Origin of the sequence: Pseudomonas gingeri (genome assembly GCF_013385635.1) — a bacterium.
In the GTDB taxonomy this organism is placed as follows: Bacteria; Pseudomonadota; Gammaproteobacteria; order Pseudomonadales; family Pseudomonadaceae; genus Aquipseudomonas; species Aquipseudomonas gingeri_A.
The window spans coordinates 34,482-76,426 of record NZ_JACAPR010000014.1; the positions used below are offsets into that span (position 1 = coordinate 34,482).

Genomic DNA, 41,945 nt, shown 5'->3' on the forward strand with positions numbered 1-41,945 from the left:
GGCTCGGGTGTTGTGCGGGCCTCTTCGCGGGCAAGCCCGCTCCCACGGGGTTCGGGGTGGTTTGGGAAGTTCGGGCTCGCTCCGGAGCCGGTGTGAGCGGGCTTTTCGGGGTGCCGCACCGCCGCGAAGGCGGCGGTGAAGTTGTATCAATATTCAGGTTGTAAGGATGAGGTTGAAGATGTCCCAGGCTGAAAAAATCGTTATCGCCGATGCGCCGTTGCGCTGGCAGGATGTGGTCGCGGTGGCCCGTCACGGCGCGCGGCTCGAGCTGGCGCCACAGACCTGGGCGCGGATCGACAACGCCCAGGCCATCGTCCAGCGGATCGTCGTCAGCGGCGAGCGGGCGTATGGCGTGAACACCGGCCTCGGCGGCCTGTCCAACGTGTCGCTGTCCGGCGAACAACTCAGCCAGTTGTCACGCAACACCCTGCTCAGCCATGCCTGTGGCGTCGGCGCGCCGTTGGTCGACGAGCAGACCCGGGCGATCATCTGCGCCGCCATCATCAACTACAGCCACGGCAAGTCCGGCCTGCACCGCCAGGTGGTCGAAGCCCTGCTGGCGCTGCTCAACCACGGCATCACCCCGCAAGTACCCTCCCAGGGCTCGGTCGGTTACCTGACCCATATGGCCCATATCGGCGTGGCCCTGCTCGGTGTCGGCCAGGTCAGCTACCGCGGGCAGATCGTTGCCGCGCAGCAGGCGCTGGCCGAGGAAGGCCTGCAACCGGTGCAACTGGGGGCCAAGGACGGACTGTGCCTGGTCAACGGCACGCCGTGCATGAGTGGCCTGAGCTGCCTGGCCCTGGCCGACGCGCACCGGCTGGTGCGGTGGTCCGACGTGACCGCGGCGATGAGCTTCGAGGCCCAGCGCGGACAGATCGCCGCGTTCGACGCAGAAATCATCGCGCTCAAGCCGCATCCCGGCATGCAGCAGGTCGGCAACAACCTGCGCGGCCTGCTCGCTGGCAGTGAAGTAATCGCCGCGAGCAAGGGCATTCGTACCCAGGACGCCCTGAGCATCCGTTCGATCCCGCAGGTCCACGGCGCGGCCCGCGATCAACTGGCCCACGCCACCCGGCAGATCGAAACCGAACTCAACGGTTGCACCGACAACCCGCTGCTGCTGGGGACGCCGGACAACTTCCGGGTGATGTCCCAGGCCAACCCCCACGGTCAGTCGGTCGCCCTCGCGGCGGATCTGCTGGCAATTGCCATGGCGGAAATCGGCTCGATCGCCGAGCGTCGCCTCGATCGCCTGATCAACCCTCATGTCAGCGGCTTGCCGGCGTTCCTGGTCAGCCAGCCGGGCGTCAACTCGGGGATGATGATCGTGCAGTACGTCGCTGCGTCCCTCTGTGCGCAGAATCGCCAGTTGGCGCAACCGGCGGTGCTCGACAACTACGTCACCTCCGCCCTGCAGGAAGATCATCTGAGCATGGGCACCAACGCCGCGCTCAAGCTGCATCAGGTCCTGGAAAACTGCACCCAGGTCCTCGCCATCGAGTATCTGCTGGCGGCCCAGGCCTTTGAGTTCCTCAAGGAGCAGCGCTTCGGCGCCGGCACCGACGCCGCCTGGAAACTGCTGCGCGAGCGTGTGCCGGCCTATGAGCAGGACCGCTGGCTGGCGCCGGATATCGCCAGCGCGGCGGCGATTCTCAAGGACGCCACCCTCTTGCACGACCGCTTGCCGAACCTGCACTGATTCCACGATAACCAGCGTGCCAAGGCGCCATCCGCTCAAAAAGCGGACAGCGACGGATAACGGAAGCTTCCGGAGCGACTGGTAGTTAATAAAACTCTCAAAAGGAGCATGAATGTGACTGCGTTAAACCTGATTCCCGGCCAACTGACCCTGGCACAACTGCGTGCCGTGTATCAGCAGCCGGTCAAACTGACTCTCGACAACAGTGCTTCGGCGCAGATCGAGGCCAGCGTCGCCTGCGTCGAGCAGATCCTCGCGGAAAACCGCACCGCCTACGGCATCAACACCGGTTTCGGCCTGTTGGCGTCGACCCGCATCGCCAGCGAAGACCTGGAAAACCTCCAGCGCTCCCTGGTGTTGTCCCATGCCGCGGGTGTCGGTGCGCCGATCAGCGACGCGCTGGTGCGCCTGATCATGGTGCTCAAGGTCAACAGCCTGAGCCGGGGCTTCTCCGGGATTCGTCGGCAGGTGATCGACGCGCTGATCGCGCTGATCAATGCCGAGGTTTATCCGCACATTCCGCTGAAGGGCTCGGTCGGCGCCTCCGGCGACCTGGCGCCATTGGCCCATATGTCGCTGGTGCTGCTGGGTGAAGGCAAGGCCCGCTACAAGGGTGAGTGGCTGGACGCCACGACCGCGCTGAAACAGGCCGGCCTGCAACCGCTGACCCTGGCCGCGAAAGAAGGCCTGGCGCTGCTCAACGGTACCCAGGTGTCCACCGCCTTTGCCCTGCGTGGCCTGTTCGAAGGCGAAGACCTGTTTGCCGGTGCCCTGGTCGCCGGTGGCCTGACCGTCGAGGCGGTGCTGGGTTCGCGTTCGCCGTTCGACGCCCGTATCCATGATGCGCGCGGCCAGCGCGGCCAGATCGACGCGGCAGCGAGCTATCGCCACCTGCTGGGCGAGCGCAGTGAAGTGTCCGACTCCCACGAGAACTGCGAGAAGGTCCAGGATCCGTACTCCCTGCGCTGCCAGCCGCAGGTCATGGGCGCCTGTCTGACCCAGTTCCGCCAGGCGGCCGAAGTGCTGGTGGTCGAAGCCAACGCCGTATCGGACAACCCGCTGGTGTTCGCGGCGGAAGGCGACGTGATTTCCGGCGGCAACTTCCACGCCGAACCGGTGGCCATGGCCGCCGACAACATGGCCCTGGCGATTGCCGAGATCGGTTCCCTGAGCGAGCGCCGTATCTCGTTGATGATGGACAAGCACATGTCGCAACTGCCGCCGTTCCTGGTGGCCAATGGCGGCGTCAACTCCGGCTTCATGATCGCCCAGGTGACCGCGGCGGCCCTGGCCAGCGAGAACAAGGCCCTGTCGCACCCGCACAGCGTCGACAGCCTGCCGACTTCCGCCAACCAGGAAGACCATGTGTCGATGGCGCCGGCCGCCGGCAAGCGCCTGTGGGAAATGGCCGAGAACACCCGTGGGATTCTCGCGGTCGAATGGCTGGCAGCCTGCCAGGGCCTGGACCTGCGCAACGGCCTGAAAACCTCGCCGACCCTGGAAACCGCACGAGCGACCCTGCGTGAAAAAGTCGCCTACTACGACAAGGACCGTTTCTTCGCCCCGGATATCGAAGCGGCCAGCGAGCTGCTGGCGTCCCGCTGCCTGACCCCGCTGGTCCCGGCGAAGTTGCTGCCAAGCCTGTAAGCATTGCCAGGAACAGATTTGGGCGACTTCTGTGGGAGTGGGCTTGCCCACGAAGAACGATGACGCGGTGTAACTGTGCGACCGTGCTGTCTTTATTCGCGGGCAAGCCCGCTCCCACAGGTTGAAGTGCAGGCCCGCCACCCGGCAGATGCTTTTTGCCTGGGCCGGTCGGGTTGGGTACTCTGCGACCCCTTTTTGCGGCCGGGTGGCCGCAAGACCTTCGCCACAAGTCTGATTCTCATCGATCTGTACCGATAAGAATAATTAAGGACGAGTCATGCAACAGCCAGTCACAGGTTTGAAACGCGGGCTTTCTGCTCGACATATTCGCTTCATGGCCCTGGGGTCCGCCATCGGCACAGGGTTGTTCTACGGTTCCGCCTCGGCCATCCAAATGGCCGGTCCGGCCGTGTTGCTGGCCTACCTGATCGGTGGCGCCGCGGTGTTCATGGTGATGCGCGCCCTCGGTGAAATGGCGGTGCACAACCCGGTGTCCGGTTCCTTCGGCCAATACGCCAGCACCTACGTCGGGCCGATGTCCGGCTTTATCCTCGGCTGGACCTACGCCTTCGAGATGGTCATTGTCGGCCTGGCCGACGTCACCGCCTTCGGCATCTATATGGGCTTCTGGTTTCCCGAGGTCGACCGCTGGGTCTGGGTCCTCGGTATCGTGTTCTTTATCGGCGCGCTGAACCTGTGCGCGGTGAAGGTCTTCGGTGAAATGGAGTTCTGGCTGTCACTGCTCAAGGTCGGCGCCATTGTCGCGATGATCCTCGGCGGTTTCGGCATCATGTTCTTCGGCATCAGCACGGCTACGCCAACTGCTGAGGTCGGCATCAGCAATCTCTGGGCCCATGGCGGCTTCATGCCCAATGGCGCGGCCGGGATGATCGCCTCGTTCGCGGTGGTGATGTTCGCCTTCGGCGGTATCGAGATCATCGGTGTCACCGCCGGCGAGGCCAAGGACCCGCAGCGGGTGATCCCCAAGGCGATCAATGCGGTGCCGGTGCGCATCCTGCTGTTCTATGTGCTGACCCTGTTCGTGCTGATGTCCATCTACCCATGGCCGCAGATCGGCAGCCAGGGTAGCCCGTTCGTGCAGATCTTCCAGAACCTGGGCATCGGCTCGGCGGCGACTATCCTCAATATCGTGGTGATCTCGGCGGCCGTTTCGGCAATCAACAGCGACATCTTCGGCGCCGGGCGCATGATGTACGGCCTGGCCCAGCAAGGGCAGGCGCCCAAGGCCTTTGCCCGATTGTCCCGCGCCGGCGTGCCGTGGATGACCGTGGTAGTGATGGGCGCGGCCCTGCTGGGTGGCGTGGTGCTGAACTACCTGATCCCGGAAAACGTGTTCCTGCTGATCGCCTCGATCGCGACCTTCGCCACCGTCTGGGTGTGGATCATGATCCTGATCACCCAGGTCGCCATGCGTCGCTCGATGAGCCGCGAAGACGCGGCCCAGCTGAAGTTCCCCGTGCCGTTCTGGCCCTATGCACCGATGGCGGCCATCGCCTTCATGGCCTTTATCTTCGGCGTGCTGGGCTGGTTCCCGGACAGCCGTCCGGCGCTGATCGTCGGCGCGGTGTGGATCGGCCTGCTGGTGCTGGCCTACCTGATCTGGGTCAAGCCGGCGGCGGCCCAGGCGGCGCGGGTCGTGCAAGATCCTTCCTTGTCTCATCGATAGCCCACGGAGGCCCCGGATGAAAACCCTTTGGCAGAACTGTCACGTTGCAAGCATGGCGCAAGGCACCTACTCGATCATCGAGGATGCCGCCATCGTGACCGTGGCGTCGAAGATCGAGTGGATCGGCCCGCGCGCCGAACTGCCGGTTGCGGATTATCCACAGGTCAATGATCTTGAAGGGGCCTGGGTGACACCGGGGTTGATCGATTGCCATACCCACACGGTGTTCGGCGGCAACCGCAGCGGTGAGTTCGAGCAGCGCCTGCAAGGCGTGAGCTACGCCGAGATCGCCGCCGCCGGGGGCGGTATCGCCAGTACCGTGCGGGCAACCCGTGCCGCCAGCGAGGACGAACTGTTCGCCAGCGCCCGGCAGCGTCTGACCTGTCTGCTGCGTGATGGTGTGACCAGTGTCGAGATCAAGTCGGGCTATGGCCTGGACCTGGACAGCGAGCGCAAGATCCTCAAGGTGATCCGCCGTCTGGGCGCCGAACTGCCGGTGACCGTACGCAGCACCTGCCTGGCGGCCCACGCGTTGCCGCCGGAGTACAAGGATCGCGCCGATGACTACATCGAGCATATCTGCACCGAAATGCTCCCGGCTCTGGCGGCCGATGGCCTGGTGGATGCGGTCGACGCGTTCTGCGAATACCTGGCGTTTTCCCCGGCCCAGGTCGAGCGTGTCTTCAAGGTCGCCCGGCAACTCGGCCTGCCGGTGAAACTGCACGCCGAGCAATTGTCTTCGCTGCACGGTTCGAGCCTGGCGGCGCGTTATCAGGCGTTGTCGGCGGATCACCTGGAGTTCATGACCGAAGAGGACGCCATCGCCATGGCGGCCGCCGGTACCGTGGCGGTGTTGCTGCCCGGCGCCTTCTATTTCCTGCGCGAAACCCAACTGCCGCCGATGGATGCCCTGCGCAAGCATGGGGTGAAGATCGCCGTCGCCAGCGACCTCAACCCGGGGACTTCGCCGGCGCTGTCGCTGCGCCTGATGTTGAACATGGCCTGCACACTGTTCCGCATGACCCCGGAAGAAGCCCTGGCCGGTGTCACCCTGCACGCCGCTACGGCGCTGGGCATGGGCGACAGCCACGGTTCCCTGGAGATCGGCAAGGTGGCGGACTTCGTCGCCTGGCAGATCGAGCGTCCGGCTGACCTGGCTTACTGGCTGGGCGGTGACCTGAGCAAACGCGTGGTGCGCCACGGCATTGAAGTACTGATCTAGGAGAATGGTTGTGGATAACGTCCTGAGCTTCAAACAAGGCCGCGTGCCGTTGCTGATCAGCATGCCCCACGCCGGGTTGAAACTGACCCCGGCGGTCCGGGACGGGTTGATTCCCGAGGCCCGCGGCCTGCCGGATACGGACTGGCATATTCCAAGGCTGTACGACTTCGCCGAGGCGCTCGGTGCCAGTACCCTGGCCGCTGAATATTCGCGGTTTGTCATCGACCTCAACCGTCCGTCCGACGACAAACCGTTGTATGTCGGGGCCACCACCGGTCTCTACCCGGCGACGCTGTTCGACGGCGTGCCGTTGTTCCAGGAAGGCCAGGTGCCGTCCGCCGAGGAGCGGGCGACCTACCTGGAACAGGTGTGGACGCCGTATCACCGCACCCTGCGGGATGAACTGGCGCGGCTCAAGGCCGAGTTCGGCTATGCGCTGCTGTTCGATGCCCACTCGATCCGCTCGGTGATTCCGCACCTGTTCGAGGGCAAGCTGCCGGACTTCAACCTCGGCACGTTCAATGGTGCGGCCTGCGATCCACAACTGGCGTCGCGCCTGGAAGCTATCTGTGCCGGCCATCCGGCCTACAGCCATGTGCTCAACGGGCGTTTCAAGGGCGGTCATATCACCCGTCACTACGGCCATCCCGCCGAGCACATCCATGCCGTGCAGCTGGAACTGGGCCAGTGCACCTATATGGAAGAGTTCGAACCGTTCAACTACCGCAGCGACCTGGCCGAGCCGACGCGGGTCGTGCTCAGGGAACTGCTGCAAGGCCTGCTGGCCTGGGGCGAAGAGCGCTACGGCCGCTGATGGCTTCGGTTTATTGTAGGAGCCGGCTTGCCGGCGATGGCGGCCAATCAGGCGGTGCAAGACCCACTGGCCTCATCGCCAGCAAGCCGGCTCCTACAGGGGGAGCACCTCGACCCCGGGGCTGAGAAAGTCGATGTGATAGCCGCTGGCCCCATCCCCGATGGCCACGTGGACACCCCTGATGCCTTCGTTCATCGGCGAGTTGTGGCTGTAGTTGATGTTCGGTCCGATGGCGTCATTGACCCCGATGGCAAATTCGCTGAGCAGCAGCCCGCGCTTGCCGGCGGCCCGGCGCAACAGGTCGACGTACTCCCGGCCCGCGACCTTGAGCGAGAGCACCCGATTGCGCTCGACCTGCAGCCAGGCATCGTGGCGGGCGACGTTGGCGGCCAGCGCCTGCATGTCGACCACCAGCTCGTGCGGCAGCGACTGGGCCCGGCTGCCCCGGGACATCAGCAGGCCGCTGACATGCAGCACGCCGCTGACCTGGAACAGGTCGGGGCCGTCCGGGTTCATATGGGCATAGTGCACCTCGAACAGCTCGGTGACCGACAGCACGAAGTTGCTGCCGATCTCGTCGCGGGTCATGGCATAGGGCGTTGAATGGTGGTCGAGCCAGACCTCGGCCCGGCTGCTGGCACTGCTCAGGCGCAACCGTTGCTGGCCACTCAACAGCCTCAGGGTGTCCTGTTGGCGTTGCAGGCAATCGGCAAAGTTGCTGCGCAACAACAGCATCAGGCTGTAAAGGGCGTTTTCCAGGCTGGGCTCGAAGACATGCAGCGGGCATAGCAGCGTCTGCTTGTGGCCGGTTCGCGCCGCGCGCTGGTAGAACTGCCGGGCGCCCTGGCTGGAAAAGGAAAACCCCAGGCTCTGTGCCGGCAGCTTTTCCAGCGATCCCAGCAGGCTGGCCTCAAGCCCCAGTTCGCAGAGGCCACGGATAAACATTTCGTTATCGGCGACGATAATGGCTTTTTCCGGGTAGGAAAGCAGGTCGGGCAAGCGGTACTGGCACATTCGAAACTCCCTTTCATGTCTGGCTCTGATAGCCCGGTGGAGCAGCTCCTGCCGCTCGGTTTTACCCTGGGTATTGAAACGTTTATTGAACCGATTTGAACACTGACCGAACGGCTAGGCGCCTGGGGAGGGGTTGCGCGGCGGCGCTTTTGACAAGGGCATGCCGTTTCGGCAATTCGGGTTTATGATGCCGGACGGCAGAATAATAGAAGTCCCCACAGGGATGACCTCGACCCTTACGGAGCGCGTGATGCAGACTTTGTACCCGCAGATCAAACCCTACGCCCGGCACGATCTGGCCGTGGATGAGCCGCATGTGCTGTATGTCGACGAAAGCGGCTCGCCCGAGGGCTTGCCGGTGGTATTCATTCACGGCGGCCCGGGTGCCGGCTGTGACGCCCAGAGTCGGCGTTATTTCGACCCCAACCTGTACCGTATCGTCACGTTCGACCAGCGTGGTTGCGGTCGTTCGACGCCCCACGCCAGCCTGGAAAACAACACCACTTGGGACCTGGTGGCGGACCTGGAGCGGATTCGCGAGCACCTGGGGATCGACAAATGGGTGCTATTCGGCGGTTCCTGGGGCTCGACCCTGGCCCTGGCGTACGCCCAGACCCACCCGGAGCGGGTCCATGGCCTGATCCTGCGGGGCATCTTTCTCTGCCGTCCGCAGGAAATCGAGTGGTTCTACCAGGCCGGCGCCAGTCGCCTGTTCCCGGACTACTGGCAGGATTACCTGGCACCGATCCCGCTGGACGAGCGCGGCGACCTGCTGACCGCTTTTCACAAGCGCCTGACCGGCAACGACCAGATCGCCCAGATGCATGCCGCCAAGGCCTGGTCGACCTGGGAAGGCCGTACCGCGACCCTGCGTCCCAACCCGCTGGTGGTCGATCGCTTCTCCGAGCCGCAGCGGGCCCTGTCGATAGCCCGGATCGAGTGCCATTACTTCACCAACAATGCGTTCCTGGAACCCAACCAACTGATTCGCGACATGGACAAGATCGCCCATCTGCCTGGCGTGATCGTACACGGTCGCTACGATGTGATCTGCCCGCTGGACAACGCTTGGGAGTTGCATCAGGCCTGGCCCAACAGCGAGCTGCAGGTGATCCGCGATGCCGGTCACGCCGCGTCGGAGCCGGGTATCACCGATGCGCTGGTGCGCGCGGCCAGCCAGATGGCGCGGCGCCTGCTCGATCTGCCTCCCGAAGAAGCATGAAGGGCCTGCTGCAGCGCGTCAGTGGCGCACGGGTCGAGGTCGCGGGTGAGGTGGTCGGAGCCATCGACCAGGGTTTGCTGGTGCTGCTGGCCGTCGAACCCGATGACACCCGCGCCAGTGCCGACAAACTTCTGAAGAAGCTGCTTAACTATCGGGTGTTCAGCGATCCCCAGGGCAAGATGAACCTTTCCCTGGCGGATATCGGTGGCGGGTTGCTGCTGGTCTCGCAGTTCACCCTGGCCGCCGATACCCAGAGCGGATTGCGCCCGAGCTTCTCCACGGCGGCGCCTCCGGCGACCGCCGAGGCACTTTTCGACTATGTAGTGGCACAGGCGCAACGATTGCATGGCCAAGTGGCGACGGGGCGTTTCGGGGCGGATATGAAGGTGCATCTGGTCAATGATGGCCCGGTAACCTTCCTGTTACAGACCTGAAAGCACCAAAAACGACGTATCGGGCTGAAAACAGGGGGATTTGTCGATAAATACTTTGTTTCGCCTGATGCGTTGTAACGCGGCCTACTAGATAATCGCGCGCTATGGGGATCAGCGTTCGTTGGTCCATTTTGACTTAGGTAGAGACTTGTCCGACGCCGTTTGGGGAATCATTTAGCCCCAGAGGAGTCGGAACAATGCTCGCCAACCTGGCATATAGATAGCTAGCCGTTGGTTTTTTGATCTGTTTTCGGCGAGGGTTGCTCGTGATTGTTAGTCCCTGTAATGCACCAAAATTGACTGCCAAAGGGTTACGAAAAGCACTGGTGACGGGTTCCGCACTGCTTTGCCTGCTCAGCGCCGGCCAACTCTTTGCATTCAATCTGGACGATGTGGCGGCCAAGGCGAAGACCCTGGCCGGGCAGAAATACGAAGCTCCGCGCAGCAATCTGCCGAACGAATTTCGTGAGATGAAGTTTGCGGACTATCAGAAAATCCGCTTCCTGACCGACAAGGCCGAATGGGCCGATCAGAAGACCCCGTTCAAGCTGTCGTTCTATCACCAGGGCATGCATTTCGACACCCCGGTGAAAATCAACGAAATCACCGCCAACGATGTCTCGGAGATCAAGTACGACCCGAGCCGTTTCGATTTCGGCGACATGAAGTTCGATCCTAAAACCACCGAGCAACTGGGTTATGCCGGTTTCCGCGTGCTTTACCCGATCAACAAGGCCGACAAGCAAGACGAAATCATGACCATGCTCGGCGCGAGCTACTTCCGCGTCGTCGGCAAGGGCCAGGCCTATGGCCTGTCCGCCCGTGGCATGGCGATCGATACCGCGCTGCCGTCCGGTGAAGAGTTCCCGCGCTTCACCGAGTTCTGGATCCAGCAGCCCAAGCCGACCGACAAGCACCTGGTGATCTTCGCCCTGCTCGATTCGCCACGGGCCACCGGCGCCTACCGGCTGATCCTGCGTCCGGGCACCGACACCATCGTCGACGTGAAGGCGCAGATGTTCCTGCGTGACAAGGTCGGCAAGCTGGGCGTGGCCCCGCTGACCAGCATGTTCCTGTTCGGCGCCAACCAGCCGTCGAAAGTCCTCAACTACCGTCGCGAGCTGCACGATTCCAGTGGCCTGTCGATCCACGCCGGGAACGGCGAATGGCTGTGGCGTCCGCTGAACAATCCGAAACACCTGGCGGTGAGCAACTTCTCCGTGGAGAACCCGCGTGGTTTCGGACTGCTGCAACGGGGTCGTGATTTCAGCCACTACGAAGATCTCGATGATCGCTACGACAAGCGCCCGAGTGCCTGGATCGAGCCGAAGGGCGATTGGGGCAAGGGCACCGTCGACCTGGTAGAGATCCCGACCGCCGACGAAACCAACGACAACATCGTGGCTTTCTGGAATCCGGAAAAACTCGCCCAGCCGGGCGAAGCGATGAACTTCGCCTACCGCATGCACTGGACCCAGGACGAAGCCGCCCTGCATTCGCCGGACAGCGCCTGGGTCAAGCAGACCCTGAAGTCCACCGGTGACGTCAAGCAATCGAACCTGATCCGCCAGCCGGACGGCAGCGTCGCCTATCTGGTGGACTTCGAGGGGCCGTCCCTCAAGGCCTTGCCGGAAGATGCGCCGGTACGCAGCCAGGTCAGCGTCGGCGACAACGCCGAAGTGGTGGAAAACACCCTGCGCTACAACTCGGAAACCCAGGGCTGGCGCCTGACCCTGCGCCTGAAGATCAAGGATCCGGGCAAGTCCACCGAAATGCGCGCGGCGCTGGTCAAGGACATCGTCACGCCTGAGCCGGCCAAGGCCTCGTCCCAGGTCGTCAAGGCCGACAAGGTAGCGGCCAAGACCCAGGAAAAAGAAGCCAAGGCCCAGGAGAAAGAAGCCAAGGCCCAGGAGAAAGAAGCCAAGGCCCAGGAGAAAGACGCGGCCAAGGGCGCGGATAACAAGGCCAAGGACAAGAAAGAGCATGACGCCCCGGCGCCGGCTCCCGAGGCTGCCCCTACCACCCCGGAACCGGTGAAGACTGAACAAGTCCTGACCGAGACCTGGAGCTACCAGTTGCCTGCCGATGAGTAATTCAATCGCCCAGCCAGAGACTCTTTCCGAGTACCTGGCGCACCTGCCGCTGAGCGCCGAGCAGCGCGCCGAGCTGGCGAGCTGCGGCTCGTTCGCCGAGCTGCATGAGCGCCTCAGCGCCCATCCGTCCGTCGACTCCGCCGAGGCTGCGCAAGCCTCGGTGGGGCGTCGCCTGAGCCTCAACTCGGCCTCTGAGCTGGAGGACGCCGAGATGCTCGCGGTCGACGCCAGTGGCCGGGTCTGTCTCAAGGCCACGCCGCCGATCCGCCGGACCCGGGTCGTGCCCGAGCCCTGGCGCACCAATATCCTGGTGCGTGGCTGGCGCCGCCTGACCGGCCGCAGCAATCCGCCGGCACCCAAGGATGACAAGCGCGACCTGCCCCATGCGCGCTGGCGCACCGTGGGTTCGATCCGCCGCTACATTCTGCTGGTGCTGATGCTGGGCCAGACCATCGTCGCCGGCTGGTATATGAAAGGCATCATGCCTTACCAGGGCTGGTCGTTCGTCGATCTCAACGAAGTGATGCGCCAACCGCTGCTGCAGACGGCCCAGCAAGTGCTGCCGTATGCCTTGCAGACGAGCATCCTGGTGCTGTTCGGGATCCTGTTCTGCTGGGTCTCGGCGGGTTTCTGGACCGCCTTGATGGGCTTCCTCGAACTCCTGACCGGGCACGACAAGTACCGTATTTCCGGTGCCAGTGCCGGTAGCGAGCCGATTGCCAAGGATGCGCGTACCGCCATCGTCATGCCGATCTGCAACGAAGACGTGCCGCGGGTCTTCGCCGGCCTGCGAGCGACCTTCGAGTCGGTCGCGGCCACCGGTGACCTGGATCGCTTCGACTTCTTTGTCCTCAGCGACAGCAACGACACCGATATCTGCGTCGCCGAGCAACAGGCCTGGCTGGATGTCTGTCGCGAAGCTTCGGGTTTCGGCCGGATCTTCTACCGCCGTCGCCGTCGTCGCGTGAAGCGCAAGAGCGGCAACCTCGACGACTTCTGCCGTCGTTGGGGCGGCGACTACAAGTACATGGTGGTGCTCGACGCCGACAGCGTCATGAGCGGCGAATGCCTGACCAGCCTGGTGCGCCTGATGGAAGCCACGCCGGACGCCGGGATCATCCAGACCGCGCCACGGGCGTCGGGCATGGACACCCTGTATGCCCGCATGCAGCAGTTCGCGACCCGCGTCTACGGTCCGCTGTTCACTGCCGGCCTGCACTTCTGGCAGTTGGGCGAGTCCCACTACTGGGGCCACAACGCGATCATCCGCATGAAGCCGTTCATCGAGCACTGCGCCCTGGCGCCGTTGCCCGGCAAAGGCGCGTTCGCCGGTGCGATCCTCTCCCACGACTTCGTCGAAGCCGCGCTGATGCGCCGCGCCGGCTGGGGCGTGTGGATTGCCTACGACCTGCCGGGCAGCTACGAAGAGTTGCCGCCGAACCTGCTGGACGAGCTCAAGCGCGACCGTCGCTGGTGCCACGGCAACCTGATGAACTTCCGCCTGTTCCTGGTCAAGGGCATGCACCCGGTGCACCGCGCGGTGTTCCTCACCGGCGTGATGTCCTACCTGTCGGCCCCGCTATGGTTCTTCTTCCTGGTGCTGTCGACGGCCCTGCTGGCGGTCAACACGCTGATGGAGCCGCAGTACTTCATGGAGCCGCGCCAGCTTTACCCGCTGTGGCCGCAATGGCATCCGGACAAGGCGGTGGCGCTGTTCTCCACCACCATCGTGCTGCTGTTCCTGCCCAAGCTGTTGAGCATCATCCTGATCTGGGCCAAGGGCGCGAAAGAGTTCGGCGGCAAGTTCAAGGTGACCCTGTCGATGCTGCTGGAGATGCTGTTCTCCATGCTGCTGGCGCCGGTGCGGATGATTTTCCACACCCGCTTCGTGCTGGCCGCGTTTCTCGGCTGGGCGGCGACCTGGAACTCACCGCAGCGTGACGACGACTCCACGCCGTGGAGCGAAGCGGTGCGCCGCCACGGTCCGCAAACCGTGCTGGGTGCGCTCTGGGCCTTGCTGGTGATCTGGCTCAACCCGAGCTTCCTCTGGTGGCTGGTGCCGATCGTCGGTTCGCTGATGCTGTCGATCCCGGTGTCGGTGATCTCCAGCCGGGTCAAGCTGGGCCTGCGTTCGAAGGACGAAAGCCTGTTCCTCATCCCCGAGGAATACAACCCGCCCCAGGCGCTGCTGGCAACGGACGAGTACACCCATGAAAACCGTTGGCACGCGCTGAACGACGGTTTTGTCCGGGCCGTGGTCGATCCGCAACAGAACGCCCTGGCGTGTGCCCTGGCCACTGCCCGCCACGGTCAGGCCGAGCCGATCGAATGGCTGCGTATCGAGCGCGTACGGCATGCGTTGAAGGTCGGTCCGGCGGCGCTGGACAACCACTCCCGCCTGCAATTGCTGAGCGATCCGGTGGCCCTGGCCCGCCTGCATGCGCAGGTCTGGAGCGAAGGCCATGCGGAGTGGCTGACGGCCTGGCGTGATTCGGTCAAGGCCGATCCCCATGCGCCGCTGCTGCCACTGCAACCGGCTGCGGTGGCTGGTCAGCCGGCCTGAATACATCTTCCCCTGGGCCGTCGGTCCAGGGGAGGGTGCAGGCTTCATCGTTACAGTGTATTTCCCCTCCAGCACCTCCCCCGCATCTATTGTCATTTGGTAACAAAAGACCCGTCCGACGCCGTATGGCAGCGTGATCGAGTGCGTTAGGATCGCGCCCCGAAATCGTGCCGACCAGGCTTGCCGGCGACTGTGGCTTCGCACAGTGCGCCAGGAACTGCCGGCATCATCGGGAAATGGACCAAGGAATCTTCATGACGAAAAGGTATCTGTCGATACTGTTGCTGGGCGCCGCCACGCTCTTCCACGCCTGCTGGCTCCAGGCGGGCGCCATCGACGAAGCGGTCAGGCGGGGAAGCCTCAAGGTCGGTACCAATCCGACCTATATGCCGTTTCAGATGACTGACAAGCTGGGGCGGGTCGTGGGCTTTGAAATCGACCTGCTGCACGAGATGAGCAAGTCCCTCGGCGTGAAGCTGGAGTTGTTGCCCAGCAGTTACCCGGAACTGATCCCCAATCTGCTGGCGGGCAAGACCGACCTGGTCGCCAGCGGCATGACCCTGACCCAGGAGCGCAACCTGCGCCTGAACTTCAGCGATCCCTTTATCGTGGTCGGGCAGACACTGTTGATTCCGCTGGAACTGGCGAGCAAGGTGCAGAGTTTCGAGGATCTGAACGAACCCGGCTACCGCATCCGGGTCAAGGCCGGCACCACCGGTGAAATAGTGGCCAGGAGAATGATCGGCAAGGCCCAACTGGTCAGCTACGCCACCGAGGAGGAGGGCGTGCGGGACGTGATCGACGGCAAGGCGGATGCCTTTATCCATGACGCGCCCTACAACCTGGTGGCGGTGAACAAGCTGGGCCAGGGCAAGCTGCTGTGCCTGGAGCAGCCCTTTACCTATGAGCCCCTGGCTTTTGGCCTGAAGAAGGGCGACCACGACAGCCTGAACTGGATCAACCATTTCCTCCACCAGATCGCCGAAGATGGCACCTATGATCGGATCCATGACAAGTGGTTCAAGGAAACCGCCTGGCTGGCCGAGATCGACTGAAACCAGTATTGATGGTCGTTCCCACGCTGATCGTTCCCACGCTCCGCGTGGGAATGCTTCCTTGGACGCTCCGCGTCCGCTGTTGTGACGCAGAGCGTCACGTGCTGCATTCCCACGCTGGAGCGTGGGAACGATCATCAATGATCGGCGCAGAGATGCTTCAGACCTTGAAGCGCTCCACCAGGCGCTGCAACTGACCTGATCAGGCTGTAAGGGAATTCCCTTGTGCTTGAAGGAGTTGGGAGGCCTTGGCGGCCCCCCGGATGACGGGGCGGCTACAGCCGGAAATGGCTGACCAGGACCTGCAAGTGGTTGCCCAGGCGTGCCAGTTCGATGCTGGAGGCGGCGGTTTCCTCACTGGCCGACGAGGTCTGCTCGGAAACGTCCCGGACATTCAGCACGCTGCGGTTGATCTCTTCCGCGGTGGCACTCTGCTGTTCGGCGGCGGCGGCGATCTGCTGGTTCATCGCCTGGATCGCCGACACGGTGCGGGTGATGTTTTCCAGCGAGCCGCCGACGCGACGGGTCAACTCGACGCTGCTGTCGGTCAGGCTGCGGCTGTTGTCCATGATGTTCGCCACCTGCTGGGTGCCGCTCTGCAGGCCGACGATCAGTTCCTCGATTTCCTCGGTGGACTTCTGGGTGCGTTGGGCCAGGCTGCGCACTTCATCGGCGACCACCGCGAAACCGCGTCCGGCTTCACCGGCGCGGGCCGCTTCGATGGCGGCGTTGAGGGCCAGCAGGTTGGTTTGCTGGGCCACCGACTTGATCACGTCGAGCACGCTGCCGATCTTGTCGCTTTCGGCCTTGAGATGGCTCATGGCCGCGGTGGAGTTGCCGACTTCGGTCGCCAGGCGCTCGATCTGGGCGATGGCTTCACCGACCACCTTGTCGCCCTCGCGGGCCTGCTGGTCGGCCGCGACGGCGGCTTCCGAGGCCTCTTCGGCGTTACGCGCGACTTCCTGCACGGTGGCGGTCATCTCGTGCATGGCCGTGGCGACCTGGTCGGTCTCGACCTTCTGGCTGTTGACCCCGGCGCTGGTCTGCTCGGTGACGGCGGACAGTTGTTCGGCGGCGCTGGCGATCTGGGTGACGCTTTCACTGATGCCGCCGATCAGCTTGCGCAGACTGACGGTCATGCTGTGCATGGCCCGTTGCAATTGGCCGAGTTCGTCGTGACGGCTGGTTTCCAGGTCGTGGCTCAGGTCGCCGGAAGCCACGCGTTCGACGACCTTGAGGGTCTGTTGCAGCGGAATCACGATCTGCCGGGTGATGGCCCAGGCGGCGATGACGCCGAACAGCAAGGCCAGGGCGGTGGCGATGCCGAGCATGTTTTTCGCGTTGGCCGCGTCGCTGTCACGTCGGCCGGTTTGCAGTTCGGTGAGTTGATCGCTGAGCCCCAGCAGTTTGTTGCCTTGTTCTTCCATGCGCTTGAGCGCCTGGGCGCTGGCGACCTGGGAGTCGCGGAACGCGCCGACGGCTGCGCGATAAGCCTTGAAGGATGTGCCGGCCTGCTGGAGGTTGGCCTGGTGCTGTTCCGGCAACTTGGCCGGCAAGCTGGCGAGGCTGCCCAGGGCGCTGTCGATGGCCTCCAGGGCTGGTTGTTCAGCATCGCTTCTGCCGCTGTAGGTGTAGCCGCGGACCTGGTAGCGGGCCTGCTGGAGCAGCTTGCTGAGGTCGACCACGCTGTTGAACTGGGCGACGCTGTCGCCCTGCAACATGGCTTTCTCCACCTCGGTGACCTTGGCGACGGCATTGTCGGCGTTGGCCCCGAGCGCGCTGCGAGCGCTCTCGCGATTCTGCATGGCCTGGTTCATATCGGCGAAGGCCCGCTTGTATTCGGCGAGGGCCGCCAGTTGCTGGTCGATCAGGGTGATGCTTTCAGGGGTTTCCACCTGCTTGCGGGCGCTCTGCAGGCCGTTTTCCAGTTTGCCCAGCAGGTCGTTGACCACGCCGGGGCCTTGTTCGCCCTTGCGCATTTCATAGTCCAGACGGGCGATGCGCAGGTCCTTGGTCAGCAAGTTGAGGCTGGAGATATAGCCCAGCTTGTCGCCGCGATTGATCACCGAGCTCAGGCCGGTCCAACCGGTAAAGGTGATGACGACTGTCAGTAGCAGCACCAGGCTGAAGCCGATGCCGAGTTTCAGATTGACGCTCACATTGCCCAGGTTCTGGGCTAGCCAACGGTACATGGGACGGACTCCTGACAGGTGCTCGTAAGCCTGGCGGCGGATTTATTTTAGTAGTGCCGCTGTATCGGCCCGCGAGGGGATTTCTGTAGATGGATATCCCCCTTGATCCGGTGGGGAGGCGTGAGGCCGCCAATCGCCGGCAAGCCGGCTCCTACAGGAGGCGGGCAGTCAGAAAAGACGGGCGAGCAGGGCGGTGACGGCGGTTTCGACCCGCAGGATGCGCTCGCCGAGCTGCACTGGTTGCAGGCCGGATTTGCCCAGCAGGTCGATTTCGTAGGGGATCCAGCCGCCTTCCGGGCCGATGGCCAACGTCACCGGCTCATCCAGCCCGCGTGGGCAGGGCGGGTAGTTGCCGGGATGGCCGACCAGCCCCAGGGTGCCCGCGCTGATGGCCGGCAGGCGGTCCTCGACGAAGGGCTTGAAGCGTTTCTCGATGACGACCTTTGGTAGCACGGTATCGCGGGTCTGTTCCAGGCCGAGGACCAGTTGTTCGCGAATCGCCTCGGGTTCGAGGAAGGGGGTCTGCCAGAAGCTCTTTTCCACACGGTAGCTGTTGACCAGCACAACCTTGGGCACGCCCATGGTGGCGATGGTCTGGAACACCCGGCGGAGCATCTTCGGCCGTGGCAGGGCAAGGATCAGGGTCAGCGGCAGCTTGGCCGGTGGCGGCTGGTCGAGGCTGACCCGCAGTTCCGCCTCGCTGGCGTCAAGACGCACGACCTCGGCGTTACCCATCAGGCCGCCGATACGTCCCACCCGCAGGTTGTCGCCCAGCGCCACGCGGTGGACTTCCTGCATATGGGTCAGGCGCCGATCGCGCAGTACCACCCGGTCGGCCGCGATAAAATCGGCCTCTTCCAGCAGCAGCAGGTTCACGCTTGCGGTGCTGGCGGTTGGGCGTCGTTATCGGTAGGGGCGTCCTGCGGGTGCTCGCCACGCTTGCTGACCAGGCTGCCGAACAGGATGCCGATCTCGAACAGCAGCCACATGGGTACGGCCAGCAGGGTCTGCGAGAACACGTCCGGCGGGGTCAGGATCATGCCGACCACGAAGCAGCCGATGACCACGTACGGACGGATTTTCTTCAGGTACTTGACGTCGACCACGCCGATCCACACCAGCAGCACCACGGCCACGGGGATTTCAAAGGCCACGCCGAAGGCGAAGAACAGCGTCATGACGAAGTCGAGGTAGCTGGTGATGTCGGTCATCATTTCCACGCCGGCCGGAGTCGCGGCGGCGAAGAACTTGAAGATCAGCGGAAACACCAGGTAGTAGGCGAAGGCCATGCCGGTATAGAACAGCGCGATGCTCGACACCAGCAACGGCACGGCGATGCGTTTTTCATGCTTGTACAGGCCGGGCGCGATAAAGCCCCAGATCTGGTGCAGGATCACCGGGATCGCCAGGAACAGCGAGACCATCATGGTCAGCTTGAGCGGCGTCAGGAACGGCGACGAGACGTCGGTGGCGATCATCGTCGCCCCGGTCGGCAGGTATTGGCGCAACGGCGTGGAGACGAAGGTGTAGATCTGCTGGGTAAAGGAGAACAGCCCGGCAAAGATCAGGAAGATCGCCGCGACACAACGCAGCAGGCGGGTGCGCAACTCGGTGAGGTGCGAAACCAGCGGCATGTGCTGGTCGTTTTCCGGAATATCGCTCATGGGGCTCGCGGCGGCAAAGTAGGGTCATGAGAAGCTGGCGCACTGGGCGTCGGCGCGGGAACAGCGGTTTCGCTCGGCGTCGGCACATGTGGGGCCGGTTCGACGGCGCCGAGCACCGGCACCGCGTCGCTGGCCGGCACGGTGGTCGACGGCAGATCGCCCGGCAATGGCTCGCCCGGCAAGCTTGGCGCGGCCACGGGGTGAATCGTCTGTTCGGCGACCGCCGGTGCCGGTTCCTGGACCGGCGACAGGATCTTGCGGGCTTCCTGCTCCAGGGACAGGATGTGTTCGTTGTGCAGTTGCCGGCGAATCTCGTCGGCACCGATTTCCCGTTCCACTTCCTGCTTGATCGCGTTGAAGCTGCGTTTCAGGCGGCCGACCCACAGGCCCGCCGTGCGCGCGGCGCCCGGCAGGCGCTCGGGGCCGAGGACCAGCAGGGCCACGAGGCCGACGAGCAGCAATTCACTGAAGCTGATACCGAACATTAGTCAGCACTCACGAATGATTGCGGGGCTCTTTGTTTACGAACTCTTCGACTTTTTGCGCCTGCACGTCGATGGTGTGCGGCGTGTTCTGCTGGGCAGTGGCCTGTGGCTGTACCGGCGGAGCAGGTTGGGCGACCGGCGGTACGGCAGGTTCCGCAGGCTTCTCGTCGTCGTTCATGGCCTTGCGGAAGCCCTTGATCGATTCGCCGACATCGGTGCCGAGGTTCTTGAGTTTCTTGGTACCAAACACCAGTACGACGACAACCAGGATGACGATCCAGTGTTTCCAGTCAAAAATGCCCATGGTGCTGTTCCTCTCTTAAAAGTTGTTCAGGCGGACGGGCGCGAGGCTTTCTCGGCGTGTCCGGACAATCCGAAGCGACGGTCCAACTCATCCAGCACGGCCTGCGGATGCTGCCCCAGTTGGGCCAGCATGACCAGGCTGTGGAACCACAAATCGGCGGTTTCGTAGATCACATCGCTGCAATCGCCACTGATGGCGGCGTCCTTGGCGGCAATGATGGTCTCGACCGACTCTTCGCCGACCTTCTCCAGAATCTTGTTCAGGCCCTTGTGGTACAGGCTGGCGACGTACGAACTGTCGGCGGCGGCGCCTTTGCGCTCTTCCAGCACCTGGGCCAGGCGGGTCAGGGTGTCAGTCATGTTCAGTGTCCTGCTGCGTAGATGCTGTGCGGGTCCTTGAGGACCGGATCGACCGTCTTCCAGCCGTCGTTTTCGTAAACGCGGTAGAAGCAGCTCTGGCGGCCGGTGTGGCAGGCGATATCGCCGACCTGCTCGACCATCAGGATGATCACGTCGGCGTCACAGTCCAGGCGCATTTCGTGCAGGTGCTGCACGTGCCCGGACTCTTCGCCCTTGCGCCACAGTTTGCCACGGGAACGCGACCAGTAGATGGCGCGGTTTTCGCGGGCGGTCAGTTGCAGTGCCTCGCGGTTCATCCAGGCCATCATCAGGACGCGCCCGGTCTTGTGATCCTGGGCAATGGCCGGCACCAGGCCGTCGCTGTCCCATTTGATCTCGTCCAGCCAGTCTTTCATCTTCGACTCCGACAACCGGGCCCTACCTGCGTGGTGGGACCTCGGCGAATGGACAGTTTGCCAGCCGGCGGCCTCACTGGCTATCGGCGCACGACCAGATACAAACCGATGGCCACCATGATCGCCGCCGGCCAGTGCCCCAGCTCATGCAGCGGCCCGCCGGCGGCGAGGAATGCGCCGCCGCCCAGGTGCAGCGAACCGAGCAGGCGCAGCAGCCAGTCGTCCTTGCGCTTTTTCCATTTCGGCTCGGGGTCGGCGGCATGGGGCTGCGACAGGCGTTCGAGCAGGTCGCGGGTCATGTCGGCCAGATGCGGCAGTTGCTCGACCTGGCTCTGCAGGTTGCCCAGCAGGGTTTTCGGGCTGACCCGTTCGCGCATCCAGCGTTCGAGGAACGGCTGGGCGGTACTCCACAGGTCGAGGTCCGGGTACAACTGGCGACCCAGGCCTTCGATATTGAGCAGGGTCTTCTGCAGCAGCACCAACTGCGGCTGGACCTCCATGTTGAAGCGCCGCGCGGTCTGGAACAGGCGCATCAGCACCTGGCCAAAGGAGATGTCCTTCAGCGGTTTCTCGAAGATCGGCTCGCAGACGGTACGGATCGCCGCCTCGAATTCGTTGAGCTTGGTGTGCGCCGGCACCCAGCCAGAATCGATGTGCAACTGGGCGACGCGGCGATAATCACGCTTGAAGAAGGCGAACAGGTTGCGTGCCAGGTAGTCCTGGTCCTGCGGGGTCAGACTGCCGACGATGCCGCAGTCGATGGCGATGTACTGCGGGCTCCACGGATTGACGGTGCTGACGAAGATATTGCCGGGGTGCATGTCGGCGTGGAAGAAGCTGTCGCGGAACACCTGGGTGAAGAAGATCTCCACGCCGCGCTCGGCGAGCATCTTCATGTCGGTGCGCTGGTCGGCGAGGGTCGCCAGGTCGGTGACCTGGATGCCGTAGATACGCTCCATCACCAGGACTTTCGGCCGGCACCAGTCCCAGTAGACCTGGGGCACGTACATCATGTCCGAACCTTCGAAGTTGCGGCGCAACTGGCTGGCGTTGGCCGCCTCGCGCAGCAGGTCGAGTTCGTCGTAGATGGTCTTTTCGTAGTCGCTGACCACGTCCACCGGATGCAGCAGGCGCGCGTCCGACGAAACCCGCTCGGCGGCGCGGGCCAGGATGAACAGCCATGCCAGGTCCTGGGCGATGATCGGCTTGAGGCCCGGGCGGATGACTTTTACCACCACTTCCTCGCCGCTTTTCAGCTGTGCGGCATGGACCTGGGCCACCGAGGCCGAGGCCAGCGGTTCGATGTCGAAACGGCTGAAGACCTCGCTGATCTTCTTGCCCAGTTGCGACTCGATCAGTTCCACGGCCTTTTGCGAGTCGAACGGCGGTACGCGGTCCTGCAGCAGCATCAGTTCGTCGGCGATGTCTTCGGGCAGCAGGTCGCGGCGGGTCGAGAGAATCTGCCCGAACTTGATGAAGATCGGCCCCAGGTCCTGCATCGCCAGGCGCAGCCGCGCGCCACGGCTCAGTTCCAGTGGCTTGCGCGGGAACCAGCGCCACGGCAGGGCAAAGCGCAGGGCCAGGAGAAACCAGGGCAGGGGCAGCTCGAACAGCAGGTCATCGAGACGGTAGCGGATCACGACGCGCTGGATGCGCAACAGACGGCGGACGGCAAGCAGCTTCATGCGTTATCGCTGGAGTTGAGGGATCGGGAGAGGCGTTCGAAGCGCGCCTCGAGTCGTTCTAAATCTAGCTTGATCTGGTCGAGTTCGGCGAAGCGGGCCTCGGCCTCGTGCTTGCCGACCAGGGCCCGGGATTCTTCGCTGAGGTATTCGGCGAGGTTCTGGTTGAGGCTGGCGAACCCCTGGCGATACCAGCCGGCCCGGCTGCGCAGGTGACCGCTGATCAGTTGCGTGGCCACCGGGCCGAGCCAGCGCGAGAGTTCGTACTCCCAGTCCAGCTCCAGGTCCTGCAGCACCCCGGCGAGGTCCAGCAGCACCGCGCTGTCGCCTTCCAGGTGGACTTCCGGGCCGTGCAGCACCGCTGTCTTGTCCTTGCTCAGGGCCAGGTTCAGCAGGCTGGTGGTCGGCGCGCGGAGAATGCAGTCGGCGCCGGCGGCCCAGTGCGCGGCGAGCATCAGGCCGTCAGCGCTGGGCAGGATGAACAGCTTCAAGGCCGGACTGTCGACCTCGATGACCTTGCCGCTCAGGTGTCCGAGGCGGCCCAGGGCGGTGCTGTCGAGACGCAGCACCCGGTTGAGGCCGTGTTCGACACCGGCGAGCAGGCCGCTGAGCACCATCAGGGCTTGATGCCGCGATGCAGGGCGACAATGCCTGCGGTCATGTTGTGATAGGTCACGCGGTCGAAACCGGCGTCGACCATCATCGACTTCAGGGTTTCCTGGTTCGGGTGCATGCGGATCGATTCGGCCAGGTAGCGATAGCTTTCCGAGTCGTTGGTGATCAGCTTGCCGGCCAGGGGCATGAAGGCGAACGAATAGGCGTCGTAGACCTTGGACATCAGTGCGTTGGTCGGCTTGGAGAACTCCAGCACCAGCAGGCGTCCGCCCGGCTTGAGCACCCGCAGCATGGAGCGCAGGGCGTCTTCCTTGTGGGTAACGTTGCGCAGGCCGAAGGCGATGGTCACGCAGTCGAAATGGTTGTCCGGGAACGGCAGCTTCTCGGCGTCGGCCTGGACGAACTCGACATTGCCGGCCACGCCCAGGTCCAGCAGGCGGTCGCGGCCGACCTTGAGCATGGAGGCGTTGATATCGGCCAGCACCACCTGGCCGGTGGGGCCTACCAGGTGCGAGAATTTTTTGGTCAGGTCGCCGGTACCGCCGGCGATATCCAGCACCCGGTTGCCGGTGCGCACGCCGGACAGCTCGATGGTGAAGCGCTTCCACAAACGGTGCATGCCACCGGACAGCACGTCGTTCATCAGGTCGTACTTGGCGGCCACGGAGTGGAACACCTCGGCGACCTTCTCGGCCTTTTGGCTTTCCGGTACGTTCTTGAAGCCGAAGTGCGTGGTGGGTTCGGCATCGCTGCCTTTGCGCTGATCAGTCATATCGCTGTCACCAGAAGAGAATGCGGGCCATTCTAATCCCGGTGGCCGGCTTTGTCTTGGCAAAGGCGGAATGTAAGTATAGTGGGCGACCGGGGCCGATTGACGCAGTGTGGTTCAAGGCCGGCCCGGCGTATCTCTATAGAACAGGAGTCAATCGATGGCCCGGATTAGTGTCGAGCGTGCCCACCAGCTTGGTCTGGCAGGCGCTCGTGAGAAAGCCGAAGTGCTGGTGCAGAAACTGGCCGATCAATACGGCCTGGCGCCTCGCTGGTCGGGCGATACCGTGAGCCTCAAGCGTTCCGGTGTCAGCGGCGAAGTGCAGATCGCCGAGGACCGGATCAAGGTGGATGTCGAATTGGGCCTGCTGATGTCGGCCATGAGCGGCACGATCAAGGCCGAGATCGAGAAGGCGCTGGACAAGGCCCTGGCCTGACCCGCTCCAACCATGCCCTGCACCTGAGACCGGCTTCCACGGGCAAGGGCGACGGGGCATCGCGCGGTTAGGGTGCCCATTCTAATTTTTGTCATTACTTTGTGCATGAGCCCCAACTCCTGCGGGCAGTTCCTCCAACCGTTCTCGCGTGAGGTGCACCATGACCAAAGTCAGTCTGAAGAAAAAATCCGACGTTCAGTCCACCGCCCTGGCTGACGTGAAAGTCTACGCCCGCAAGATCTGGTTGGCGGGCCTGGGGGCCTACACCAAGGTCGGCAAGGAAGGCAGCGAGTACTTCAACGAGCTCGTGAAGGCCGGCCAAGGCGTTGAAAAAGAAGGGAAAAAGGTCGTTGATGCGAAGCTAGAAGCCGCCAACAGCCAGATCGACAACGTGAAGAACGATGTCAGCAGCCTCAGGGGCAAGGTCGAAGTGCAACTGGACAAGGTCGAGAAAGCTTTCGACAACCGTGTCGCCAGTGCCTTGAATCGCATCGGGATTCCGTCTAAACATGACGTAGAGACACTGTCTGCTAAGCTCGATGAGTTGACGGCGTTGCTCGAACGTGTCGCGCGTAAACATTAAGGAGAACGGGATGGCTGGCAAAAAGAATACTGAGAAAGAAGGCAGCTCGTGGATCGGGAAGGTTGAAGAATACTCCCGCAAAATCTGGCTTGCTGGTTTAGGCGTGTACTCGAAGATCGACAGTGACGGCAGCAAGCTCTTCGAGACCCTGGTAAAGGACGGCGAAAAGGCCGAGAAACTGACCAAGAGTGCCGTCGGTAAAACCGTCGAGGCCGCCAAGGATTCCGCCGGTTCGGCCAAGTCGCGCATCAGCGGTGTAAAGGATCGCGCACTGGGCAAGTGGGACGAACTGGAAGGGGCTTTCGACAAGCGCTTGAACAGTGCCATCTCGCGCCTGGGCGTGCCCAGCCGCAATGAAGTGAAGGCGCTGCACAGCAAGGTCGATACCTTGACCAGGCAGATCGAGAAGCTGACCGGTCAGGCTGTGACGCCGGCTTCGTCGAAAACCGCGGCGGCCAAGCCCGCGGCGAAAACGGCAGCCAAGCCGCTGGCCAAGGCTGCGGCAAAACCGGCCGCCAAGCCAGCGGCGAAAACCGCAGCGGCCAAGCCGGCCGCGAAACCGGCTGCCAAAGCCGCAGCCAAGCCGGTGGCGAAACCTGCCGCCAAGCCCGCGGCGAAAACTGCTGCCGCCAAGCCTGCCGCGAAACCGGCGGCCAAGCCTGTAGCGGCCAAGCCCGCTGTCAAACCGGCAGTGAAGCCCGCGGCGGCGAAACCTGCCGCGAAACCGGCAGCCAAGCCCGCCGCAAAACCAGCGGCCAAGCCGGCCGTGGCGAAAAAGCCTGCGGCGGCGAAACCGGCTGCTACGAAGTCTGCGGCTCCAGCCGTGGCCAAGCCGGCTGTGGCTCCGACCACCAACTCGGTGGCCCCGGCGGCTCCCGCCACTCCGGTTGTCGCACCAGCCCCGGCGGCATCCACCCCTCAATCCTGAGTCGTGGTCCGCTGAACGAAAACGCCCGGCCTGTGAAGGTCGGGCGTTTTCGTTTGTGGTCGGGATCAATCGTGATCTTCGAGATACCGCAACGCCATCTGCTCCGTCACCACTCGCGCCGGCGTCAGCAGATGGGGCGCCACCAGCATCATGATCTGGTACACCACCAGCCGCACTTCACCCTCGCGCCCGAGGATCCGTTGATAGTCCAGCGAGAACAGCAGCGTCAGGGTGATCTGTTCCACCAACTGTCCCAGGGCCTGGGTTTCGCTGACCAGGAAGCCCTGGGCCTTCAGGCGCGCCAGCAGGGCGGCGAGGGTGCGCTTGAGGGCGTTGAGCAGGTTGCGGATGCCCTTGGCGAGCCTGGGCAGACGACCGGCGAGGTTGGACAGGTCCTGGAACAGGAAGCGGTAATGAGACAGTCGCTCGACGATCAGGTGCAGGAAAAACCAGTAGTCCTCGGGTGCCAGTTCGACATCCGCCGGCGGGTCCAGCAGCGGCGTCAGTTCTTCCTGGAAGCGCTCGAACAGGCCGAGCACCAACGGCTCCTTGCCATGGAAGTGGTAATAGAGATTGCCCGGGCTGATCCCCATTTCATTGGCGATCTCCATTGTCGAGACGTTTGGCTCGCCTTTCTGGTTGAACAGTTGCAGCGCACATTCAAGAATCCGATCGCGGGTTTTCATCCAGTCTTCTTAGGTCGATCCGGCGGTTCGTCACGGCTGCCGGGCAGCCGTGTCCGGTGATAGTCAACGCACTCGCACATAGGTGCCGGGTGCTGCCTCCATGGGTGGATAGTTCGGGTTGCCCAGCGTCGTCCGGGTTTCTTCCAGGGCGCCGGAGCGGGCCTGGATCCACTCCAGCCATTGCGTCCACCAACTGCCCGCGACCTGCTTGCCGTCGTAGTACCAGGCCCGTGGATCGCTGCTGAGCTTGGGATTGTCGATATAGCTGGCCTTGGGGTTGTCCGGCGGATTGAGGATGCTCTGCACATGGCCGCTGCTGGACAGCACGAAACGGCGCTCGCCGCCCAGCAGCAGGGTCGAACGATAGACCGCGTCCCACGGTGTGATGTGATCGTTGATGCCGCCGACGCTGAAGCTGTCGACCGTGACCTTCTGCAGGTCGATGGGCGTGCCGCAGACTTCCAGGCCGCCGGGATGGCTCAACGGGTTGTGCTTGAAGAAATCCAGCAGGTCGCCGTGCAGTGCCGCCGGCAGGCGGGTGTTGTCGTTGTTCCAGTAGAGAATGTCGAAGGCCGGCGGTTCCTTGCCGAGCAGGTAATTGTTGATCCAGTAGTTCCAGATCAGGTCGTTGGGCCGCATCCAGGCGAAGACCCTGGCCATGTCCCGGCCATCGAGCACGCCTTGCTGGTAGGAACGACGCTTGGCGGCCTCAAGGGTCTGCTCGTCGGCGAACAGGGTCGCCGGACTGTCCAGCTGGCTGTCGAGCAGGCTGACCAGGTAGGTGGCGCTGGAGACCCGGCGCAGTTGCCGCTTGGCCTGCAGATGGCCCTGCAGGGCGGCGATGGTCAGGCCGCCGGCGCAGGCGCCCATCAGGTTGACCTCGCGGCTGGCGGTGATCGAGCGGCAGACGTTCAAGGCCTCTTCCACCGCCTCGACATAGGTCGACAGACCCCACTCGCGGTGCCGTACATCCGGGTTGCGCCAACTGATCACAAAGACCTGCAGGTTGTTCTTCAGGGCGTACTGCACGAAGCTGTTGGTGGGGCTGAGGTCGAAGATGTAGTACTTGTTGATTTGCGGCGGCACGATCAGCAGTGGCTTGGCGTACTGCTTCTCGCTCATCGGCCGGTACTGGATCAGTTCCAGCAGCTCATTGCGAAACACCACCGAGCCCTGGGTGGTGGCCACGGTCTTGCCGACTTCGAAGGAGTGCTTGGTGACCTGGCTGGGCAGTCCGTTGTTGTGCAGGAGGTCGTTCACCAGGTTGCTGATGCCGCGCACGATGCTGTTGCCACCGGAGTTGAGCAATTCCTTGACCGCCAACGGGTTGAGCAAGGTGTTGGACGGTGCGACCGCATCGTTGAGCAGGGCGAAGATGAAGTGCGCCCGGGCCCGGTCGTCGTGGCTCATCTGGCTGTCGTCGATCCAGTGCCGGACCTGATTCTGCCAGGCCAGGTAGGCTTGCAGGCTGCGCCGGTAGAACGGGTTCAGGTGCCATGCCGGATCGGCGAAACGCTGGTCCTGGGGACAGGGTTTGTGTGGCGTTTCACCCAGCAGCACCTTGCCCAGCTGGCCGCCCAGGGCCAGCGCATGTCGCGCGGTATGCAGCGGATTGCGCAGGCCGTGGGTGGCGACGCTGCGCAGGGTGGAAAACAGATCCCGGCCGCGTAGACCGGTAATCGCACTCTGTGCGTTGATGAACGCGGCGGGGGTGGGTATCGAACCCGTCGCTGGTTTGTCTCGCATGAGTCAACACTCCTTCGTCATCAAGCTATCAACCAATACATCGCACCGGGCAGACGACATCGTCGGTCCCGGCCTCTGTTGCACCCGCCGGCATCCTGCCGGTGTGCTTACTGCGAGCGAAATCTCCTAGGTGCTCTTGAACGGCGCCGGTTGCGGGTGCATGACGGCCCGCAGACGTTCTTCCTGGAGGAATTTCATGATAATGGGCGCCACGGCTTCGGCCCGGGTGATCAGGAACAAATGACCGTCATCGATTATGTGTAGCTGGGCATTGGGAATACGCCAGGCCAGCAGGCGCATATTGATCAGCGGAATCAGCGGATCGTCGTCACCGGCCAGCACCAGGGTCGGCTGGTGGATCTTGTGCAGCCAGTGGATGCTGGTCCAGCCCAGGCCGGCGAACAGTTGCCAGTAGTAGCCCAGCTTGCCCGCCGAGCGTACCTTGGCGGCGTGTTCGGCGGCCAGGTGCGGGTCACGGCGGAACGCGCCGCCGTAGATGGTCGGGGCGATGCGGATGACGTGGGACGGCTGGATGTAGCGGCGCGGGCTGGCCATGTTCCACAGCACCTTGGGCTTGCCCGGGACCATGAACGCGCCGGCGGCGGTGGCGGCGAGGATCAGCTTCTTACAGCGCTCCGGGTAGTCGTAGGCGAACTGCTGGGCCAGGGCACCGCCCCAGGACACGCCGACCGCATTGACCTGGCCATAGTCCAGGTAATCGAGCATGCGCGCGCTGAGCTTGGCCAGGCCGGGAAAGCGATAGGGGCGGTTCGGCGTGGAAGAGCCGCCGACACCGGGGACGTCGAAGGCAATCACTTCCAGGTCCGGGTCCAGCGCCTGGACGAACGGAAACACCAGCTCCAGGTTGGCGCCGATGCCGTTGAAAATCAGCAAGGGCGTCAGATGGGGCTTGCCGGGGCGAACCGCGGTGCGGATGGTCTGGCCATCCAGATCGATGGTTCGGAAGATGAACGGTTGCGGCATGCTTGAAGCCCTGTGGTTGAACCTGTTTTCCTGAACTGGCGCGGTCCCTGGTGGGACGGTTTTTTACCCTGATGCCAAGGCTGAAATACGGTCCCCGTAGGAGCCGGCTTGCCGGCGATGGCGTCCGAAGGGGCACTGCAAGGCTCATCGCCGGCAAGCCGGCTCCTACAAGGGTACGGTGGTGTTGTTGGGTTCTCAGCGTTCGTGCACGTAGGTCCCCGGTGCCGCCTCGGCCGAAGGGTAGGCCTTGCTGCCCAGGCTGGTCGGCGACTTCTTCAGCTTGCCCGAGCGCTCGGCCAGCCAGGTCTGCCAGTACAGCCACCAGGAGTCGGTGTGCTTGGTGGAGTTTTCCTGCCAGTCCTCGGCCTTGGCCGGCATCTCTTCACCGGTCATGTAGCGTGACTTCGGATTGCCCGGTGGGTTGAGAATGCTCTGGATATGCCCGCTGCTCGACAGCACGAACTCGACCTTGCCGCCGAACAGTTGGGCCGACTTGTAGCAGGACTTCCAGGGCGTGATGTGATCGTTGGTGCCGGCCAGGGAGAAGATGTCGGCGGTGACTTTCTTCAGGTCGATCGGCGTGCCGCACACTTCCAGGGCATCGGCGCGTATCAGCGGGTTGTTCTTGAACATCTCGATCAGGTCGCCGTGGAACGCGGCCGGCAGACGGGTGGTGTCGTTGTTCCAGAAGAGGATATCGAACACCGGCGGCTCGTTGCCGAGCAGGTAGTTGTTGACCCAGTAGTTCCAGATCAGGTCGTTGGGCCGCATCCAGGCGAAGACTTTCGCCATGTCGCTGCCTTCCAGTACGCCGGCCTGGTAGGAGTGGCGCTTGGCGGCTTCCAGGGTCTGTTCGTCGACGAACAGCGCCACCTGGGTGTCGAGGGTGGTATCGAGCACGCTGACCAGCAGGGTCAGGGAGTTGACCTTCTTCTCGCCGAGGGCGGCGTAATGGCCGAGCAGGGCGGTGCAGGTGATGCCCCCGGAGCAGGCGCCGAGCATGTTGACGTCCTTGCTGCCGGTGATGGCGGTGACCACGTCGACGGCTTCCTTCAGCGCCTCGATATAGGTCGACAGGCCCCATTCGCGCTGGGCCTTGGTCGGATTGCGCCAACTGACGATAAAGGTCTGCTGGTGGCTGCGCAGGCAGAAGCGCGCCAGGCTCTTGTCCGGGCTGAGGTCGAAGACGTAGAACTTGTTGATCTGCGGCGGCACCACCAGCAGTGGGCGTTCGTGCACCTGTTCGGTGATCGGCCCGTACTGGATCAGTTCCAGCACGTCGTTGCGAAACACCACTGCGCCTTCGGTGGTGCCCAGGCTCTTGCCGACTTCGAAGGCCCCCATGTTCACCTGGCTCGGCATGCCGCCGTTGTGTACCAGGTCCTTGGCCAGGTTCGACAGGCCGTCCAGCAGGCTCTTGCCGCCGGTCTCGAAGAAGCGCTTGACCGCCGCCGGGTTGGCCGCGGTGTTGGTCGGTGCCATGGCCTCGGTCATCAGGTTGATGACGAAGTGCCCGCGGCTGATGTCCTGGGGCGAGAGTGAGCTGTCACCGATCCAGTCATGGAGCTCCTTGCGCCAGGCCAGATAGGTTTGCAGGTAGCGTTTGTAGAGCGGGTTCTGGCTCCAGGCCGGGTCGCCGAAGCGACGGTCATCGCTTTCCGGTTGCAGGCTCGATTTGCCGAGCAGCACATTCTTCAGTTCGACGCCGAAATGGGCGACGTGCTTGACGCTGTGGATGGGTTGCTTGATGGCTTGGGTCAATACCATTCGTGCAGAAGTCAGAAGGTCCTTTCTACGCAAGCCGACGACGGGGTTCAGGCCCAGGGTGTTTTCCGAGGCTTGAAGCTTGAGGTCATCGCTATTCTTGTCACTCATCTACGACGCTCCATTGTCCTGAGACGAGTACCGGGTAAGGCTGTGCGACTGGGCACAACGAATGCCAAGTACTGCTGCTCGGGTGACCGGTTGATTGCGCATCGTTAAATGCACGGAACTTGCCAGCTCCATTGGTTACCCGAGTTTAATTTTTTTCGCAAGCGGGCCGAACGTCAGCCCTGCCGCCGGGTATTGAATCAGATCAAATTAGAAAATACGCCCCAAACGGCAAGATGCCCGTTCTAGAGCATCAGGCGCACGATCGATTCGGACGGGTCGCGGGATTTCCCGGCGGCCTTGAGTTCGGCAAGATAATCGGCCCACAAGTCATCCTGACGACAGGCCAGCTGGTAGAGGTAGTCCCAGGTGAACAATCCGCTGTCATGACCGTCGTCGAAGGTCAGTTTCAGGGCGTACTGGCCGGCGGGTTCGACCTTGCTCAGGCCGACACCGAGCTTGCCGAATTGCAGGATCGGCTTGCCGTGGCCCTGGACCTCGGCGGAAGGGGAGTGCACCCGCAGGAATTCGGCGGGCAGATGGTATTCCTCGCCCGGCCCGTAGCTGAGGGTCAGGGTTTTCGAGGCCTTGTGCAGGTTGATGGCGGTGGGGAGTCGGGTGGTCATTGAACGCTAACCTGTCTGTGTAGGAATCGGCTTGCCCCTACGGTTGGATCGTTCCCACGCTCCGCGTGGGCATGCAGCCCGTGACGCTCCGCTTCACAAAAGCGGACGCAGAGCGTCCAGTGAGGCATTCCCACGCGGGAGCGTGGGAACGATCACAGCTCGCGGGCAAGCCCGGCTCCCACGGGGAGCGGTAGGCTCCTTAGAGGATATACCGCGACAGGTCTTCGTTCTGCGCCAATTCGCCGAGGTGGCTGTTGACGTAGGCGGCGTCGATACGAATCGGCTCGGCACCCTGGGCACCCGCCAGGTCGCCGGCGCTGAACGAGACTTCCTCCAGCAGGCGCTCGAGCAGTGTGTGCAGGCGACGGGCACCGATGTTCTCGGTTTTCTCGTTGACCTGCCAGGCGATTTCGGCGAGACGCTTGATGCCGTCCGGCTGGAACTCGATGTTCAGGCCTTCGGTTTTCAGCAACTCGCGATACTGCTCGGTGAGCGAGGCGTGGGGTTCGCTGAGGATGCGCTCGAAGTCTTCCGGGCTCAGCGCCTTGAGTTCGACACGGATCGGCAGGCGGCCTTGCAGCTCGGGCACCAGGTCGCTTGGCTTGCTCAGGTGGAACGCACCGGAAGCGATGAACAGGATGTGGTCGGTCTTGACCATGCCCAGCTTGGTGTTGACGGTACAGCCTTCGATCAGTGGCAGCAGGTCGCGTTGCACACCTTCACGGGAAACGTCGGCACCCCCGACATTGCCGCGCTTGGCGACCTTGTCGATTTCGTCGATAAAGACGATGCCATGCTGCTCGACCGCTTCCAGGGCCTTGGCCTTCAGCTCTTCGTCGTTGACCAGGCGCCCGGCCTCTTCGTCGCGGACCAGCTTGAGCGCGTCCTTGATCTTGAGCTTGCGGTTCTTGCGCTTGCCCTTGCCCATGTTGGCGAACAGGCTTTGCAACTGATTGGTCATTTCTTCCATGCCCGGTGGCGCGGAGATATCGACGCCGGCGTGTTCCGCAACCTCGATTTCGATCTCCTTGTCATCCAGCTGGCCTTCACGCAGGCGCTTGCGGAACAGCTGGCGGGTGTTGGAGTCCTGGCTCGGCGCGGGATCTTCGTTGAAGCCCATGCGTGCCGGTGGCAGCAGTGCGTCGAGAATGCGTTCCTCGGCGGCGTCCTCGGCACGGTGGCGGACCTTGACGATCTCCTGTTCGCGCAGCAGCTTGATCGCGGCGTCGGCCAGGTCGCGGATGATCGATTCGACGTCGCGCCCGACATAACCGACTTCGGTGAATTTGGTCGCTTCGACCTTGATGAACGGTGCGTTGGCCAGCTTGGCCAGGCGCCGGGCGATTTCGGTCTTGCCGACGCCGGTCGGGCCGATCATCAGGATGTTCTTGGGGGTTACTTCGACGCGCAGCTCTTCGGGCAACTGCATCCGGCGCCAGCGGTTACGCAGCGCAATGGCAACGGCGCGCTTGGCATCGTCCTGGCCGATGATATGGCGATTGAGTTCGTGGACGATTTCGCGGGGAGTCATGGACATGATATGTGGGGTCCTCAAGCGGTGGTGATCAGCGTAGACACAGGTCTGGCACTGCTTTATTCCGCGAGGTCCTGCTCCTCAATAGTGAAGTTGTGATTGGTGAATACGCAAATATCCCCGGCGATCCCGAGGGCGGTTTCGACGATTTCCCGGGCTGACAGATCGGTCTTCTTCAGCAGGGCGCTGGCCGCGGCCTGGGCATAACCGCCACCGGAGCCCATGGCGATCAGGCCGTGTTCCGGTTCGACGACATCGCCGTTGCCGGTGATGATCAGCGACGCATCCTTGTTGGCAACCGCCAGCATGGCCTCCAGGCGGCTCAGGGAGCGGTCGGTACGCCACTCCTTGGCCAGTTCGACGGCGGCCCGGACCAGATGGCCCTGGTGTTTTTCCAGCTGGCCTTCAAAACGTTCGAACAGGGTGAAGGCGTCGGCGGTGGCCCCGGCGAAACCGGCGAGCACCTGGCCGTGGTAGAGACGCCGGACTTTTTTCGCGTTGCCCTTCATGACGGTATTGCCCAGGGAAACCTGGCCGTCGCCGCCCATGACGACTTTGCCGTGGCGACGAACTGAAACGATGGTGGTCAAGGGAGAGTCTCCACGCAGCGGGGCGAAAATGCCTGATGGAAACTGATATGGGGGTGGTGCCGGGATTTTCAACCGAAAGTAGGGCAGAGGGACGAGCGGTGTAGGAAAGAGATTATTCAATCTCATTCGACAGGCCCCAAGGTCAGGCTCAACCTTTTGTGGCGAGCGGGCTTGCCCGCGCTGGGCTGCGAAGCAGCCCTAAAATCAATCACCTCGGTTTACCTGATAGACCGCGTTCGCTGATTTTAGGGGCGCTTCGCGCCCCAGCGCGGGCAAGTTGCAGTGTGCTTAGCGACTCTGGCGTTGTTGTAACAACAGGTTGCTGAAGCCGCTGCCGGCCAATTGTTTCTGCGCCGTGGTCAATTGCTCGCGGTTGCTGAACGGACCGACCAGCACCCGGTACCAGGTCTCTTCCTTGACGGTGCCGGACTCGACCGACACGGCCTGGCCGAGCAGGATGATCTGTGCACGGACCTTGTCGGCATCGGCCTCCTTGCGGAATGAACCGGCCTGCAGGAAGAACTGCGTCACCGCCGCCGGTGCCGGCTTGGCCACGGGTGGCGGTGGCGGCGGGGTAATCCCGGCCAGCGCCGCCTGGGCCCGCGCGGTGTCGATCTTGGCCGCTTCGGCCGGGGTCACCGGGGTCACCGGCGTGGTCGGCGTCGGCACGGTCTGCGGCGTCGGCAGGGTTTTCTCCGGCACGGCTTCCGGTGGCACGATGACTTCCGATTCCGGCAGCAAGGTGTAGAAGTCGTACTTCGGCTTCACCGGCTGGGTCGGGCTCGGCGGGGTCTTGTTGGCTTCGGCGATCTTGGTCGCTTTCTGCTGCTCCTGCTTGACCCGCTTGACGTCATCGCCCCGGCCCGGCTCGAGTTTCATCAGGAACACGACAAAGGCGCCCACGCCAAGCCCGATGGCCAGCCACAACCAGCCCGGGATCGGTTTTTTCGCAGGAGCTTGGTAACGGCTGGCGCCACGTTTGGGTGCGGGTTTTTTCTTGGCTGCCAACTTACATACGCTCCAGAGTTTCCAGGCCCAGCAGCTCCAGGCCTTGCTTGAGGGTGCGGCCGGTCAGTGCGGCGAGACGCAGGCGGCTCTGCATCCGCGCCGGGGTGTCGGCGGTCAGGATCGGGCAGTTCTCGTAGAAGCTGGAGAACAGGCCGGCGACATCGTACAGGTAGGTGCAGAGGATGTGCGGCGTGCCTTTTTCGGCGACGCTGTTGAGGACTTCGCCGAATTGCGCCAGCCTGGCCGCCAGTTCCTGCTCATGGGCGGCTTCGAGCACGATCTGGCCGTCGACTTCGCTGAAATCCTTGCCCAGTTTGCGCAATACACCGGCCACGCGGGTGTAGGCGTACAGCAGGTACGGTGCGGTGTTGCCTTCGAAGTTGAGCATCAGGTCGAAGTTGAAGCTGTAGTCGCTGGCACGGTGCTTGGACAGGTCGGCGTACTTCACCGCGCCGATACCGACGACCTTGGCGATCTCGCGCAGGTCGTTCTCGGGCAGTTCCGGGTTCTTTTCCTTGACCAGGTTGTAGGCGCGCTCGCGGGCTTCGGTCAGCAGGTCGATCAGCTTCACGGTGCCGCCGTCGCGGGTCTTGAACGGGCGGCCGTCGGCGCCGTTCATGGTGCCGAAGCCCATGTGCTCCATTTCCATCGGGTGGCCGACGAAGCCGGCCTTGCGCGCCACGGCGAACACTTGCTGGAAGTGCAGGGCCTGGCGCTGGTCGACGAAGTACAGCGCGCGATCGGCTTTGAGCACGTTGCTGCGGTAGCGCACGGCGGCCAGGTCGGTGGTGGCGTAGAGATAGCCGCCGTCGGCCTTGACGATGATCACCGGCAGCGGTTCGCCGTCGGCGTTCTTGAACTCGTCGAGGAACACGCACTGGGCGCCGTTGCTCTCGACCAGCATGCCCTTGGCCTTGAGGTCGTTGACCACATTGATCAGGTCGTCGTTATAGGCGCTTTCGCCCATGACATCGGCCATGGTCAGCTTGACGTTGAGCAACTCGTAGATTTTCTGGCAGTGGGACAGCGAGATGTCCTTGAAGCGCGTCCACAGCGCCAGGCAATCCGCATCGCCGGCCTGCAGCTTGACCACCAGGCCACGGGCGCGGTCGGCGAACTCGCTGGACTCGTCGAAGCGCTGCTTGGCGGCGCGGTAGAAGTTCTCCAGGTCCGACAGCTCTTCGCTGGTGATCGGGTTTTCCTGCAGGTAGGCCATCAGCATGCCGAACTGCGTGCCCCAGTCGCCGACGTGGTTCTGGCGCACCACGGTGTCGCCGAGGAACTCCAGGACCCGCGCGACGCCGTCGCCAATGATGGTCGAACGCAAGTGGCCGACGTGCATTTCCTTGGCGAGGTTGGGCGCCGACAGGTCGACCACGGTGCGTTGCGCCGGGCCGGCCTTGCGTACGCCGACGCTGGCATCGGCCAGCGCGGCATCGAGGCGCGCGGCCAGGGCCTGGGTGTTCTGGAAGAAGTTGATGAAGCCCGGGCCGGCGATTTCCGCCTTGCTGACGTTGTCATCGGCCGGCAGCGCGGCGATCAGCTTTTCCGCCAGGTCGCGGGGCTTCAGGCCGGCGGGTTTGGCCAGCATCATGGCGATGTTGCTGGCGAAGTCGCCGTGGGTCTTGTCCCGGGTGTTTTCGACCTGGATCGCCGGCGTCAGGCCATCAGGCAACACACCTTCGTTGACGAGTTGGGTGAGGGCTTGCTGGATCAGCTGGCGAATGGTGTCTTTCATGGTCTTCTCTTTCGACCGCAAGCGCGGCGGCGCTTCGATGCGCAGGTGGAAAAACTGGGCATTATCCGTTGCCGGGGCGAGCTTGCCAACCTTAGTCGACAGGCCGTGGTGCTGGGGCGGCTGTCAGGCCGCTATCGCCGGCAAGCCGGCTCCTACAGGGGCATACGTCGTCCACAAAATCATTTTAGGAGCCGGCTTGCCGGCGATAGCGTCAGTCCGGTCAGTACAGATCCACCGGATCGACATCCAGCGACCAGCGTACCTGCCGTCCGCTGGGCATCTGTTCCAGCACCAGCAGCCAACTGCTCAGCAAACGGTGCAACGGCGCCCGGGCATTGGCCTGCAGCAGCAATTGCGCCCGATAGCGCCCGGCCCGGCGCTCCATCGGTGCCGGCACCGGCCCCAGCAACTCGATGCCGCCCAGGCTCATTTCCGCCAGGAGGCGCTCGGCCTCACTACAGGCCTCATCGAGAAAACCTTCGGCCTGTCCCGGTTTGTGGGCTTCGGCGCGCAACAGCGCCAGGTGGGCAAAGGGCGGCAAGCCGGCGGCGCGGCGCTCGCTCAAGGCTTGTTCGGCAAAGGCGAAATATCCCTGCTCGGTGAGCTGGATCAGCAGCGGGTGGTCCGCCAGATGGGTCTGGATGATGACCTTGCCCGGCTCCTCCGCACGCCCGGCCCGGCCCGCCACCTGGACGATCAACTGCGCCATGCGTTCGCTGGCGCGGAAGTCGCCGGAAAACAGTCCGCCATCGGCGTCGAGGATCGACACCAGGGTCACCCGGGGGAAATGATGTCCTTTGGCTAGCATCTGCGTTCCGACGAGTATGCAAGGCTGGCCTTTCTGGATCGTGGCGAACAACTGGTTCATCGCATCCTTGCGCGAGGTGCTGTCACGGTCGACCCGCAGCACCGGGTAATCGGGGAACAGGATGCCCAACCGCTCTTCGGCGCGCTCGGTGCCGGCACCCACCGGACGCAGGTCGACCTTGCCGCATTGCGGGCAGTTGCGCGGGAGGCGTTCGACATGGCCGCAGTGGTGACAGCGCAATTCGCCATGGCGCTGGTGCACGGTCATGCGGGCATCGCAGCGCTCGCACTCGGACATCCAGCCGCAATCGTGGCACAGCAGGGTCGGGGCGAAGCCGCGGCGGTTGAGAAACACCAGGACCTGCTGGCCTGCCGCGAGGGTCTGGCCGATGGCTTGCTGCATCGGTCCGGAGATGCCGCTGTCCAGCGGCCGGCTTTTCACGTCCAGGCGCAGGAAGCGTGGCTGCTTGGCGCCGCCGGCCCGCTCGTTCAGGCGCAGCAGGCCGTAGCGACCGATATAGGCGTTGTGCAGGCTTTCCAGGGACGGGGTGGCCGAGCCCAGGACAATCGGGATGTTTTCCTGGCGGGCGCGCACCAGTGCCAGGTCGCGGGCGTGATAGCGCAGGCCTTCCTGCTGTTTATAGGAGCCGTCGTGCTCCTCATCGATGATGATCAGCCCGGGATTTTTCATCGGTGTGAACAGCGCCGAACGGGTGCCGATGATGATATCGGCCTCGCCGTCCCGCGCCGCGAGCCAGGCGTCCAGGCGCTCGCGATCATTGACCGCCGAGTGCAGCAGGGCGATCCGTGCGTTGAAGCGTTGTTCGAAGCGCGCCAGGGTCTGCGGGCCGAGGTTGATCTCGGGGATCAGCACCAGGGCCTGTTTGCCGGCTTCGAGGGTTTCGCGGATCAATTGCAGGTAGACCTCGGTCTTGCCGCTGCCGGTGACGCCGGCCAGCAGAAAGGCGTGGAAACTGCCGAAGCCGGCGCGAATCGCCGTGCAGGCGGCGCGTTGTTCGTCGTTGAGCGGTAGCTCCGGTTGCGCCAGCCAGTGTTCGTGGCGTTCGCCGGGGGCATGGCGACGGATCTCCACCTGCACCAGGTCCTTGGCCAGCAGCAGGTCGAGGCTGTCCTTGCTCAGCATCAGTTTGCTCAACAGCTGATGAGCCACGCCGTGCGGGTGCTGGGCCAGGGTCGCCAGGGCTTCACGCTGGCGCGGTGCGCGGGCGATGCGCGGGTCGTCGAGCCTGGCGCCGGGCGCGATCGACCAGAACCGTTCCTGGCGCGCCTCGGCCAGTTCGCCCTGGCGCAGCAGCACCGGCAAGGCCCAGCTCAAGGTGTCGCCGAGGCTGTGCTGGTAATACTGCGCCGTCCACAGACAGAGCTTGAACAGCGCGGGCGGCAGCGGTGGCGTGGCATCGAGCAGGGCCAGCGCCGGCTTGAGCTTTTCCGCGGGGACCTCGCTGTGGTCGGCGACCTCCACCAGGATGCCGATCATTTCCCGTCGGCCAAACGGCACCCGCACCCGCATGCCGGGATGCAGCTCACTGCGCAGCACACCCTGGGGCGCGCGATAGTCGAACAGGCGGCGCAGGGGGGAGGGCAGGGCAAGGCGCAGAATGGCGTCGGGCACGCGGTTTTCTCGGGTGGTGTAATGAAGAAGGGCGCGAGCCTAGCAGACGGCCGGTGTGCGTGACAGCTTGCTTCATTTTGCAGGGCTGGTATTATCGCCGGCCAAATTACGTGCGGTGTTCAACAATAGTGTTGAGCGGCGGCACGCTAGCCGAGGAAGTCCCCATGAAAGCTGATATCCATCCAGAATACCCAGCAGTTGCCGTGACTTGCAGCTGCGGCAACAAGTTCGAAACCCGTTCGACTTTCGCCAAGCCACTGTCGATCGACGTGTGCAACGAGTGCCACCCGTTCTACACCGGTAAGCAGAAGACTCTGGACACCGGCGGCCGCGTTCAGAAGTTCGCCGATCGTTTCGGTGCATTCGGTGCGAAGAAGGCCTAAGGCTTTTTTCCCTGGAAGGCCTGTTCGGCTGTTCCACGCTGATGGCTCTATGTTGATGAAAAAGGCGCTCCTTGTGAGCGCCTTTTTTGTGGGCGCGATTTGGCAGGTGCCGGCGCTGGCGTCCTGCCCGGCGCTACCTGGAGCCTTGCGGGTCGAGGTGCAGCGGGTCATCGACGGTGACACCGTGCGCCTGAAAGATGGTCGCAGCGTCCGGCTGATCGGCGTCAATGCGCCGGAGCTGGGGCGCAAGGGGCGGGCCGCCGAACCTTTTGCCGAGGCGGCCCGCCGGCGTCTCCAGTCCCTGGTGATGGAAAACGATGGTCAGGTCGGCTTGGTAACGGGGCGCGAGCGCCGCGACCGGTATGGGCGGACCCTGGCTCATCTGTATGGCCGCGAGGGTGTCAATCTCGAAGCGCGACTGCTCGCCGAGGGCTTGGCTTATCAGGTGGTCATCGCGCCCAACGACAATTTGTTCGAATGCCAGCAGCTCGCCGAGCGCCAGGCCCGGCAGCTTGGGCTTGGGCTGTGGAGGCGCCCATCTGTACTGAAGGCGGATCAGATCCGAAAGCCCGGTTTTGCCTTGTTGACTGGCCGTGTGAACAATATTCGACGTAATCGTGGCGGGTTATGGATCGAGTTGCAGGGGGCGGTTGTACTGCATGTGGCAGCCGATCGGCTGGAGCGATTCGACTCCGCGTGGATTTCTCGGCTCAAAGGCAGGCAAGTCGAGGCCCGGGGCTGGGTGGTCGGACGCAGTGGTCGAGGCCCGTTACGCAAGCGGGGCTTGCGCTGGTTGTTATCCCTGGATCATCCGGGGATGCTTCAAGCGGCACGCTGATAAAAAATTGTAGACATTTTCAGTCATGATTGTGAACAGTAAGGCCCTTGTGTTCCGTGGCTCTTGGGCCAAAGTCGTAGGGTGCGGCCCTTGACACCTGTGACTGGTCAGTCTTGTGAGGACTTTACGACACGCGTATCCTCGGCGGTCCGTCAGTCCCACAGTAAAAAGCGGAATGCCCACATGTCAGATTTGAAAACTGCCGCTCTCGAATACCACGCCAATCCTCGTCCGGGGAAACTGAGCGTCGAGCTCACCAAAGCCACCGCTACCGCCCGCGACCTGTCGCTGGCCTACAGCCCTGGCGTCGCCGAACCAGTGCGTGAAATCGCCCGCGATCCTGAGCTGGCCTACAAGTACACTGGCAAGGGCAACCTGGTTGCAGTCATTTCCGATGGCACCGCGATTCTCGGCCTGGGTAACCTCGGCCCATTGGCCTCCAAGCCGGTCATGGAAGGCAAGGGCGTGCTGTTCAAGCGCTTCGCCGGTATCGACGTGTTCGACATCGAAGTCGACTCGGAAAGCCCGCAAGCCTTCATCGACACCGTCAAGCGTATCTCCATCACCTTCGGTGGCATCAACCTGGAAGACATCAAGGCACCTGAGTGCTTTGAGATCGAACGTGCCCTGATCGAGCAGTGCGATATCCCGGTATTCCACGATGACCAGCACGGTACCGCGATCGTTACCGCGGCCGGTATGATCAACGCCCTGGAAATCGCTGGCAAAACCCTGCCTGAAGCGAAGATCGTCTGCCTGGGCGCCGGTGCCGCCGCCATCTCCTGCATGAAATTGCTGGTGAGCATGGGCGCCAAGATCGAGAACATCTTCATGGTTGACCGTACTGGCGTGATCCACGCTGGCCGTGACGACCTGAACCAGTACAAGGCGGTATTCGCCCACGCGACCGAGAAGCGCAGCCTGGCTGACGCTCTGAAGGGCGCTGACGTGTTCGTCGGCCTGTCCGGTCCGAACCTGCTGGACGCCGAAGGCCTGTTGTCGATGGCGGCCAACCCGATCGTGTTCGCCTGCTCGAACCCGGATCCGGAAATCTCCCCGGAGCTGGCCCACGCCACCCGTAGCGACGTGATCATGGCCACCGGCCGTTCGGACTACCCGAACCAGGTCAACAACGTCCTGGGCTTCCCGTTCATCTTCCGTGGTGCCCTGGACGTTCGCGCCAAGCGCATCAACGAAGAAATGAAAGTGGCCGCGGCCAACGCCCTGCGTGAACTGGCCAAGCTGCCGGTACCTCAGGAAGTGTGCGACGCCTACGGCGGCATCAAGCTGGAGTTCGGTCGTGAGTACATCATTCCGAAGCCAATGGATGCCCGTCTGATTACCCTGATCTCCGATGCGGTGGCCAAGGCTGCGATCGAGACTGGTGTGGCGACCCTGCCGTATCCGAAGAACTACCCGCTGAAAAGCGTGGATGACGTGTTCAACGGCTAAGCCGTTGTAGCGTTAAAACAAAAAGCCCCGGTTCGAAAGAATCGGGGCTTTTTTGTGGCCATTTGGATAATGGGGCTGGACGCAATTCCTTGCAGGAGGCTGGCTTGCCAGCGATGAGGCCCTTGAGCCTTGCGCCGTCCATGCGGACGTCATCGCTGGCAAGCCAGCTCCTACACAAGCCAG

37 protein-coding genes and 2 pseudogenes are annotated in these 41,945 nt (G+C 63.3%); 16 read left to right on the forward strand and 23 right to left on the reverse strand.

What is annotated here, in order from left to right:
• The first annotated feature begins 178 nt into the window (after positions 1-178).
• The 5 genes from HX851_RS21255 to hutG all read left to right on the forward strand — a co-directional run bounded on the left by HX851_RS21255 (position 179) and on the right by hutG (position 7,072).
• Positions 179-1,702, forward strand: a complete 1,524-nt coding sequence (locus HX851_RS21255) for an HAL/PAL/TAL family ammonia-lyase (protein WP_177064430.1) — start codon at positions 179-181, stop codon at positions 1,700-1,702.
• 108 nt (positions 1,703-1,810) lie between these two features.
• Positions 1,811-3,349 (forward strand): histidine ammonia-lyase, encoded by a 1,539-nt coding sequence (gene hutH / locus HX851_RS21260; protein ID WP_177064431.1) that lies wholly within the window; start codon positions 1,811-1,813, stop codon positions 3,347-3,349.
• Between the two features lie 277 nt (positions 3,350-3,626).
• Positions 3,627-5,036 (forward strand): amino acid permease, encoded by a 1,410-nt coding sequence (locus HX851_RS21265; RefSeq protein ID WP_177064432.1) that lies wholly within the window; start codon positions 3,627-3,629, stop codon positions 5,034-5,036.
• Between the two features lie 16 nt (positions 5,037-5,052).
• Complete coding sequence (gene hutI / locus HX851_RS21270) at positions 5,053-6,258, forward strand: imidazolonepropionase (protein ID WP_177064433.1); 1,206 nt, start codon at positions 5,053-5,055, stop codon at positions 6,256-6,258.
• A gap of 10 nt (positions 6,259-6,268) precedes the next feature.
• Positions 6,269-7,072, forward strand: coding sequence for an N-formylglutamate deformylase (gene hutG, locus HX851_RS21275; RefSeq protein WP_177064434.1), 804 nt, complete (start codon positions 6,269-6,271; stop codon positions 7,070-7,072).
• 93 nt (positions 7,073-7,165) lie between these two features.
• Here hutG and HX851_RS21280 read toward each other — a convergent pair whose 3' ends face one another.
• Positions 7,166-8,086 (reverse strand): CgnE/CgnB domain-containing protein, encoded by a 921-nt coding sequence (locus tag HX851_RS21280; protein WP_177064435.1) that lies wholly within the window; start codon positions 8,084-8,086, stop codon positions 7,166-7,168.
• A 250-nt stretch (positions 8,087-8,336) separates the two neighbouring features.
• Between HX851_RS21280 and pip the strand changes: the two genes are divergently transcribed.
• The 5 genes from pip (at position 8,337) to HX851_RS21305 (ending at position 15,453) form a co-directional block, all read left to right on the forward strand.
• The gene (gene pip, locus HX851_RS21285; RefSeq protein ID WP_177063455.1) at positions 8,337-9,308 is read left to right on the forward strand and encodes a prolyl aminopeptidase; all 972 of its coding nucleotides are present in this window, start codon (positions 8,337-8,339) and stop codon (positions 9,306-9,308) included.
• Positions 9,305-9,742, forward strand: a complete 438-nt coding sequence (gene dtd / locus HX851_RS21290; RefSeq protein ID WP_177063456.1) for a D-aminoacyl-tRNA deacylase — start codon at positions 9,305-9,307, stop codon at positions 9,740-9,742. Before pip ends, dtd begins: the two co-directional genes overlap by 4 nt.
• Positions 9,743-10,008: 266 nt before the next feature.
• Complete coding sequence (locus HX851_RS21295) at positions 10,009-11,835, forward strand: glucan biosynthesis protein G (protein ID WP_369680917.1); 1,827 nt, start codon at positions 10,009-10,011, stop codon at positions 11,833-11,835.
• Entirely contained in the window at positions 11,828-14,398 is a 2,571-nt protein-coding gene (gene mdoH, locus HX851_RS21300; RefSeq protein WP_177064437.1) for a glucans biosynthesis glucosyltransferase MdoH, read from the forward strand. The genes HX851_RS21295 and mdoH overlap by 8 nt, the downstream gene beginning before the upstream one ends.
• A 254-nt stretch (positions 14,399-14,652) precedes the next feature.
• Positions 14,653-15,453: a transporter substrate-binding domain-containing protein gene (locus tag HX851_RS21305; protein ID WP_177063459.1), complete on the forward strand. Its 801-nt coding sequence runs from the start codon at positions 14,653-14,655 to the stop codon at positions 15,451-15,453.
• A gap of 275 nt (positions 15,454-15,728) precedes the next feature.
• Here HX851_RS21305 and HX851_RS45555 read toward each other — a convergent pair whose 3' ends face one another.
• The 11 genes and pseudogenes from HX851_RS45555 to ubiE all read right to left on the reverse strand — a co-directional run bounded on the left by HX851_RS45555 (position 15,729) and on the right by ubiE (position 23,921).
• Positions 15,729-16,601, reverse strand: a complete 873-nt coding sequence (locus HX851_RS45555) for a methyl-accepting chemotaxis protein (RefSeq protein ID WP_439899158.1) — start codon at positions 16,599-16,601, stop codon at positions 15,729-15,731.
• A pseudogene (locus tag HX851_RS45560) lies at positions 16,587-17,645 on the reverse strand (methyl-accepting chemotaxis protein); the annotation flags it as partial. The gene HX851_RS45555 and the pseudogene HX851_RS45560, both read right to left, overlap by 15 nt.
• Before the next feature lie 168 nt (positions 17,646-17,813).
• On the reverse strand, positions 17,814-18,521 hold the full coding sequence (locus HX851_RS21315) for a 16S rRNA (uracil(1498)-N(3))-methyltransferase (protein WP_177064439.1): 708 nt from the start codon (positions 18,519-18,521) through the stop codon (positions 17,814-17,816).
• Positions 18,518-19,309, reverse strand: coding sequence for a twin-arginine translocase subunit TatC (gene tatC, locus HX851_RS21320; protein WP_177063462.1), 792 nt, complete (start codon positions 19,307-19,309; stop codon positions 18,518-18,520). The genes HX851_RS21315 and tatC overlap by 4 nt, the downstream gene beginning before the upstream one ends.
• Positions 19,306-19,794 (reverse strand): Sec-independent protein translocase protein TatB, encoded by a 489-nt coding sequence (gene tatB, locus HX851_RS21325; RefSeq protein ID WP_177063463.1) that lies wholly within the window; start codon positions 19,792-19,794, stop codon positions 19,306-19,308. The genes tatC and tatB overlap by 4 nt, the downstream gene beginning before the upstream one ends.
• Positions 19,795-19,804: 10 nt before the next feature.
• Entirely contained in the window at positions 19,805-20,098 is a 294-nt protein-coding gene (locus tag HX851_RS21330; protein ID WP_177063464.1) for a twin-arginine translocase TatA/TatE family subunit, read from the reverse strand.
• Between the two features lie 26 nt (positions 20,099-20,124).
• Complete coding sequence (locus HX851_RS21335) at positions 20,125-20,457, reverse strand: phosphoribosyl-ATP diphosphatase (protein ID WP_010453594.1); 333 nt, start codon at positions 20,455-20,457, stop codon at positions 20,125-20,127.
• A gap of 2 nt (positions 20,458-20,459) precedes the next feature.
• Entirely contained in the window at positions 20,460-20,852 is a 393-nt protein-coding gene (gene hisI / locus HX851_RS21340; RefSeq protein ID WP_054060519.1) for a phosphoribosyl-AMP cyclohydrolase, read from the reverse strand.
• Between the two features lie 80 nt (positions 20,853-20,932).
• On the reverse strand, positions 20,933-22,537 hold the full coding sequence (gene ubiB / locus HX851_RS21345) for a ubiquinone biosynthesis regulatory protein kinase UbiB (protein WP_177063465.1): 1,605 nt from the start codon (positions 22,535-22,537) through the stop codon (positions 20,933-20,935).
• A complete protein-coding gene (locus tag HX851_RS21350) occupies positions 22,534-23,151 on the reverse strand; it encodes a ubiquinone biosynthesis accessory factor UbiJ (RefSeq protein ID WP_177063466.1) in 618 nt (205 codons plus the stop codon). The genes ubiB and HX851_RS21350 overlap by 4 nt, the downstream gene beginning before the upstream one ends.
• On the reverse strand, positions 23,151-23,921 hold the full coding sequence (ubiE, locus tag HX851_RS21355) for a bifunctional demethylmenaquinone methyltransferase/2-methoxy-6-polyprenyl-1,4-benzoquinol methylase UbiE (protein ID WP_177063467.1): 771 nt from the start codon (positions 23,919-23,921) through the stop codon (positions 23,151-23,153). The genes HX851_RS21350 and ubiE overlap by 1 nt, the downstream gene beginning before the upstream one ends.
• 157 nt (positions 23,922-24,078) lie before the next feature.
• Between ubiE and HX851_RS21360 the strand changes: the two genes are divergently transcribed.
• The 3 genes from HX851_RS21360 to HX851_RS21370 all read left to right on the forward strand — a co-directional run bounded on the left by HX851_RS21360 (position 24,079) and on the right by HX851_RS21370 (position 25,865).
• Positions 24,079-24,354 carry a polyhydroxyalkanoic acid system family protein gene (locus tag HX851_RS21360; protein ID WP_177063468.1) on the forward strand — a complete coding sequence of 92 codons (276 nt, stop codon included), beginning with the start codon at positions 24,079-24,081 and terminating at the stop codon, positions 24,352-24,354.
• A 160-nt stretch (positions 24,355-24,514) separates the two neighbouring features.
• Positions 24,515-24,937 (forward strand): phasin family protein, encoded by a 423-nt coding sequence (locus HX851_RS21365; RefSeq protein ID WP_177063469.1) that lies wholly within the window; start codon positions 24,515-24,517, stop codon positions 24,935-24,937.
• Between the two features lie 10 nt (positions 24,938-24,947).
• Positions 24,948-25,865, forward strand: a complete 918-nt coding sequence (locus tag HX851_RS21370; RefSeq protein ID WP_177063470.1) for a phasin family protein — start codon at positions 24,948-24,950, stop codon at positions 25,863-25,865.
• A gap of 65 nt (positions 25,866-25,930) precedes the next feature.
• On the opposite strand, the gene HX851_RS21375 is transcribed toward HX851_RS21370, so the two are convergent.
• From HX851_RS21375 to HX851_RS21420, 10 genes are all read right to left on the reverse strand, one after another.
• Complete coding sequence (locus HX851_RS21375; protein WP_177063471.1) at positions 25,931-26,551, reverse strand: TetR/AcrR family transcriptional regulator; 621 nt, start codon at positions 26,549-26,551, stop codon at positions 25,931-25,933.
• 63 nt (positions 26,552-26,614) lie between these two features.
• Positions 26,615-28,297: a class II poly(R)-hydroxyalkanoic acid synthase gene (phaC, locus tag HX851_RS21380; RefSeq protein ID WP_177064440.1), complete on the reverse strand. Its 1,683-nt coding sequence runs from the start codon at positions 28,295-28,297 to the stop codon at positions 26,615-26,617.
• A 126-nt stretch (positions 28,298-28,423) separates the two neighbouring features.
• Complete coding sequence (gene phaZ / locus HX851_RS21385) at positions 28,424-29,281, reverse strand: poly(3-hydroxyalkanoate) depolymerase (protein WP_177063473.1); 858 nt, start codon at positions 29,279-29,281, stop codon at positions 28,424-28,426.
• A gap of 195 nt (positions 29,282-29,476) precedes the next feature.
• The gene (gene phaC, locus HX851_RS21390) at positions 29,477-31,156 is read right to left on the reverse strand and encodes a class II poly(R)-hydroxyalkanoic acid synthase (protein ID WP_177063474.1); all 1,680 of its coding nucleotides are present in this window, start codon (positions 31,154-31,156) and stop codon (positions 29,477-29,479) included.
• A gap of 242 nt (positions 31,157-31,398) precedes the next feature.
• Positions 31,399-31,779, reverse strand: coding sequence for a gamma-butyrobetaine hydroxylase family protein (locus HX851_RS21395; protein WP_177064441.1), 381 nt, complete (start codon positions 31,777-31,779; stop codon positions 31,399-31,401).
• Positions 31,780-31,978: 199 nt separating this feature from the next.
• Positions 31,979-33,316: an ATP-dependent protease ATPase subunit HslU gene (gene hslU / locus HX851_RS21400; protein ID WP_177064442.1), complete on the reverse strand. Its 1,338-nt coding sequence runs from the start codon at positions 33,314-33,316 to the stop codon at positions 31,979-31,981.
• A gap of 56 nt (positions 33,317-33,372) precedes the next feature.
• Positions 33,373-33,903, reverse strand: a complete 531-nt coding sequence (hslV, locus tag HX851_RS21405; RefSeq protein ID WP_010563201.1) for an ATP-dependent protease subunit HslV — start codon at positions 33,901-33,903, stop codon at positions 33,373-33,375.
• A gap of 288 nt (positions 33,904-34,191) precedes the next feature.
• Entirely contained in the window at positions 34,192-34,911 is a 720-nt protein-coding gene (locus HX851_RS21410) for an SPOR domain-containing protein (RefSeq protein ID WP_177064443.1), read from the reverse strand.
• A gap of 1 nt (position 34,912) precedes the next feature.
• Complete coding sequence (argS, locus tag HX851_RS21415; RefSeq protein WP_177064444.1) at positions 34,913-36,649, reverse strand: arginine--tRNA ligase; 1,737 nt, start codon at positions 36,647-36,649, stop codon at positions 34,913-34,915.
• 220 nt (positions 36,650-36,869) lie between these two features.
• Positions 36,870-39,089, reverse strand: a complete 2,220-nt coding sequence (locus tag HX851_RS21420; RefSeq protein ID WP_177063479.1) for a primosomal protein N' — start codon at positions 39,087-39,089, stop codon at positions 36,870-36,872.
• Positions 39,090-39,253: 164 nt separating this feature from the next.
• Here HX851_RS21420 and rpmE point away from each other — a divergent pair, with 164 nt between their 5' ends.
• The 3 genes from rpmE (at position 39,254) to HX851_RS21435 (ending at position 41,762) form a co-directional block, all read left to right on the forward strand.
• On the forward strand, positions 39,254-39,472 hold the full coding sequence (rpmE, locus tag HX851_RS21425; protein WP_177063480.1) for a 50S ribosomal protein L31: 219 nt from the start codon (positions 39,254-39,256) through the stop codon (positions 39,470-39,472).
• Between the two features lie 49 nt (positions 39,473-39,521).
• Positions 39,522-40,310 carry a thermonuclease family protein gene (locus HX851_RS21430; RefSeq protein ID WP_177064445.1) on the forward strand — a complete coding sequence of 263 codons (789 nt, stop codon included), beginning with the start codon at positions 39,522-39,524 and terminating at the stop codon, positions 40,308-40,310.
• Between the two features lie 183 nt (positions 40,311-40,493).
• Positions 40,494-41,762, forward strand: a complete 1,269-nt coding sequence (locus HX851_RS21435) for a malic enzyme-like NAD(P)-binding protein (RefSeq protein ID WP_177064446.1) — start codon at positions 40,494-40,496, stop codon at positions 41,760-41,762.
• On the opposite strand, the pseudogene HX851_RS33470 reads toward HX851_RS21435, so the two are convergent.
• Positions 41,752-41,945 (reverse strand): annotated as a pseudogene (locus HX851_RS33470) (hypothetical protein); the annotation flags it as partial. The gene HX851_RS21435 and the pseudogene HX851_RS33470 overlap by 11 nt on opposite strands.

What these genes read in the sequence shown, in the direction of transcription:
- ubiB (WP_177063465.1), bottom strand. Translation starts at nt 22,537, where the DNA reads ATGAAGCTGCTTGCCGTCCGCCGTCTGTTGCGCATCCAGCGCGTCGTG.
- HX851_RS21360 (WP_177063468.1), top strand. Translation starts at nt 24,079, where the DNA reads ATGGCCCGGATTAGTGTCGAGCGTGCCCACCAGCTTGGTCTGGCAGGC.
- pip (WP_177063455.1), top strand. Translation starts at nt 8,337, where the DNA reads ATGCAGACTTTGTACCCGCAGATCAAACCCTACGCCCGGCACGATCTG.
- HX851_RS21350 (WP_177063466.1), bottom strand. Translation starts at nt 23,151, where the DNA reads ATGGTGCTCAGCGGCCTGCTCGCCGGTGTCGAACACGGCCTCAACCGG.
- HX851_RS21365 (WP_177063469.1), top strand. Translation starts at nt 24,515, where the DNA reads ATGACCAAAGTCAGTCTGAAGAAAAAATCCGACGTTCAGTCCACCGCC.
- HX851_RS21335 (WP_010453594.1), bottom strand. Translation starts at nt 20,457, where the DNA reads ATGACTGACACCCTGACCCGCCTGGCCCAGGTGCTGGAAGAGCGCAAA.
- phaC (WP_177064440.1), bottom strand. Translation starts at nt 28,297, where the DNA reads ATGCGAGACAAACCAGCGACGGGTTCGATACCCACCCCCGCCGCGTTC.
- HX851_RS21330 (WP_177063464.1), bottom strand. Translation starts at nt 20,098, where the DNA reads ATGGGCATTTTTGACTGGAAACACTGGATCGTCATCCTGGTTGTCGTC.
- HX851_RS21255 (WP_177064430.1), top strand. Translation starts at nt 179, where the DNA reads ATGTCCCAGGCTGAAAAAATCGTTATCGCCGATGCGCCGTTGCGCTGG.
- HX851_RS21280 (WP_177064435.1), bottom strand. Translation starts at nt 8,086, where the DNA reads ATGTGCCAGTACCGCTTGCCCGACCTGCTTTCCTACCCGGAAAAAGCC.
- HX851_RS21370 (WP_177063470.1), top strand. Translation starts at nt 24,948, where the DNA reads ATGGCTGGCAAAAAGAATACTGAGAAAGAAGGCAGCTCGTGGATCGGG.
- dtd (WP_177063456.1), top strand. Translation starts at nt 9,305, where the DNA reads ATGAAGGGCCTGCTGCAGCGCGTCAGTGGCGCACGGGTCGAGGTCGCG.
- hisI (WP_054060519.1), bottom strand. Translation starts at nt 20,852, where the DNA reads ATGAAAGACTGGCTGGACGAGATCAAATGGGACAGCGACGGCCTGGTG.
- HX851_RS45555 (WP_439899158.1), bottom strand. Translation starts at nt 16,601, where the DNA reads ATGCACAGCATGACCGTCAGTCTGCGCAAGCTGATCGGCGGCATCAGT.
- mdoH (WP_177064437.1), top strand. Translation starts at nt 11,828, where the DNA reads ATGAGTAATTCAATCGCCCAGCCAGAGACTCTTTCCGAGTACCTGGCG.
- ubiE (WP_177063467.1), bottom strand. Translation starts at nt 23,921, where the DNA reads ATGACTGATCAGCGCAAAGGCAGCGATGCCGAACCCACCACGCACTTC.
- tatB (WP_177063463.1), bottom strand. Translation starts at nt 19,794, where the DNA reads ATGTTCGGTATCAGCTTCAGTGAATTGCTGCTCGTCGGCCTCGTGGCC.
- rpmE (WP_177063480.1), top strand. Translation starts at nt 39,254, where the DNA reads ATGAAAGCTGATATCCATCCAGAATACCCAGCAGTTGCCGTGACTTGC.
- phaC (WP_177063474.1), bottom strand. Translation starts at nt 31,156, where the DNA reads ATGAGTGACAAGAATAGCGATGACCTCAAGCTTCAAGCCTCGGAAAAC.
- HX851_RS21435 (WP_177064446.1), top strand. Translation starts at nt 40,494, where the DNA reads ATGTCAGATTTGAAAACTGCCGCTCTCGAATACCACGCCAATCCTCGT.
- hslU (WP_177064442.1), bottom strand. Translation starts at nt 33,316, where the DNA reads ATGTCCATGACTCCCCGCGAAATCGTCCACGAACTCAATCGCCATATC.
- phaZ (WP_177063473.1), bottom strand. Translation starts at nt 29,281, where the DNA reads ATGCCGCAACCGTTCATCTTCCGAACCATCGATCTGGATGGCCAGACC.
- HX851_RS21430 (WP_177064445.1), top strand. Translation starts at nt 39,522, where the DNA reads ATGTTGATGAAAAAGGCGCTCCTTGTGAGCGCCTTTTTTGTGGGCGCG.
- HX851_RS21395 (WP_177064441.1), bottom strand. Translation starts at nt 31,779, where the DNA reads ATGACCACCCGACTCCCCACCGCCATCAACCTGCACAAGGCCTCGAAA.
- tatC (WP_177063462.1), bottom strand. Translation starts at nt 19,309, where the DNA reads ATGAGCGATATTCCGGAAAACGACCAGCACATGCCGCTGGTTTCGCAC.
- HX851_RS21265 (WP_177064432.1), top strand. Translation starts at nt 3,627, where the DNA reads ATGCAACAGCCAGTCACAGGTTTGAAACGCGGGCTTTCTGCTCGACAT.
- argS (WP_177064444.1), bottom strand. Translation starts at nt 36,649, where the DNA reads ATGAAAGACACCATTCGCCAGCTGATCCAGCAAGCCCTCACCCAACTC.
- hutH (WP_177064431.1), top strand. Translation starts at nt 1,811, where the DNA reads ATGAATGTGACTGCGTTAAACCTGATTCCCGGCCAACTGACCCTGGCA.
- hutI (WP_177064433.1), top strand. Translation starts at nt 5,053, where the DNA reads ATGAAAACCCTTTGGCAGAACTGTCACGTTGCAAGCATGGCGCAAGGC.
- HX851_RS21375 (WP_177063471.1), bottom strand. Translation starts at nt 26,551, where the DNA reads ATGAAAACCCGCGATCGGATTCTTGAATGTGCGCTGCAACTGTTCAAC.
- HX851_RS21305 (WP_177063459.1), top strand. Translation starts at nt 14,653, where the DNA reads ATGACGAAAAGGTATCTGTCGATACTGTTGCTGGGCGCCGCCACGCTC.